Genomic DNA, 57,671 nt, shown 5'->3' on the forward strand with positions numbered 1-57,671 from the left:
AGCCGCACAGGCCCCTGAGGGTCTCGCTTATCCCGGATCTTGAAGTCCATCGCATCCCCTGAGCCGGGGTGTTGCAACGACCACTAGAACCTAAGAGCAGCTCACGGGCCCTCAGCCGGTGCGGGTCAGCGCGACCGGCGGGAGAGCCGCTCGACGTCCATCAGGACCACCGCGCGGGCCTCCAGCTTCAGCCAGCCGCGGCCGGCGAAGTCGGCCAGCGCCTTGTTGACCGTCTCGCGGGAGGCGCCGACCAGCTGGGCCAGCTCCTCCTGGGTGAGGTCGTGCGCGACGTGGATGCCCTCGTCGGACTGCACGCCGAACCGGCGGGACAGGTCCAGCAGCGCCTTGGCCACCCGGCCGGGCACGTCGGAGAAGACCAGGTCCGACATCACGTCGTTGGTCCGGCGGAGTCGGCGGGCGATCGCCCGGAGCAGCGCGATCGAGACCTCGGGGCGGGCGTGCAGCCAGGGCTGCAGGTCGCCGTGGCCGAGGCCGAGCAGCTTGACCTCGGTCAGCGCGCTGGCGGTGGCGGTGCGCGGGCCCGGGTCGAACAGCGAGAGCTCGCCGATCATCTCGCTGGGGCCGAGCACGGCGAGCATGTTCTCCCGGCCGTCCGGGGAGGCGCGGTGCAGCTTGACCTTGCCCTCGGCCACGACGTACAGCCGGTCTCCCGGGTCGCCCTCGTGGAAGAGCGACTCGCCACGGGCCAGCGTCACCTCGGTCATGGAGGCACGCAGCTCGCCGGCCTGCTCGTCATCGAGAGCCGCGAACAGCGCGGCACGCCGCAGAACGTCGTCCACGTGCTTCCTCCTGCTGGTGGTGGGTGGTGCTTCCGTCATGACTTGCCTCACCAAGGATGACGCATGTCGCTCCGATCATATGAGGAGGGGTGCGGGCGGGGGGTGCGGTACGGGGCCATTTGTACTCATCGGTGCTCCCCGAATGCCGTAGCGGGCCTCTCCTCACCCGTTTGCAGCACCCGGGTCGCCGTGCCGGGTCCGGTAGTTGCCCTGAACTGGCCGCTGGATGCTCTCGCCCTGGGTGATCGCGGCCAAGTAGGCTGACGCCCACTCATGACACGGACATGACCGGCTGGGGCGGTGGGCCATGAACGCACGTACCGTACGAGCGACCGAGCCGGAATGGGCGGGCGACGACCAGGAGTGGTGGGACTGGTACATGTCCCTGGCGGTCAACCTTCCCGGGCCGGGCGGCGTCCCGGTCGAGGCGCCGCGCCCCCGGCCGGTGCGGGCCGCCACCTCGGGGGAGGTGGCGGGGGCGCTCCACCAGCCGTACCTCCTGTCGGAGCGGGAGGTCGAGCGGTTCCGCCGCCGGGGCCACGTCCGGCTGCCCGAGGTGATCCCGCCCGCCGTGCTGGCCGCGCTCGCTGAGCGGGCCGACCAACTGCTCCGCGCCACGCACGGGTTGACCAAGCCAGGCCGCCTGCTGGCACTGGAGCAGCTCTGGCTGACCGACCCGCTGCTGCGCAGCGTCGCGCTCTCCCGCCGGCTCGGCGACATCGCGGCCCGCCTGCTCGGGGCCGGCCCGGTGCGGCTCTACCACGACAGCGTGCTCTCCAAGGAGCCCGGCTGCGGCCGGACGCCCTGGCACCGGGACGCCGACCACTACCCGCTCGACTCCCCGTCCGTGTGCACCAGTTGGATCCCGCTGCACGACGTGCCGACCGAGATGGGGCCGCTGGCCTGCCTGGACCGGACGGCCGGGTCTCCCGCGCTGGCGGCCGCCCCGGCGGTCGCCGACCGGGCGTACGACGGCTTCGTCACCGCCGTCCTGCGGGCCGACGGGGTCACCCCGGTCCCCGTGCCGTACCGGGCCGGGGACGTCTCGTTCCACGCCGCCGACTGCTTCCACACGGCCGGGCCGAACCGCACCGACACCGCGCGCCGGGTGCTCTCCGCCGCCTACTACGCCGACGGCACCCGGGTGGTGGCCCGGCCGACCGCGATGAGCGGCCGGTGGACCGACTTCCTGCCCGGCGTCGCCCCGGGCGGGCCGGCCGCCTCACCGCTCAACCCGGTGGTCGGCAGGCCCTAGGGCCTGCCGTCGAACTCCCGCCTGCCCCACGACGCCCGGCACGCACTCTCGCCGCACCGGGCGAAAGCCCGAGTACGACCCAGTACGAGAGCTCCCGCCCGGCACGCCGAGAGCACGCACCGGACGCCGCAGGGCCGCCCTTCGGGCGACGACGGGAGTTCGACGACAGGCCCTGGGGCCCGTCCGGCCCCGGCGGGCCGGTCCGCGCGGATCCGGCCACTTCACCAGAGACCGGAGATCGCGTCGCCGAGGTACTTGGCCCCGAGGACGGCCAGCACGGCCGCCATGATCGCGCCGTTGTGGACCGACATCCAGGCCTTCCACTCGCCCAGCAGGTGGGTCGCCCGGTCGCCGCCGACCAGGTACACCCCGACCGGCAGCAGCGTGCACAGCGAGCCGATCAGCACCATCAGCACGGCGGCCACCGTCTTGCCGCCGGCGCTCGCGGCACTGGTCGCGATCGACACCGCGCCGCCGACCGCCAGCACCAGGTTCTTCGGGTTGGCGGCCACCAGGACGGCGGCCAGCCCGGCCGACTTGGCGGCGGTGAAGCGGTCCACGGCCTGCATCCACTTCGGCGGCGCGGACACGTGCCCCTCGCGCGGTCGGCCGCGCCACTGCTTGCCGGCGAGGACGACGAACAGCGCTCCCAGGGCGAGCTTGAGCCAGTACGCCCAGGTCGGCTTCTCGCCGTCGTCGGTCAGTCCGCTGCCAAGCGTCACCACCGCGGCGACCAGCACCGCCAGGGCACCCAGCCAGCCGACCGTGAACGCGATCCCGTTCACCCGCCCGCGCGGTGTCGCCAGCATCAGGATCACCGCGATCAACGGCAGCGGGCTGATCGCGATCCCCACCGCCGACGTCAGCATCGAGCCGATCGCCTCACCCATGGCCTGCCCCTCTCCGGCGGACGGGGCCGTCCGCACCGGCTACGCCCCGTCAACACCCTTGCCGCAGGCGGGGGGACGTGCGACCGCTGCCCGCCGAACGGGTGAGCGGCCCGGACGACGGCCTGCTCGTTCATCCCGTCGAACGTTCCTCGCGGGAGTCCTCTCGTACGGGGGTGGGTTAGGAGGCGAGGGCCGGTGCGCCGGCGGGTGACTCTCGATTCCTGGCCGATCCGGCTGCCGTATGGTGCAGCAGCGTCCGGGCCCGCTCGATCCGACGCAGCGTCAGATAGGCGTGCGGCGTGGCGCCGTAGGCCAGCCGGAACTGCCGGCCGAACTCCTCGGTGGCCAGGTCCGCGCTGCGGGCGAGCGCCACGACGTCCAGCGGCAGCGCGTACTCGCGGTCGATCCGGTCACGGACCCGGCGCAGCCGGGCGAAGTCGTGCAGGCGCTGTGCCGCGATGCGGGCGAGCGCCCAGGCGGGATGGCACATGGTGGGACCCCCTTCGGCGGTGTCGGACGGCTACCGGAGCTCCTGGAAACGGACCATGTTCCCGGCGGGGTCGCGGACGGCGCAGTCACGGATGCCGTACGGCTGCTCGGTCGGCTCCTGGACCACCTCGGCGCCGCCGCCCCGGAGCTTTCCGAAGACGCCGTCGAGGTCGGGAGTGGCCAGCAGGATCCAGCCGTAGGTGCCCTTGGCCATCATCTCGAGGATGGTCCGGCGCTCGTCCTCGGTGATCCCCGGGTCGACCGCCGGCGGGGCCAGCAGGATCGAGGTGTCGGGGCGGCCGGCCGGGCCGACGGTGATCCAGCGCAGCCGGCCCTGGCCGACGTCGCTGCGGACCTCGAAGCCGAGCAGGTCGCGGTAGAAGGCGAGCGAGGCGTCCGGGTCGTCGTGCGGGAGGGCCACGGTGTGAATGGTGATGTCCATGGAGATCACGCTAGCCGCGAGCCGGTGCTGCCCGCTTCTCGAATCCTGACCGGTCTGGGCACCCTGACGGACCGTCGGTGGTCCGCGCGGCCCGGGCGCGCTCGTCGAACGGATGAGCGGACCGGCCGGGCGGACCACCGATCGGCCGTCCGCCGGTGGGCGCTCGGCGTAGCCTTCGTGCATGGCAGAGAGCAAGGTCACCGGGCCCGGGCGGGCAGCGAAGCCGGAGTCGCGGTTGGCGATGGTGCGGCGGGCGCGGAAGATCAACCGGGAGCTGGCGGAGGTCTATCCGTACGCGCACCCGGAGTTGGACTTCGAGAACCCCTTCGAGCTGGTGGTGGCCACCGTGCTGTCGGCGCAGACCACCGACCTGAGGGTGAACCAGACCACCCCGGCGCTGTTCGCGAAGTACCCGACGCCCGAGGACATGGCCGCGGCCGTTCCCGAGGAGTTGGAGGAGATCATCCGGCCGACCGGGTTCTTCCGGAACAAGGCGCGGTCGCTGATCGGGCTGTCGATCGCGCTCCGGGACGACTTCGGGGGCGAGGTGCCGGGCCGGCTGAAGGACCTGGTCACGCTGCCCGGGGTGGGACGGAAGACCGCCAACGTGGTGCTCGGCAACGTCTTCGGTGCGGCAGGAATGACGCTGGTCGCTTCGGCCGCGTAGCCGGAGCCGGGTCGACCGGGCTACCACTCTTGCCGGCGGGGACGTTCGGGTGGGGACGGACCTCCGCAAACCGCCACGGACCTCTTGCGTGATCCGGCAGAATCGGGGTCGTGACAAGCACCGACGACCCGCACGCGAACCAGCCGGTCGGCGACGCCGCTCGCGGGAACGATTCGTACCAGCCGTTCGCCCACCTCACGACAGAGCACTCCGCTCTCTACCGTCAGGTCATGGGCGTGTTCGTCCGGGCCAAACAGGAGTTCACCGTCCACCTGCGACCGGAGGACGTCCACCTGGGCCTGCCCGCCGAGGGCCGACCGCAGGCGGAGAGTGTGGCGGTGGCGCTCGAACGGCTGGCCAAGTGGGGGAATCTGCGGGCGGACCCGGACACCGGCCGGGTCACCGCGCTTGAGGACTTCTACCGCTCCCGGTACATCTACCAGCTGACCCGGGCCGGTGAGGCCGCCGAGGAGGCGCTGGCGGCCTATGACGAGGCGCTGGGCCGGCGCGGCGAGCTCCAGGCGGTGGCGCTCGCCGACATCGCCGTACAGCTGCGGGCGCTGCTCGCGCTGGCCGGGCAGCCCGAGCCGGATCCGGCGGTTGCGCACCTCGCGCTGCTCGCGCTGGTGGACCGGTTCTCCGGGCTGGCCGAGAACGCGCGGGCGTTCATGAGTTCGCTGCAACGCACGGTCGACCTGCACGACGCCGACGTCGAGGTGTTTCTCGCCTACAAGCAGCGGTTGATCGAGTACCTGGAGCGGTTCATCGAGGACCTGGTCACCCGGGGCGCCGAGATCGCCGTACTGCTGGAGAGCTTGGGGGCGCCGCACGACGGGCCGGTCGGAGCGCTGCTGCGGTCGGCCGCCGCCCGTGAGGCGTCCGACGCGGCTCCGGATGCCGCCGCCGAAGCGCTGGCAGCGGCCGAGCGGCGCTGGTACGGGCGATGGGAGGGGCTGCGGGCGTGGTTCGTGAGCGTGCCGGGCCGCAGTTCCCAGGCGAAGCTGCTGCGCTCGGCGGCCCGGCAGTCGATCCCACAACTGCTCAGTGTCGTGCAGGCGTTGAATGAGCGACGGGCTGGACGTTCGGACCGGTCGGCGGACTTCCGCGAGCTGGCCCACTGGTTCGCCGAGGCACCCGACGACCAGGCCCGGCACCGGTTGTGGCGCTCGGCCTTCGGGCTGTACTCCGCCCGTCACCTGACCATCGACCAGGAGGCGCTGGCCGAACGCGAGACCGACCCGGTGCCCGCTTCCGCCTCCTGGTACGACGCGCCGGGCGTGCGGATCAGCCCGCAGCTGCGCCGTACGGGCTCCTACGAGCGGCGCGGCAGAGTGCGGGCTGTGCAGGACCGCAGCGAGGCGAAGGTCCACCTGGCGGACCTGGCCCGTAAACAGGCCGAGCAGACGGCCACGGCACGGGCCCGGCTGGCCACCGGCGGCGAAGTGCGGCTGAGTGGCCTGGGCGAGCTCGACCCGGCGGCCTTCCGGTTGTTCCTGCGGCTGCTCGGGGACGCGCTGTCCGCGTGGCGGCCCGGTACGGACACGGTGGCCGTCACCACCAACGACGGGACGATGGAGATCAGGCTGACCAGGCTCGGTGAGGGGACCGCCGAGATCCGCACCCTCGACGGTGTGCTGCGCGGACCGGAGCACCTGGTCGAGATCACCGATCTGGCGGCCGAGTACGAGAGCGCCGGGAGCGTGCGATGACCGATAACCGACTGGGCGACGCGGTCGCCGCGCAGCGGGCCGACGAGGTCCGCCGGGCGGCGCGGGCGCTGCTTCGCAGGCCCCTGCTGCGCGCGGGCAGCGATGACTTCCGCCTGGTCCGCCGGCATGCCTCCGAGTTGCGTACCTGGTTCGAGCGCAACACCGGCTGGGCCCTGGTCGTGGACCCCGAGGTGGCCAGGCTGCGGCGCATCCCCGGCCGGGACACCGACCCGACCCACCCGGCCCGCGACCAGCGCACCGGGCTGGCGTTCTCCCGCCGCCGGTACGTGCTGGTGTGCCTGTGCCTGGCCGTGCTGGAACGCGCCGACCAGCAGATCGCTCTCGGCCGGCTGGCCGAGCAGGCGGTGCTCGCCGCGGCCGACCCGGCTCTGGACGCGGCCGGTGTCTCGTTCACGCTGGCCGACCGCGAGCAGCGTACCGACCTGGTCGCCGTGGTCCGCCTGCTGCTCGCCTGGGGCATCCTGGCCAAGGTCGCCGGCGACGAGGACGCCTTCCTCAAGTCCGCCGGCGACGCCCTGTACGACGTGGACCGCCGCGTGCTGGCGGGGCTCCTGGTCTCCCGGCGCGGCCCGAGCACCGTCCGGGCCGGCGCGTTCGAGGAACGGGTCGCCGAGCTCAACGACGAGGCGCTGCCCGACAGCGACGAGCTGCGCAACCGCGCACTGCGGCACGGCCTGACCCGGCGTCTGCTGGACGACCCGGTGCTCTACCTGGACGAACTCGACGAGGCGGAGGCCGCCTACCTCACCTCGCAGCGCGGCGCGCTGACCCGCCGGATCGAGGAGCTCACCGGCCTGGTGCCCGAAGTACGGGCCGAGGGCGTGGCGATGGTCGACCCGGACGACGACCTGACCGACCTGCGCATGCCCGAGCAGGGCACCGACGGCCATGTGGCGCTGCTGATCGCCGAGTACCTGGCGGGCAAGGGGGGTACCGTCCCGCTGGCCGAGCTCCATCGCCAGGTGGCCGGCTGGGCCCTGGACCACGCGGGTTTCTGGCGGCGCAGCGCCACGGCTCCCGGCGCTGAGACGGAACTGACCGAGCAGGCCGTCGACCGGCTGACGGCGCTGGGGCTTCTGGAGCGGGTGACAGCGGCCCCGGACGGCGCCCCGGCGGTGCGCCCCCGCCCGGCGCTGGACCGCTACCGGGTCGGCGAGACCGTCCTGCTGGAGCCCGGCCAGAGCGCCGCGAGGAAGAGCACCCCGAAGAACGGCACGGCGCCGGGCAGTCCGGCGCGGAAGAGTACCGCGAACCACCGGAAGGCCAGGACCAGATGAGCAACACCGTCTCCACGCCGCTGCCCGTGCCGGGCCGCACCCGCTGGCAGCCGCTCCGGACCGGTCTGGTGGACCTCTTCTACTACGACGTCGAGGAGTTCCACTTCCGCGACGGGCGCCTGCTGCTGCGCGGCAACAACGGCACCGGCAAGTCCAAGGTGCTGGCCCTCACCCTGCCCTTCCTGCTGGACGGCGACCTCTCCCCGCACCGGGTCGAGCCGGACGCGGACCCGAAGAAGCGCATGGAGTGGAACCTGCTGCTCGGCGGCGAGCACCCGCACCCCGAGCGGCTCGGCTACACCTGGATCGAGTTCGGACGCCTCGACGAGCACGGCACCGCCCGCTACACCACCCTCGGCTGCGGCCTCAAAGCGGTCTCGGGCCGTGGCATCGCACGGCACTGGTACTTCGTCACGGATCGGCGCGTCGGCGCGGATCCCGCCGACGGCGGCCTGCGGCTGCTGGACTCGACCGGTGCCGCGATCACCCGCGACCGACTCGCCGAGGCTCTGGACGGGCGCGGCCTGGTCCACGACTCCGCCCGGTCCTACCGGCGCGCGGTGGACGAGGCGTTGTTCGGCCTGGGAGAGCAGCGCTACGCGGCGCTGGTGGACCTGCTGGTGCAGCTGCGCCAGCCCCAACTGTCCAAGCGGCCCAGCGAGAAGGCCCTGTCCCAGGCGCTCACCGAGTCGCTGCCGCCGGTGGACCAGGCCGTGGTCGCCGACGTCGCCGAGGCGTTCCGCTCGCTGGACGAGGAGAAGGAGCAGCTGGCGGTGATGGTCGCGGCCGAGCGCGCCGCCACCGCGTTCCTCCAGCACTACCGCCGCTACGCGCAGGTGGCCTCCCGGCGCAAGGCCCGTGCGCCGCGCGCTCAGCACTCCCGCTACGAGTCGCTGCGCGCCGAACTGAACACCGCTGAAGCGGACTTCGAGGCGGCCGGGACGGCTCTGGTGGAGGCCGAGGAGCGGCTGGAGCAGCTGGACCGGCAGCGGGTGGGCCTGCGGGCCAGGGACGAGGCACTCCGGGTCGGTCCCGAGATGCGCAGCGCCCGCGAACTGGAGCAGGCGGCCGAGCTGTCCGAACGTATGTCAAGGGATGCCGGGCGGGCCGAGGCGGACCGCACCCGGGCCAGCGGCGAACTGGCTCGGTTCACGGCCCGGGTGGGCGCCGCGCGCTCACGCACCGAGGCGGCCGAACGGACCCGTGAGTCCGTGCTCTCCTCCGCCGCCGAGGCGGCGGAGCAGGCCCGCCTGGACCAGCAGCACCAGGACCGGATCGCCCGACCGCTCGCCGACGGCGACACCCCGGAGGCGGTCCGGCGCACAGCCGACGAGATCACCGACCGCCGACTGCGCTCCGTCGCCCTGGTCGAGGGACAGCTGGCCGGCGCCCAGGAGGCTGCCAGGACCCTCGACCGGGCCCGCAGGCGCCAAGAGGAGGCCGATGCGGAGCTGGCCCGCCGGGCCGATCTGCATGCCGAGGCCGAGGAGGGCACCGACCAGGCGGGCCGGGACCACCTCACCCGGGTACGCGCCCACTTCGCGTCCTGCGCCCTGCTGCGCCCGGCCGAGCCGGAAGGGATGCTGAACGAACTCGCCGCGTGGACCCGGACGCTGGCCGGTGCCGATCCGGCCCGGACCGTGGCCCAGCAGACCGCCACCGCGGTCGGCGGCGAACTCGCTCGCCGCCGCGCCGCGCTCGCCGTCGAACAGGCCGAGACCCGCCACCGGCTCCAGGACCACCAGGAGAAGCTGGCCGACCTGCGGTCCGGCGCCCGACACGGGCCCCGCCCCCCGTACACCCGCTCCGCCGAGGCCCGGCAGGACAAGCCTGGCGCCCCGCTCTGGCGCCTGGTCGACTTCACTTCCGGCACGGACCTGGCGGACGCCGCGCGCGCCGGCCTGGAAGCGGCCATGGAGGCCTCCGGCCTGCTCGACGCATGGGTCGGCCCCGACGGAGCAGCGGTCTGCGCCAGCACCCGGGACACCCTGGCAACTGTCAGCGCCCCCGTGGACGGCCCCTCGCTCGCAGGCATCCTGCGCCCTGCCGTCGACCGCGAGGACCCGGCCGCCTCGGCGGTGCCGGACGAACTGGTCACCCGGCTGCTGTCCGGAATCGGCCTGCTCGGCCCGGGCGACCGCCTGCCGGACACCGGCAGCTGGATCGCTCTCGACGGGCGGTTCCGGCTGGGCGTGCTCACCGGAGCCTGGTCCAAGCCCGCTGCCGAACACCTTGGCGAAGGGGCCCGCGAACAGGCCCGCCGCGCCAGGATCGCCGTCGTCGAGGCCGACATCGCCGGACTCACCAGGCAGCTGGAGGGCCTGGCCGCCCAGGACGAGGCCCTGGAGGCCGACGAGCGCCGACTCGCCGCCGAGCAGGCCGGGCTGCCGGACGACTCCGCCCTGCGCGCCGCCCACGCCCAGTCGACGGCCGCCCGGGCGGAGCACACCCGGGCCGCCGAACGGCGCGCGGAAGCCGAGCGGGACACGGTCGACGCCGCCACCGAAGCAGCCCGGCACGCCGCCGAACTGCAGGAACTCGCCGACGAGCTGGAGTTGCCCGTCACCGGGCCGGAGCTGCGCGGGGTGCGCGAGGCGGTGAGCGCCTACCGGGAGGCCCTCGCCGCTTTGTGGCCCGCCGTCCACGAGGCCCGTGCCGCAGGGTCCGCGCAGGCCGCCGAGGAAACCGACCACCAACGGGCCGCCGAGCACACCGCGGAGCTGGCCGAACGCGCCCGCGCCGCAGTCCGGGAAGCCGTCGCGGCCGGCGAACGCCACCAGACACTCCAGGTCACTGTCGGCGCCGCCGTGGTCGAACTGCAACGCCAACTCGCCCAGGTGGCAAAAGCCTTGAGCAGCCTCGACGGCGCAGAACGGGCCACCCGTCGCGAGCAGAACGCGGCCACCGGACGCCAGGCCGCCGCCGAGGCCCTGCGCATCCGGGTCCGCGCCGAGATCGAGGACACCGCCGCAACCCGCGCCGAGGCCATCGACGCGCTGCGCCGCTTCGTGGGCACCGGCCTGCTCGCCGTCGCTCTGCCCGAACTGGACCACCCCGGTGACTCCTGGGCCCCCGAACCGGCCGTGCGCCTCGCCCGTGCCGTCGAGCGGGAGTTGGAGTCCGTGGACGACTCCGACCCCGCCTGGGACCGAGTCCAGCGCCGGATCACCGAGGAGCTCAAGGACCTCTCCGACGCGCTGTCCAGGCACGGCCACACGGCGGCGGCCCGGATGCTCGAAGACGGGCTGGTGGTCGACATCGTCTTCCAGGGCCGCGAACGCTCCGTCCCCGAGCTGGCCGGTGTTCTTGCCATCGAGGTCTCCGACCGGCAGCTCCTGCTCTCCGCCCGCGAGCAGGAGATCCTGGAGAACCACCTGGTCACCGAGGTCGCCGGGACCCTTCAGGAGCTCGTCAGCGCCGCCGAGCACCAGGTGCTGCGGATGAACGCGGAGCTGAAGGACCGCCCGACCAGCACCGGCATGCTGCTCCGCCTGACCTGGCGACCCGCCCGCAATGCCCCCGGCGGCCTGGCCGCCGCCCGTGACCGCCTGCTGCGCCAGTCCTCCGACGCCTGGACCGCCGCCGATCGCACGGCCCTCGGCGACTTCCTCCAGGCGCAGATCGACCGGGCCCGTACCGACAACCCGGCCGGCACCTGGCTGGAACACCTCACCACCGCCCTGGACTACCGCTCCTGGCACGAGTTCGGTATCGAGCGGCACCAGCACGGCAAGTGGCAGCCCGCCACCGGCCCCGCGTCCGGCGGCGAGCGGGTGCTCGCCGTCTCGCTCCCGCTGTTCGCGGCCGCCTCCTCGCACTACGCCTCGGCCGGTAACCCGAATGCCCCGCGCCTGGTCACCCTGGACGAGGCGTTCGCCGGCGTCGACGACGACTCCCGCGCCAAGTCGCTCGGCCTGCTTGCCGCCTTCGACCTGGACGTCGTGATGACCTCCGAACGCGAATGGGGCTGCTACCCCCAGGTGCCCGGGCTGGCCATCGCCCAGCTCTCGCGGGTGGACGAGATCGCGGCTGTCCTGGTCACCCGCTGGGAGTGGGACGGAAACCGGCGCACCCGCGCGCCCGAGCCTGGCATCCCCGCTCAGCGTCCGGACGGCGCCCCCGAGTGACCGCCGACCTTCCGCGCCTGCACCGCCTGCTCGGCACACCGGAACTCGCCTGGCTGGTCGAGCGGGCCCGCCGCCGTCTCGAAGCCGGGCAGCCGCTCGACATCACGCTCACCCGCAGCGGAGCTGACGACGCCGAACGCGCGGCCGTCGCGCGCCTCCTGGGTCGCGCTCCCGGCCGGGGGCGGTCGCTGTCCGTACCACTGCTCACGGTGGACGCGATACTACGTACGAGCGGCGCCTGCCCGGACGGGCTCGCCGGCGCCGTCATCGCCCTCACCGGGCCGGTGACCTTGCGCCGGGAGGCCGCCGACGAGCTGAGCCGAGCCTGGGACGACGCCTTCGCCGCCCTGGCGGACGTGGTCGCCGTCCGGCCCGAGCTTGCCGACTGGTTCGGGGAACTGCGTGCCGCCGGACTGGTCCGCCGGCTGGCCCGCACTCCAGAGGAAGCCACCCCGCTGCTCGCCGCACTCGCCCGGATCCTCCCCCGACTGCCGCTGTCACCCCCGCAGTCCCTCAGCACCTTCGCCGCCAGGACCACCGGCGACGCCCACGCCCTCGACCACGGGCCGCTCGCCACCCTCACCCTCGACGCCGTCCGCGCCCTCACCGGGGCGCCGGCCGGGCCCGGTGCCGGCCGGCGCCGCGACACCTGGGCCGCCGCCGGGCTCCTCCTGGACGAGCTCTCCTCCCAGGCCCTTGTGCTCAACCTGCCCGGCGATGATCACACCGCCACCGGCCGCGCGCTGACCGCCCTCGCGGCCGCAGGCCAGCCCGCCGTTCTGACCCTCCGTCAGCTACTCGGGGACCCTCCGCAACCGCCTCGCGGCGGGGTGGCGTACGTCTGCGAGAATCCCGCCGTCATGCTCGCCGCCGCCGACCTGCTGGGTGCCCGCTGCTCGCCTCTGGTCTGCCTCCAGGGCCAGCCCAGTACGGCCGCCCTACGTCTGCTCCGCCTCTACGCCGACGCCGGCTGGATTCTGCGCTACCACGGCGACTTCGACTGGGGCGGCGTCCGCATCGCCACCCGCCTCCTCTCCCACGTGCCGTGGACCCCGTGGCGGTACACCGCCGACGACTACCAGGCGGCCCTCACCACCCACCCGCACACCGGGCCCCTGGCCGGCAGCGCCGCCGAGACCCGGTGGGACCCCCGCCTCGCGGTCGAACTCAGCCTAGCCGGCCGCCGGATCGAGGAGGAGCTGGTGCTCACCGACCTGCTCGACGACCTGGGACACCTCGCGCCCTGAAAGCGACCGCCCCAGGCATGGCCGACCGTTGTGCGGGCGCCGTCGATGCCGTCATCAGGCCCGACTCGGAGATCTCCCGTAGAGCGCCTGCCATCCGGCGTAACCTGCCTTCATGGCAGAGAGTAAGGTCCCTAAGGCCGCGCCGGCGGCGAGGGCGGTCGTGAAGCCGAAGAAGCCGGAGTCGCGGTTGGCGATGGTGCGGCGGGCGCGGAAGATCAACCGGGAGCTGGCGGAGGTCTATCCGTACGCGCACCCGGAGTTGGACTTCGAGAACCCCTTCGAGCTGCTGGTGGCCACCGTGCTGTCGGCGCAGACCACCGACCTGAGGGTGAACCAGACCACCCCGGCGCTGTTCGCGAAGTACCCGACGCCCGAGGACATGGCCGCGGCCGTTCCCGAGGAGTTGGAGGAGATCATCCGGCCGACCGGGTTCTTCCGGAACAAGGCGCGGTCGCTGATCGGGCTGTCGATCGCGCTCCGGGACGACTTCGGGGGCGAGGTGCCGGGCCGGCTGAAGGACCTGGTCACGCTGCCCGGGGTGGGGCGGAAGACCGCCAACGTGGTGCTCGGCAACGTCTTCGGGGTGCCCGGCATCACCGTGGACACCCACTTCGGGCGGCTGTCCCGGCGGTTCGGCTGGACCACCGACGAGGACCCGGTCAAGGTCGAGGCGACGGTGGCGGAGATCTTCCCGAAGTCCGAGTGGACCATGCTGTCGCACCGGGTGGTCTTCCACGGCCGCCGGATCTGCCACGCCCGCCGCCCGGCCTGCGGGGCCTGCCCGATCGCCGCGCTCTGCCCGTCGTACGGAGTCGGCGAAACCGACCCCGGGAAGGCCGCGAAGCTGCTGAAGTACGAGAAGGGCGGCCAGCCGGGCCAACGGCTCAGGCCGCCGGCCGACTACCCGGGGGAGCCGGCCAGGCCGGCCGGGACGGTGGAGGTGTCGGAGTGACGGGGCTGGCGGAACTGATCGAGCGGGACGGGCTGCCGCCCTGGCTGGTGCCGGTGCGGGAGGCGGCCGAGACGGTCCGGCCCGAGCAGCTCAGCCGCTTCCTGCCGCCCGCCCGGGGAGGCCGGGCGTCGGCCGTGCTGGTGCTGTTCGGTGACGGTCCCGCCGGACCCGACCTGTTGCTGATCGAGCGGGCCAGGGCACTGCGCTCGCACGGCGGCCAGCCGTCCTTCCCGGGCGGGGCGCTGGACCCGGCGGACGGCGATCCGGCGACGGTCGGCCCGGTAGCCGCCGCGCTGCGCGAGGCGGAGGAGGAGACCGGCCTCGACCCGGCCGGGGTGCAGGTGTTCGCCACCCTGCCCGCGCTGTACATCCCGGTCAGCGACTTCGTGGTGACGCCGGTGCTCGGCTGGTGGCGCCGGGAGACCCCGGTCGCGCCGGTCGACCCGGCCGAGACCGGGGCGGTGTTCCGGGTCCCGCTGACCGAGCTGACCGATCCGGCCAACCGGGCCCGGCTGCGGCATCCGTCCGGCCACGTCGGCCCGGCCTTCGAGGTCGCGGGCCGCCTGGTCTGGGGCTTCACGGCGGGCGTGATCGACCGGGTGCTGCACTTCAGCGGCCTCGAACGGGAGTGGGACAGCTCCCGGACGCTCAGCCTGTAGCCGCCGACGCACATGCGGGAGTTCTGCGCGGTCGCCCGGTGTACCGCCGTTCGGGCGTCGGCCCGTGGGAGGGTAGCCGGGTGAATGTCCTTGATCTCCTGCTGATCGCCGCCGCGCTGGGTTTCGCCGTCACCGGCTACCGGCAGGGCTTCGTGGTCGGCGTGCTGTCGGTGCTGGGGTTCCTGAGCGGCGGCCTGATCGCCGTTCAGCTGCTCCCGCTGCTGCTCCGCCACCTCGACCCCGGCACGGTGGCCTCGGTGGTCGCCGTCGTGGTGGTGATCGTCTTCGCCGCGATCGGCCAGGCGGTGACCACGCACTTCGGCTGGAAGCTGCGCGGCCACATCGGCCGACGCCCGACCAGGGTGCTGGACGCGGTGGGCGGCTCGGTGGTCAACGTGATCTCGATGCTGCTGGTCGCCTGGCTGATCGGCTCCGCGCTGGCGGGCACCTCGATGCCGACCGTCTCCAAGCAGGTCCGGAACTCCGAGGTGCTCGGCGGGGTGAAGTCCGTCCTGCCGGCGGACGCGCAGAACTGGTTCTCCGACTTCACCAAGGCACTGGCCAGGAACGGTTTCCCGCAGGTCTTCAACCCCTTCGAGCGGGAGTCGATCACCGAGGTCGAGGCACCCGACCCGGCGCTGGCCGCCAGCCCGGTGGTGGCGAAGGCCCGGCAGAGCCTGGTCAAGGTGGTCGGCACCGCCACCGCCTGCGGCAAGACCCTGGAGGGCACCGGCTTCGTGTTCGCCCCGCACCGGGTGATGACCAACGCGCACGTGGTCGGCGGGGTGGACGAGCCGACCGTGCAGATCGGCGGCACCGGCCAGCTCTACGACGCCACCGTGGTCCGCTACGACTGGCAGCGCGACATCGCGGTGCTGGACGTGCCGAAGCTGAACGCCCCGGCACTGGCCTTCGCCGACGAGGCGAACACCAACGACAGCGCGATCGTCGCGGGCTTCCCGGAGAACGGCGCGTTCAACGTCCAGCCCGCCCGGATCCGCGGCCGGATCCAGGCCAAGGGCCCGGACATCTACCACCGCGGCCAGGTGGTCAGGGACGTCTACTCGGTGCGCTCGCTGGTCCGGCAGGGCAACAGCGGCGGCCCGCTGCTCACCCCCGACGGCCGGGTGTACGGGGTGGTCTTCGCCAAGTCGCTGGACAGTTCGGACACCGGCTACGTGCTGACCGCCGCCGAGGTGCGCGGCGAGGCGCAGGCCGGTGCGACCGCCGCCACCCGGGTGGACACCGAGGGCTGCGCGCTCTGACCCGACGTCACCCCGCGCACCTGCCGCGCTCGGCCGGTCCCGGCTGGTAGCGTCGCCCCGGGCTCACCCGTTCGGCTCAACAGCCCTGCGGTGCAACGGGTCCGACGGCAGGTCAGGCGCAGTACGGGGCATTGGAGGACGGCCGGTCATGATGGGTCACTCGCACGCGGTCAGCGGAGCGATGCTGTACGCGGGCACCGCGCCGTTCCTGGCGCCGATGCTGTTCGACGTCCACCTGGCGCCCGCCGACGTCATGATGGGGACCATCCTGGCGGCCGGGGCGGCCCTGCTGCCCGACCTGGACCACCACGACGGGACGATCGCCAACTTCCTCGGCCCGATCTCCAAGCTGCTCTGCCGCTTCGTGGCCTGGGCCTCCGGCGGGCACCGGCACGCCACCCATTCGCTGCTGTTCGTCGGGCTGATGGGCGGCGGCGCCTGGGCCGGCGTCACCTACCTGGGCCGCAACTTCACCCTGGGCCTGACGTTCTTCCTGCTCGCGATGGCGATCCGGGCGCTCCGGCTGCACCCGCCGGGCGACGGGCCGACGATGTGGATCACCATCATCGGCCTGTCCGTCCTGGGCACCTTCGGGATGAACAACTGGATGCCCAGCGCGCCCGGCTGGCTGCCGTACGCGGTCGCGCTGGGCACCCTGGCGCACCTGCTGGGCGACTGCCTGACGAAGAAGGGCGCGCCGCTGCTCTGGCCGCACAAGGAGCGCTACGAGGTGGTGCTGATCAAGCGCACCGGCAACTCGGTGGAGACCAAGGTGCTGGTGCCGATCATGTCGGTGGCGACCTTCGTGCTGCTCTGGTTCACCGCGGTCTCGCCGACCGTGCTGACCTGACGGCGGCTCACTCCTCGCGACGGAGGCGCGCCCCGACCCAGCGGGCGCGCCGCCGGAGGATCCGCGGGATGCCCATCGGGTGCGCCTCGGGCTCCCGCTGGCGGCCGATCCGGCCGTAGTTCTCGTACGCGTCCGGCCAGTGGCCCGGCGCGGGCTGCCGGCCGGGGCGCGGCTCGACGTGCGGTTCGGCCTGTGGTTCGGAGTGCTGCGAGCTGCTGGTGCGGCGGCGTCGGCGCGTGACAGCTTCGCGGTCGGGCATCCAGGTCATACCGGATGGATGCCCGCCCTTCGGGCACCGTAACCGCGACCGGGTGACCCGACTGTCCTATGCACTTGTCATATGAACATGCGTCAAGTCCGGTCGCCCGGACCGCCGTCGACGCTCAGCCCTGGTGCTCCTTGACCCACCCGATCAGCTCCGCCGAGAACTCGGCCGGCGCCTCCTCGTGCGGGAAGTGCCCGACCCCCGGCAGCAGCCGCCAGCGGTACGGCGCCTCGACGAACTCGCCCGCGCCCAGCGCGGTGTGCGAGAGCAGCACCGGGTCGGCCGCGCCCTGGACGTGCAGGGTCGGCGCGGTGATCGGCTTCTTCATCCGGCGGGCGAACTGGATGCCGTCCGGCCGCGCCATCGAGCGCAGCAGCCAGCGGTAGGGCTCGATCGAGCAGTGCGCGGTGCTCGGGATCTGCACCGCCTGCCGGTACGCGTGCAGCGCCTCGGCGTCCGGCTGGTTCGGCCCGCTCCACTCGGTCAGGTAGCGCCCGACCAGGGCCGCGTCGTCCGCCACCAGGCGGCGCTCCGGCACCCAGGGGCGCTGGAAGTTCAGCACGTGGTCGAAGGCGGCCATCTGCCGACGGTCCGTCAGCAGGGCCCGCCGCAGCTGCCGGGGGTGGGCCGCGGAGACCACGGTCAGGCTGCGGATCACCGAGGGGCGCATCACCGCCGCCACCCAGGCCAGCGAACCGCCCATGGCGTGCCCGACCAGGTGCGCCTGCCGTTCGCCGAGCGAGCGGATCACGCCGGTGATGTCCAGCGCCAGGTTGCCGGGGTCGTAGCCGCGCGGGGTGCGGTCGCTGCCGCCGACCCCGCGCAGGTCCAGCGCCACCGCCCGGAAGCCCGCCTCGGCCAGCGCGGCCAGCTGGTGCCGCCAGGCCCACCAGTACTCCGGCCAGCCGTGCACCAGCAGCACCAGCGGGCCCTCACCGGCCTCGGCGATGTGGAACCGGGCGCCGTTCGCCGCCAGGTCGCGGTGGGTCCACGGTCCGGCCGAGCGGAGTTCCCACGGGGTCTCGGTGATCTCGGTCCTCGGGGTACTGGCCCGGGAGGGCATGGGCATCTGGTCCAGCGGCATACCGAGAGCCTGTCACACCCGGTTGCCGAACGCGTCCCCCGGCACCCAGCGGTGCTGTGAATGCTCTGTGACAAGTGCCCCGCCCGGTCGTCAGGGGCGGCGGCCCAGGCCCCGGTCGATCTCCTCCTGGGTGGCCGGGCGCGGCCGGGCGTTCCTCAGCACGTCGGCGGTCTTCTGCGCGCCCTCGATGGTGCGGTGCGGCTTCTCGATCTTCTTGAACGAGCGCAGCGCCAGCAGCCCGAGCAGCGCGGCCAGCAGCAGGTAGGCCCCGGCCACGATCAGGAACGACCAGCCGAGGGTCAGCCCGAGCGCCTGCAGCCCGTACGCGGCGGCGAAGCTCAGCATCGGCACCGCGGCGAGCGCGACCACGCCGGCCACGGCCAGCGAGACGCCGCCGGAGACCCCGCGCTTGACGTCCTGTCGGATCTCCGCCTTGGCGAGCGCGATCTCGTCGTGCACCAGGGCGGACAGGTCGGCGGTGGCCGCCGCGAACAGCTGCCCCACCGAACGCTCGCCCTCGTAGGGCGCCCGGCCGTCGCTGGTCGGTTCTGCGGTTCCTGCGGGCATCAGCGGTTCTCCTTCACGAGGCCGGGCAGTTGCGGTGGCGGGATTAGTGCCGACAGCTCTGAATCATGCCCCTACCGGCCAGTCCGGCACCACTCCGGGGCGCCCCTCGGGCGACGGCGTGTCACCTGACGGGCTCTCAGCGTGCCGTCCCGGTCAGTGCGCGGGCTGCTGGTAGACGTCCGGGATGCCGTCGCCGTCCGAGTCGAGGTTCTCCTCGTCGACCAGCTCCCGGTAGTGCCGGTTGCGCAGTTTCAGCAGCACCGTGGCGACCAGCGCGCAGAGCAGTGAGCCGACCAGCACCGCGGCCTTGGCCCGGTCGGCCAGCGCCGGGTCGTCCGGGAAGGCCAGTTCGCTGATCAGCAGCGAGACGGTGAAACCGATGCCGGCCAGGGTCGAGACCGCGAACAGGTCGGCCCACTTGAGCTGCGGGTTGAGCTCGGCCCGGGTGAACCTGGCGGCCAGCCAGGTGCCGCCGAAGATGCCGACCGTCTTGCCGACCAGCAGGCCGAGCACGATGCCGAGCGGCGCCGCCTGGGTGAACACCTCGCCCAGCGCCGGGCCGGTGATCGCCACCCCGGCCGCGAACAGCGCGAACACCGGCACCGCGAAGCCCGCCGAGAGCGGCCGGACCAGGTGCTCGATGTGCTCGCCGGGTGAGACCTTCTCGTCGTCCACCCGGTGGCAGCGCAGGATCAGGCCCATCGCGACGCCGGAGACGGTGGCGTGCACCCCGCTCTCGTGCATCAGCGCCCAGATCAGGAAGGCCAGCGGCAGGAACAGGTACCAGCCGCGCACGCCGTGCCGGTGCAGGAACCAGAACAGCACCAGGCCCGCCAGCGACAGCCCGAGCGCCCAGAACTTGATGCCCGAGCTGTAGAACACCGCGATGATCAGGATCGCGATCAGGTCGTCCACCACGGCCAGCGTGAGCAGGAACGCCCGCAGCGCGGACGGCAGGTGACTGCCCACCACGGCCAGCACGCCGAGCGCGAAGGCGATGTCGGTCGCGGTCGGGATGGCCCAGCCGGCCGGGTGGCCGCCCGGGCCCGAGTTGGCCACCGCGTAGACGATCGCGGGCAGCGTCACGCCGCAGACCGCGGCCACCACCGGCAGCATCGCGGCGCTCGGGGTGCGCAGCTCCCCGGCGACGAACTCGCGCTTGAGCTCGATCCCGGCCACGAAGAAGAAGATCGTCAGCAGCCCGTCCTTGGCCCAGGCGTCCAGGCTGAGGTCGAGGTGCAGCGGCGAGGACGGGCCGATCGTGTACTCACGGACGCTGTCGTACGAGCCGGGCCAGAGGTTCGCCCAGAGGAGGGCCGCGGCGGCGGCCAGCAGTAGCAGGATGCCGCCCACGGTCTCGGTGCGCAGCGCGTCGGTGAGGTACGTCCGCTCGGGCAGCGAGAGCCGTCCGAGGAACTGACGGCGAGTCGGGGTGGGCGGCGGCGTGGCCACGACGGGGGACCTCCAGGCGGGGAGCGGGAAACGGATACACCGGTGGTGCGGTGCCGACCAGTCTTCCCGGCGCGCCTCAGAAATCCTGTTGTGTTTTTGACAGCCTATCGGGTGGCTGCGGGGAACCTCGAGGCGGTGTCCGGTTCGCCCATTTTATGAGGGGATCCGACTCTCGCCCGGGGAGCCGACGGCCGGCCGCCGCGCGCCCTCGCGTGCGCTCGCTCGGATGGCCGCCGCGCGGTGCGGCCGGACGGTGGCGTTCCTATCGTCAGGGGCATATGCCGCCCGGACCGGGCGGCTTCTCCCGATCCCGGAGCTCTTGATGCCCAGTCAGATAACCGACCGGCCCCCCGCACCCTTACCCGCCCTCTCCCCGGAGCTGGCGCAGTTGCTCCGGCCGCTGTTCAGCGGGGCCACGCCGACCGGCGGCATCGCGGTCGCCGTGATCCGGGGGAACGAGCGGACGGTGGTCTGCCGGGGGTACGCGGACCGGTCCGGCGCCCGGCCGGTGCGCGCCGACACCCGGTTCGCGCTCGGCTCGGTGACCAAGACCTTCACCGGCCTGCTGCTCGCCGAGATGGTGGCCAGGGGCGAGGTCGGGTACGAGGACCCGATCGACCGCTACCTGCCCGCCGAGGTGCTGCCCGGCTACCCGCAGGAGCGCCCGATCACCCTGCTGCACCTGGCCACCCACACCTCGGGCCTGCCCCGGCTGCCGGTCGGCCTGCTGCCCGCCGCGCTGCCGCGCTGGTTCACCGACCCGTACGCCACCTTCAGCCGCCCGCACCTGCTCCGGGCGCTGCCGAGGACGCCGGTCCGGGGCATGCCGGGGGCGCAGGTCCGGTACTCCAGCCTCGGCTGCGGGCTGCTCGGGCTGGCGCTGGAGAGTGCGGCGGGCATCCGGTACGAGGAGCTGCTGGCCAGTCGGATCTGCGGCCCGCTCGGCCTGATGGACACCTCCTGCGCGCCGGACCGGGAGCCCTCGCACGGCTACCGGCGGGGGCGCCGGGTGCCGTCGTTCCGGCTGCCGGCCCTGCCGGGGGCGGCAGCGCTCAGCTCGACGGCCGACGACATGCTGCGCTACCTGCAGGCGCACCTGGCGGTGGACGCGGTGCCGATCACGGAGCGCGGCGGGGCGGCCGCCGCGCTGAAGGCGGCGCTGCGGGAGGTCAGGCTGCCCAGGGTGGAGCGGCGGCGGTCCGGCGCGCGGATCGCGCTGACCTGGAACCACCGGGCGCTGGACGAGGGCGAGCTGCTCTTCCACACCGGGGCCACCGGCTCGCTGCGCGGGCGCGGTGCGACGGCCGAGGCGTCCGGCGGACGGGACGGCGGGGCCGCCTCGGCGGTGTTCGCCGGGTTCAACCCGACGGCGCAGGTGGGGCTGGTCGCGATGGCCAGCACGGTGCCCGGGCTGCGGCGCCGGTTCACCCAGACCGCGTACGCGACGCTGCGGCGGCTGGCGGGCTGACCCGGACCCGGCACTGTGGCGGGGGCCTGCGCAGGCCCCCGCCACAGTGCCGGTGACGTCCGGTCAGCTGTGGTCCGAACCGCCCGGCAGTTGGGACTGGATCAGGTTCATGACGCTGCTGTCGGCGAGGGTGGTGGTGTCGCCGACTTCGCGGCCTTCGGCGATGTCGCGGAGCAGGCGGCGCATGATCTTGCCGGAGCGGGTCTTGGGCAGTTCGCTGACGACCTTGATCTGCTTGGGCTTGGCGATCGGGCCGAGGGTGCGGCCGACGTGGTTGCGCAGCTCGGCGACCAGCTCCTCGCTCTCGGTCGCGGTGCCGCGCAGGATCACGAAGGCGACGATCGCCTGGCCGGTGGTGGCGTCGGTCGCGCCGACCACCGCCGACTCGGCGACGGCGGGGTGGCCGACCAGGGCGGATTCGACCTCGGTGGTGGAGATGTTGTGGCCGGAGACGAGCATGACGTCGTCGACGCGGCCGAGCAGCCAGATGTCGCCGTCCTCGTCCTTCTTGGCGCCGTCGCCGGCGAAGTAGCGGCCCTGGAAGCGGGACCAGTAGGTGTCGATGTAGCGCTGGTCGTCACCCCAGATGGTGCGCAGCATGGACGGCCACGGCTCGGTCAGCACCAGGTAGCCGCCGGAGCCGTTCGGCACCTCGTTGGCCTCGTCGTCCACCACGGTGGCGGCGATGCCGGGCAGGGCGCGCTGGGCGGAGCCGGGCTTGGTCTCGGTGACGCCCGGCAGCGGGCTGATCATCATGGCGCCGGTCTCGGTCTGCCACCAGGTGTCGACGATCGGGGTCCTGTTGCCGCCGATGTGCTCGCGGTACCAGATCCACGCCTCGGGGTTGATCGGCTCGCCGACGCTGCCCAGCACCCGGAGGCTGGAGAGGTCGAACTTGGCGGGGATGTCGTCGCCCCACTTCATGAAGGTGCGGATCGCGGTCGGCGCCGTGTAGAGGATGGTGACGCCGTACTTCTGCACGATCTCCCAGAACCGGCCCTGGTGCGGGGTGTCCGGGGTGCCCTCGTAGATCACCTGGGTGGCGCCGTTGGCGAGCGGCCCGTAGACGATGTACGAGTGCCCGGTGACCCAGCCGATGTCGGCGGTGCACCAGTAGACGTCGGTCTCCGGCTTGAGGTCGAAGACCGCGTGGTGGGTGTAGGCGGCCTGGGTCAGGTAGCCGCCGGAGGTGTGCAGGATGCCCTTGGGCTTCCCCGTGGTGCCCGAGGTGTAGAGGATGAAGAGCGGGTGCTCGGCCTCGTGCGCCTCGGGGGTGTGCTCGGTGGACTGACGCGCGGTGATCTCGTGCCACCAGACGTCCCGGCCCTCGGTCCAGCTGACGTCCTCGCCGGTGCGGCGGATGACCAGGACCTTCTCGACGCCGTCGACCTTGGTCAGCGCCTCGTCGATGGCGGGCTTGAGCGCGGAGGGCTTGCCGCGGCGGTAGCCGCCGTCGGCGGTGATCACCAGCTTGGCGTCGGCGTCCTGGATCCGGGAGGCGACGGCGTCGGCGGAGAAGCCGCCGAAGACCACCGAGTGGGTGGCGCCGATCCGGGCGCAGGCGAGGATCGCCACGACCGCCTCGGCGATCATCGGCAGGTAGACCGTGACCCGGTCGCCCTTGCGGACGCCGAGCTCCAGCAGCGCGTTGGCGGCCTGCGAGACCTCGTCCTTGAGCTGGGCGTAGGTGATCGAGCGGCTGTCGCCGGGCTCACCCTCGAAGTGGATCGCGACCCGGTCGCCGTGGCCGGCCTCGACGTGGCGGTCCACGCAGTTGTACGCCACGTTGAGCCTGCCGTCGGCGAACCACTTGGCGAACGGCGGGTTCGACCAGTCCAGGGTCTCGGTGGGCTCGACCGCCCAGCTGAGGCGGCGGGCCTGCTCGGCCCAGAAACCGAGCCGGTCCTCGGACGCCTGCGCGTATGCGGCCGCGGTGACGTTGGCGTCGGCCGCCAGCTCCGCCGGGGGAGCGAAGCGGCGCTCCTCCTTGAGCAGGTTGGCCAGGCTCTCGTTGCTCAACGCGCACTCCTCATCGAGTTTCCATCTGCCGGGGGATCCCGTGCGGAAGGGATTGTCCCGTGTGTCCCAGCGCACAGCTCACCAGGCGAACCGGCATGTTGACAAGAGGCACCGGAGAATTGGTGTAGACCTTTGACCGACGGCGGCGGGCGGGCCGGCGCCGCGGCCGCCCCGCCGGGTCACGGGACCGGGCGACCAGTTGCCGCGGCGGACCTTGACGGGGCGTCCGGGCGGTACTCCACTGACAGCACGGGTGGCGCCGAACGGCATCGGGCCGAACCGCGCCCGCCCTGGTGGGGGGACAGCCGTGTCCGGACTTCCCGCAGGCAGTGACTCCGACTCCGAGCCCCGGCCGGGCGACTTCGCCGTGGTCCGGATGGGCGGCCGGGGCGGCCGTCTGATCAGGATCGGCCAGTGGCTGAACGGCGACGGATTCGCCGACTGGGAACACGCCTTCGTCCACGTCGGGAACGGCGAGCTGGTCGAGGCCCAGCCCGGCGGGGCCGAGCTCCGACCGCTCTCCGTCTACGACGGCCGCCCGATCCGCTGGTCGTCGGGGCGGATCCCGCTGACCGACGACCAGCGCCGGGCGGTGGTCGCGGCCGCCCGGCGCTACATCGGCACCCCGTACAGCGCGGCCGACTACTTCGCGCTGGCCGCGCACCGCTTCCACCTCCCGGTCGGGCTGCTGATCGGGAAGTACGTCGCCGACAGCGGGCACATGATCTGCTCCCAGCTGGTCGACCAGTGCTACTGGGACGCCGGGGTGCACCTCTTCACCGACGGCCGCTGGCCGGGCTACGTCACCCCGGCCGACCTGGCCGGCCTGCTGGACCCGTAGGGCGGGTGCCGTCGGGGCGGGCGAGCCTGACGGCCGGTCAGGCCGCCAGGTCGGTGCTCTCGGTCGGGGCGGGCCCGGTCGGGACCCGCTGCTCCGAGACCGGGACGAAGCTGCGCAGCTCCGGGTCGAGCACGTACGCCTGGGCGTCGGCGAAGTCGAAGTACATGCCGACCAGCCGGAGGGTCCCCGCCGCGACCCGGCGCTCCACCGCGGGGTGTGCCAGCAGCTGGTCCAACTGCTGGACCACGTTGGTGATGCCGAGCTGCTCCACCTCGCTGACCAGCGGCCGGTCGGCGAACACCGCAGGGGCCCGGCGCAGCCGGTCCAGCGAACCCCGGCCGTTCCGCAGCCAGCGCCCGAGCGGGGTGGGCGGGCCGGGGTTCAGGTGCACGCCGTCCAGCAGGGCCTTCATCGCTCCGCAGCCGGAGTGCCCGCAGACGGTGATCGAGCGGACCTCCAGCACCTCCACCGCGTACTGCACGGCGGCCGCGACCGAGTCGTCGGCGGCGCCCGGCTCGTACGGGGCCGGTACCAGGTTGCCGACGTTGCGGACGGTGAACATGTCGCCCGGCCCGCTGCTGGTGATCATGCTGGTCACCATCCGCGAGTCGGCGCAGGTCAGGAAGAGCTGGGAGGGCGTCTGCCCCTCCCGGGCCAGCCGGGCCAGCTCGGGCCTGACCAGGTGGGCGGTGTGCTGTTGGAAGCCGCGCACGCCGTCCAGCAGGCGGCCGTGCGGGTCGTCGGCGCCGGGCTCGATGCAGTGGTGGCCGCCCCAGGGCGTCCAGGCCCGGCAGCGGTGCGGGCCCGGCGAGCTGCCCGCCCGGACCGTGCCGTCCGGGTCCAGCACCTCCTCGTCGAGCTCGGTCAGCATCGAGACCCGGCCGCCCGACGCCTGGTGGCCGGACCGCCAGGTGTGCAGCTGCTCGTAGGCCGCGTGGTCCAGGAACGAGCCGTCATGACTGACCGTCACCTGGGCGCCGGCCGGGATGTCGGCCAGCGCGCGGCTGAGCCGGGGCACCACCGCGAAGGTGAGCGGGCCGTGCGTCCGCACCGTCCAGGAGCCGTCCGGCTCCGCCAGCACGTCCACATGGGCCCGGGTCAGCCGGTGGAGCGCGAGCAGGGCGGCGACCCCGCCGCCGAGCAGCACCCCGAGCGGGACGCCGAGCAGCACCACACCGAGCACGGTGGCCAGGTAGGCCGGGAACTCCCGGTGCCGGTGCACCCGCCGGATGTGCGCGAAGCTGACCATCTGGACGCCGACCACCAGCACCAGCGCACCCAGGGCCGCCAGCGGGATCTGCCGCAGGCCACCGCCGAACGCGAGCGCGGCCACCAGCACCCAGACCCCGTGCAGCACGGCGGACCACCGACTGACGGCCCCCGCCCGGATGTTGGCGGTGCTGCGGACCGCGCCGCCGGCCACCGGCAGACCGCCGAGCAGGCCGGTGAGCAGATTGGCGAGACCCTGGCCGCGCAGCTCGCGGTCCAGGTCGATCGGGCCCGGCGCCTGCCGGCCGACCGCGACGGCGGAGAGCAGCGACTCCACGCCGGCCACCGCCGTCACCGTCAGCACGGCGGCCAGCAACACCGGCCAGTGCGCGCCGAGTTGGGCGAGCGAGGGCAGGGCGGCGAAGTCGTGCTGCTCCCAGGTCGGCAGCTCGACCCGGGCCAGCCGGAGACCGAGGGCGATCGAGAGCCCGGTGGCGGCGGCCACCGCGACCAGCGCGGCGGGCACCCGGGCGGCGACGGCGCCGATCCGGCCGGCCCGGCCGGGCAGCAGACCGAGCCGGGGCCAGGCGAACAGCAGCGCGATCGCGAGCCCGCCGACCGCGAGCGCGGGCAGGTGCGGCCCGGAGAGCTGGCCGGGCAGCGCGATCAGGTTGGCCAGCGCGGCGCTCTGCGGCGATCCGCCGAGCACCACGTGGAGTTGGGCGATGGCGATGGTCAGCCCGACCCCGGCCAGCATGCCGTGCACGACGGCGGGGGAGACGGCCAGCGCGGACCGGGCCACCCGGAGCGTGCCGAGCAGGAACTGCAGCAGCCCGGCGCCCACCGTCACGGCGCAGGTGACCTGCCAGCCGAACTGGGCGATCAGACCGGCGATGATCACGGTCAGCGCGGCGGACGGGCCGGTCACCTGGAGCGGGGTGCCGCCGAGGGCTCCGGCGACGATGCCGCCGACGGCGGCGGCCACCAGCCCGGAGGTGAGCGGGGCACCGGTGGCGAGCGCGATGCCGAGCGAGAACGGGACGGCGATCAGGAAGACCACCAGGGAGGCCGGCAGATCCCGGGCCGGCCGCCCGAAGCGGCCCGGCGGGGCGTGGTCGGTGGTGTCGGAGGCGATGGGTGCGGCGGAGACGTCGAAGGTCATGGTGTCCCGTCTTTCCGGGGGAACGAACGCAGTCAGGTCCGGGGAGGTGCTTCGTGGGTCGGATCGGCTGTCGTGGGTCGCGACGGTGTGGCGGGGATGGTCGTGGGGTGCAGGCACGGCGGGGTCGGCTCGTCCACCCCTGGGACCATCAAGATTCGGTAAACCGAGAGTAATGAGATCTTTGCACAGCGTGAAATCGACCGACAGTGCTGCGCCCGGGATTCACTCCTTCGGGGAGTAGGCGAACCACCGGGGATGTGCAGAAGCGCACGGGGCGGCCTCGGACTCCGAGGTCGCCCCGTGCGCTGCGGTCGGGCCGCCGGCCGGTCAGACGCCGGCCGCGTCCAGGTGCCCGGCGCCGAGCACGAAGCCCGGGTCCACCTGGGTGGCCAGGTCGATGCCGGTCTTGGCGTTGCCCCAGCTCTCCGCGTTGCGGAGGTGGAAGTGGACGGCCTGGCTGGTCCAGCGCTCCGGCTCACGGGCGGCGAAGGCCAGCTCGGCCTGCTCCCTGAGCCGGGCCAGCACGGCCCGGTTGGCGGGCTCCAGCGTCCGCAGCTCGGGCTCGGCGCCCTGCTCCAGGCGGCGCACCCAGTCGGACTGGCCGAAGCAGGTGAGCAGGTCGTCGCCGACCTCCCGGCGGAGGAAGGCCAGGTCGTCGGCGCCGTTCACCTTGTTGCCCACCACCTTCAGGGTCACCCCGAAGTCGCGGGCGTACTCCTTGTACTGACGGTAGACCGAGACGCCCTTCCGGGTCGGCTCGGCTACCAGGAAGGTCAGGTCGAAGCGGGTGAACAGGCCGGAGGCGAAGGAATCCGACCCGGCGGTCATGTCGGTGACCAGGTACTCGTCCTGACCGTCGATCAGGTGGTTCAGCAGCAGCTCGACCGCGCCGACCTTGGAGTGGTAGCAGGCCACCCCGAGGTCCTGCTCGGTGAACGCGCCGGTGGCCAGCAGCCGGACCGAGCCCTCGTCCAGCGCGACCGGCCGGGCGCAGGCGGCGTACACCGGATTCTCCTCGACGATCCGCAGCAGGCGCGAACCCCGGCCGGGCGGCGTGGTTTTGATCATCTGCTCGGCGGAGCCGATCAGCGGGTTGCTGCCGCGCAGGTACTCCTTGATCTCGGGCAGGTGTGCACCGAGCGAGGGCAGGGCGGCGGCCTGATCATCCGTCAGCCCCAGGGCCGGGCCCAGGTGTTGGTTGATGTCGGCGTCGACGGCGATCACCGGGCAGCCGGCTGCGGCGAGGTGGCGGATGAACAGTGCGGACAGCGTGGTCTTCCCGCTGCCGCCCTTGCCGACGAAGGCGATCTTCATCTGAGACTCCGGCTCTCGGCCCAGCCGCTGGGCGGCTGAAGTTGTTGGTAATCGTTATCGTCACCGATAGCGCTCATGCTATCCGGGGTTTGGCCCACCGCGCGGGCGGGAAAGTCGGATTGCCTCGAACGGGTGATGGTGGGGTTGCTGTCGGGCCCTGGGGGAGGTGTTCATTACCCTCGGGTAGGTGACCACTGGAACAGACCCCCTCGCCCCGCTGGCCGAGCTCCCCGGAGTCCCCGAGGCCGTCGCGGAGGTGCGCAAGGCCGTCGACCGGCTGTACGGCCACCGGGCGATGCGCCGCCGCGCCGCCGAGGTGACCTCGGAGTCCGCCCTGCGCGGGGCCCGGGCCTCCGCCGCGCTGGACGGCGCCGACTGGCCGCTGGAGGAAGTGCGGCGCCGGACCGACTTCGGTGCCGACCCGGAGGCCAGGACGGTCGGCGGTGCGCTGCGGATCTCCGCCGAGGCGGGGCAGCTGCTCGGCGTCTGGCGGCACTCGCCGGTCCAGGTGCTGGCCCGGCTGCACCTGCTCGCGGTCGGGGATGGCGCGGCCGAGGCCGGCCGGCCCAGGACGGCCGACGAGCCGGCCGACGAGCTGTTCCCGCTGGAGCTGGCGATGGCCGAGGGGGTCGGGGCGGACGCCCCGCCGCCGCAGGCCGTCACGCTGCCGTCCGCCCCGCCCGCCGCGGAGGCGGCCGCCCGGCTGGACCAGCTGGCCCGGCTGCTGGCCGACCGCGCCGACCGCGCGCCCGGCCAGGGCGCCCCGGCGCTGGTGGTGGCCTCGGTGGTGCACGGCGAGCTGCTCGCGCTGCGGCCGTTCGCCTCGCACAACGGTGTGATCGCCCGGGCCGCCCAGCGGATCGTGCTGATCGCCGAGGGGCTGGACCCGAAGGCGATCTGCCCCGCCGAGGTCGGCCTGGCCGAACTCGGCACGGTGGCCTATCGGCAGGCCCTTCAGGGCTACTTGAGCGGTACGGCGGAGGGCATGGCGGCCTGGGTCGCGCACTGCGGGCGGGCGCTGCGGCTCGGTGTCCGGGAGAGCACGGCGGTCTGCGAGGCGATGCAGCGCGGGATGGTCTGAGCCCGACGCCTCGGGGGCAACGAGTTGCGGCGGCGCCCGGTCCTGCTGGGCGCCGCCGCTGGTACAGGTACCGGGTTACCAAGCATGCACCGTGATTGCCCATCAGGTGGGGATCTACTGCCCGTTCACCTGGTGCGGCGGCCCGACAGCGGGTCGGCTGCATGTGGGTGCTCAGTGATCTGTACTCGGTCCGTGGGGCCTGAACTGCGTTGTCGGTTTGACCTCTCAGGGTCCTGACCGGGTCTCGCGGGCCGTAACTCCTTTCTACCGCGAAATCGGACAAAGGGGAACCCGAAACGGAAACTCTTTGGTCGGCTGCCCACGGTGACCGGGCGGGGCTCAGGCAGTCGGGCGGCGGCGCCTCGCGGCGTACCAGAGCAGCCCGGCGGTCAGCGCGGCGGTGCCGACCGCGACCGCGAGCAGCACCGTGCGGCTGGGGGCGGAGAACTGGGGGAGCCGACGCCGGAGTTCGACCGGCCGGTCGAAGACCAGGATCGGCCAGTCCCGGGCCTGCGCCTCCTTGCGGAGGGCCCGGTCGGGGTTGACCGCGGAGGGGTGGCCGACCGCCTCCAACAGGGGCAGGTCGGTCGAGGAGTCGCTGTAGGCGAAGCAGTTGGCGAGGTCGTAGCCCTCGCTCAGGGCCAACTCCCGGATCGCCGCCGCCTTGTTCTCGGCGTAGGCGTAGTAGTCGATCTCCCCGGTGTACCGGCCGTCCTCGACCTGGAGCCGGGTGGCGATCACGTGGTCCGCACCGAGCAGCTGCCCGATCGGCTCCACCACCTCCGAGCCCGAGCTGCTGACGATCACCACGTCGCGGCCGGCCTGGTGGTGCTGCTCGATCAGCGAGGCGGCTTCGTCGTAGATGATCGGGTCGATCAGGCCGTGCAGGGTCTCGGCGACGATCTCCCGGACCTGCTGCACGTTCCAGCCCTTGGTGAGGGCGGACAGGTACTCGCGCATCCGCTCCATCTGGTCGTGGTCCGCACCGCCGGCCAGGAAGACGAACTGGGCGTACGCGCTCTTCAGTACGGCCCGGCGGTTGATCAGGCCGCCCTGGTAGAACGGGCGGCTGAAGGCGAGGGCGCTCGACTTGGCGATGATCGTCTTGTCGAGGTCGAAGAACGCGGCGGTCCGCGTTGCTCCGAACGGGCGAGTCGCGGCGGTCACGGGGTCCGGCAGCGGCACCTGCGGGGCGCCGTCCGGCACCGAATCGCGGGCAGAGTTCTCGCCGTGGTCGGCGGTGTCGGCGTTCTCGGTGGTGTCCACGGGATCAGAGGATAGAGGGCTGGGCAAAAGACCCCGCCATATGGCGTACTCATGGCCGCTTGGGTTTGTGTTTCTGGGCCGTCGGGTACACCATGGAAGTCACGGATCGTTCGCGACCGTGCTAACCCGGTCCGGCTCCTCCCCCCCGAGTCGGACCGTGGATAGACGACCCCCGCTCTCCCCCCCGGCGGGGGTCGTCGCACGTCCAGGGCCATTTTCCGGGCCCCGGCGGCACTCGGGTGGGGTCAGCGGTGAGGTGTTTCCCGCACTGGCGCGGTGGCTGGGCGGCCCGCTCGGCGAGGCCGGATCGTCACTCTGAGTATCGAGTTCGATGCCCCGTCCGACCGTGCTGTCGACCTTCCTTTGTACCCGTCCGGGGTCTTCCGGATCTTCTCGGTGACGAAGTCCGCGTCAATTCATCGGGCAATCGCCCCCCGTGCGAGTGAACAAGTTATCCACAGCCCCCGAGTTGTCCCCAGGGAATCGGACCCGGGCTGACGGGCCGTCGGTGGAGCCGGAGGGTGGGCCCCGGTCGGGCACCGTCCGACCGGACCTCGCCAGAGGGAGCAGCCGTACCGGGGGAGACAGCCGTGTCGACACCGATCACCGACCGACTCACCGATCGACCGGCCGCCCGGGGGCCGTTGATCGTCACCGAGGACGAGACCCTGGCCGAGCACCTGTTGCGGCTCTGCGCGGCGGCCGGCGCCGACCCGCAGCTGCTCTCCGGTGCGCCGCCGCCCCGGGGGCTCTGGGAGAGCGCCCCGCTGGTGCTGGTCGGCGACGACCAGTCCGAGCGCTGCGCCGGGCTGACCCGGCGGGCGGGCGTGCTGCTGCTCGGCCTCGACCTGGACGACTGCGACGTCTGGGTCCGGGCGGTCCAACTCGGCGCCGAGCACGTCATCTTCCTGCCCGACGCCCAGGCCTGGCTGCTGGACCGGATCGCGGACGCCGCCGAGGGGGTCGGCCGGCCCGCCCTCACCGTCGCGGTGCTCGGTGGCCGGGGCGGGGCGGGATCCTCCACGCTGGCCTGCGCGCTGGCCGTCACGGCGGCCCGGGCGGGCCACCGCACCATGCTGATCGACGCCGACCCGCTGGGCGGCGGGCTGGACGTCCTGCTCGGCGGCGAGGAGGCCGGCGGGCTGCGCTGGCCCGACCTGGCCGGCTCCCGGGGCCGGGTGAGCGGTGCCGAGCTGGCCAGGGCGCTGCCCTCGATGCACCGGTTGACGGCGCTCTCGTGGGACCGCGGGGACACCCTGGCGGTGCCGCCGGAGGCGATGCGCAGCGTGCTGGCGGCCGCCCGCCGACGGGGTGGCCTGGTGGTGCTCGACCTGCCCAGACACCTCGACCCGGCGGCGGGCCAGGCACTCGAACAGGCCGACACCGGGCTGCTGGTGGTGCCCGCGGAGCTGCGCGCGATGGCGGCGGCCGACCGGGTCGCGGCCGCCGCCCGGATGCGGCTGGCCGATCTGCGGGTGGTGGTCCGGGTGCCAGGGCCGGCCGGGCTGACCGGGGCGGAGGTGGCCCGGGGCCTGCGGCTCCGGCTGGCGGGCGAACTGCCCACCGAGCCCGGGCTGGTGGTGGACGTCGAGCGCGGCTCCCCGCCCGGCATCCGGGAGAAGGGGCCGCTGGCCCGGTTCTGCGGGGGATTTCTGGCCGAGGTCATGCCGCCGGTCCCGGCGGCGGGCGGGGGTGCGTCATGACGGATCGTCAGCGTGGGCCCGGGTGGTCCGTCGCGCCGCCCCGCAGGCCCCTGGGGCGCGGAGCCGCCGGCCGGCGGGCGCCGGTGGGGGAGAGGACGGACTCAGCAGCTGCTGCCGCCGGTTCCGACGAGCGGGCGGCGGCCCTGGTCGATGCCGTCCGGCTCCGGTTGGCCGAGGTCGGCGCCGCGCCCACCGCCGGTTCGGTGGCGGCCGCGCTGCGGGCCGCCCGCCCGCCGCTGGGCGGCGGTGACGTCCTGGACGCCGTCCGGGTGCTCCGCTCCGAACTGGTCGGCGCCGGGCCGCTGGACGCGCTGCTCGGCGAGCCCGACGTGACGGACGTGCTGGTGAACGGCCCGGACCAGGTCTGGGTGGACCGGGGCGGCGGGCTGCGCCGGGTGCCGGAGATCCGGTTCCCCGACGCCGAGGCGGTCCGGCGGCTGGCCCACCGGCTGGCCACGGCGGCCGGCCGGCGGCTGGACGACGCCCGCCCCTGGGTGGACGCCCGGCTGCCCGACGGCACCCGGCTGCACGCCGTGCTGCCGCCGATCGCGGCCGGCTGCACCCACATCTCGCTGCGGATCTGTCGCACCAGGCCCTTCACCATGGCCGAGTTGGTGACCGGCGGCGCCCTCCCGCCGATCGGCGCCGAACTGCTGACCGCCGTGCTGCGGGCCCGCCTGTCGCTGCTGATCAGCGGTGGCACCGGGACGGGGAAGACCACGCTGCTGGCGGCCCTGCTCGGCCTGGTCGAGCCGGACGAACGGATCGTGCTGGCCGAGGACTCGGCCGAACTCCGGCCCGACCACCCGCACGTGGTGCGCCTGCAGAGCCGTCCGCCGAACCAGGAGGGCCTGGGCGAGCTCACCCTGCGGGACCTGGTCCGGCAGGCCCTGCGGATGCGGCCGGACCGGGTGGTGGTCGGTGAGGTCAGGGGCGAGGAGGTGGTCGACCTGCTCGCCGCCCTCAACACCGGCCACGAGGGCGGCTGCGGGACGGTGCACGCCAACACGGCCGCCGACGTCCCTGCCCGGCTGGAGGCGCTCGGCTCGCTGGCCGGGCTGGACCGGCTCTCGCTGCACAGCCAACTGCGGGCCGCCCTGGACGTGGTGATCCACCTGGTCCGCGAGCAGCGGACCGGGCGACGACGGGTGGCCGAGCTGCACATGCTGGTCGGCGACGAGCGCGGGCTGGCCCTGACGGTCCCCGCGCTGACCTTCACGGCCGAGGGCGGCTGTGTCCCCGGCCCGGGCTGGGAGCGGCTGCGGCGCCGCTGCGCCGAGCGGGGCGTCGGACTGCCCGAGCCGACGGCGGTGGCGCGATGACGCCCGAGGCGTGGCGGCTCGGCTGGGCCCTGCTGCTGTGCGCGGCGGCGATCGCCGCCCGCCACCTGCTCAGGAACGGGACGGAGCAACGATGATGACGATCGATCAACTGCTGGTGATCGCGGCCGGAGCGGTCGGGCTGACCGCCGGGCTGGCGTTCCGCCGCCGACGGCACGCCCGGACGGTGCGCCGGGCCGGTGCGCTGCTCGACGGTCCGGTGCGGAGCGGGCCGCCGAGCCGCTGGGCCGTGCTCGGGACGGGCCGGCCGGGCTGGCTGGTGCCGGAACTCCTGCTGCTCCCGGCCGGGTTGCTGGCCGGTCAGCTCAGCAGCTCGCCGGTGCCGCCGCTGCTGGCCGCCCTGGCGGTGCTGCCGGTCCGGCGCTGGCGCAGCCGGCGGCGACGGGCGGCGGAGGCACGACGGCGGGCCGCCGCCGTGGTCGAGCTGTGCGCCGGGTTGGCCGCCGAACTGCGGAGCGGAGCGACGCCGCCGCAGGCGCTGCACTCGGTGCTGGGCCGGGCGTCCGGTCTGACCGAGGGGCTCGGGGCCGAGTCCTCGGCCCGGCTCGCGGCGGGCCGCTACGGCGCGGACGTACCGGCGGCGCTGCGGTCGGTCGCCGAGCTGCCCGGCGGTCGGGGCGCGGCGGCGGTGGCCGCCTGCTGGCGGATCACCGCCGAGAGCGGCACCGGCCTGGCCCCCGGGCTGGACCAACTCGCCGACGCCCTGCGCGCGGAGCGGGCCCTGGCCGAGGAGATCGAGAGCGAACTCGCCGGGCCGAGGACCACCGTCGCGGTGCTGGCCGCCCTGCCGCTGGTCGGCCTGCTGCTCGGGGCCGCGCTCGGCGCGGAGCCCGTACGGATTCTGCTGCACACGCCGGCCGGGTTGGCCTGTCTGGCGGCCGGGGCGCTGCTGGAGGCGGCCGGGCTGGCCTGGACGGCCCGGATCGTCAGGGCGGCGGAGGACGCGCCGCCGGAGCCGGGGGGCCTGCGGAGTGGCGGCTGCGGGCTGTCCAGGACGCGTGCCGGGGCTCCGCCGCAGGACCGCTGGGTGGGGGCGGAGGCGTCGGCGGTGCGGGCGGAGGTGGCGTGGTGAGACGGGAGTTGCTGCTCGGGCTGCTGGCCGGGCCGGTGGTGGCGGGCGTCGGGGTCGAGCTGCTGAAGGTGGTCCGGCGGCGGACGGTCCGGCGCCGGGTCAGGCGCTGGGGCGGATCGCTCGGGCGGCCGTTCGCCCGGCGTCGGCGGCGCCGGGCCGGGCGGATCGGGCGGGCGCTGCGGGCCCGTGGGGTGACCCGGGAGGTGCTGCTTGACCGGGCCGTCCCGGCGGCGGCCGGGGCCGGGGCGGCGGTGCTGGTCGGTGGCCCGGCCGGGCTGGTGGTGGGGCTGCTGGTCGGCCTGGCGGCCCGGCGCTGGCTGCCGAGGATACGGTCGCCGAGCGCCCGCCGGGCGGCCCTGGAGCAGGAGCGGCTGACCCGCCAACTGCCGCTGGCTGCCGAGCTGCTGGCGGCCTGCCTGGGTGCCAGCTCGTCGCCCGCCGCCGCGGCGGCCGCGGTGGCGGACAGCGTGGATCAGCCGATGAGTGACCGACTGGCCGGGGTCGCGGCCGAGTTGGCGCTCGGCGCACCGCCGGAGGTCTGTTGGGACCGACTCGGTGCCGACTGCCCGCCGCTCGCCCCGCTGGCCCGCTGCCTGGTCCGGACGAGCGTCAGCGGTTCGCCGCCGATGGCTCCGTTGGTCGGCCTGGCGCACGCCCAGCGGGCCGCCGCCGGCCGGGCCGCCCACGCCCGGGTGCGCCGGGCGGGGGTGCTGGCCACCGCGCCGCTGGGGGTCTGCTTCCTGCCCGCCTTCGTCCTGATCGGCGTGGTGCCGGTGGTGATGGGGCTGACGGCGCTGTTCGCCGAGCGGGTCTGACCGCTCGGTCCTCGTTCAAGTCCGGTTGCTGAGTGCCGACAAGGAGTCTCTGATGACTGTTCACGTTGCGCGAGTCCGTCTCGCTGCACCTCGCCCGGCCGGTCCGGTCGGCCGGATCCGGGGGTTGCTGCGCCGCCGGGTCGACTGGCTGACCGTCCGGGCCCGCCGGTTGGGCGACGCCCGGGCCGATGCGGGCATGACGACGGCGGAGTACGCCGTCGGGACGGTCGCGGCCTGCGCGTTCGCGGCGCTGCTCTACAAGGTGGTGACCAGCGGGGTGGTCTCCGGCGCGCTCAGTGAGCTGCTCAACCGGGCGCTCCATGCGGTCTGACCGGGCGTCAGGGCCCGTGCGCGGCCGGGAGCGCGGGTTCGTCACGGCGGAGACGGCGGTGGCCCTCCCGGCGCTGGTGCTGCTGTGCACGCTGCTGGTCTGGGGCGTGGTCACGGCCGCCGCCCAGATCCGCTGCGTGGACGCGGCCCGGGTCGGTGCCAGGGCCGCCGCCCGTGGCGACGGCAACGCCGCCGCGCTGGCCCGGGCCGCCGCCCCGGCCGGGGCCAGGGTGAGCGTCGCGACGGGCGGTGACACCGTCCGGGTCACCGTCGAGGCACCGAGCCCGGCACCCGGGCGGCTCGGCGGGGCCCTGTCGGTACGGCTGCACGCCGAGGCGGCGGCCGCGCGGGAGGACGTGATCGGTTCGACCGGCGGAGGTGGACGATGGCCGGCCTGAGACCGACCGGCACATGGTGGGCGGCGTCGCGACGCCGGGGCCCGCACCTCAACGGCTTCTCGTCGGTCGCCGATGCTCCGTACGGCCTCCCTCCTCGGCACCGCCGAGCCACGCACCCCGACGCCACGGCTTCATCCGCCCACCATGTGCCGGTCGGTCTCAGGCCCGGTGGGGGTTCCCGGTCGCCGCGCGACCTGGGCTCGGCGACGATCTGGCTGGTCTCGTTCGGGATGCTCGGTTGCGTGCTGTTCGCGGTCTGCCTCGCGTTCGGCGCGGCGGTGGCGGCCCGGCACCGGGCGGAGTCGGCCGCCGACTTGGCGGCGCTGGCCGCCGCCGGTCACCTGATGCTGGATCAGGACGGTGGCTGCGGCCGGGCCGCCCGGATCGCCGGCGAGCACCGGGCCCGCCTGGTCAGCTGCACGGTGCGGGAGGGCATCGACGCGGTGGACGTGGTGGTGGAGGTGCCGGTGACCGGCCTGCCCGTGCCGGTCGGCCCGGCCAGGGCCCGCTCCCGGGCGGGGCCGGTCTGGGCCTGGGGCGACGGCGACCCGGTGGCGGCGGCGGGCCACCGGGGCGCTCGGACGGGCCGTCAGGCGCTCCCGGCCGACCGTCCCGGGGCACCCGCCAGCAGCACGTCCAGCAGCCGTACCGCCGCCGCCTTGTCCAGCGGGTCGTTCCCGTTGCCGCACTTGGGCGACTGGACGCAGGACGGGCAGCCCCGCTCGCACTCGCAGGCGGCGATCGCGTCCCTGGTCGCGGTCAGCCACTGCTCCGCACCCCGAAAGCCCCGTTCGGCGAAGCCGGCGCCACCGGAGTGGCCGTCGTACACGAAGACCGTCGGCAGCCCGGTGTCCGGGTGCAGCGGCACCGAGACCCCGCCGATGTCCCAGCGGTCGCAGGTGGCGAACAGCGGGAGCAGGCCGATCGAGGCGTGCTCCGCCGCGTGTGCCGCCCCGGGCAACTGGTCGAACGGGATGGTGGCGTCGAGCAGTTGGTCCTCGGTGACGGACCACCAGACCGCCCGGGTGCGCAGCGTCCTGGGCGGCAGGTCGAGCTTGCTCTCGCCGAGCACCTCGCCGGTGGAGATCCGTTTCCGCAGGTATCCGACCACCTGGTTGACCACCTCGACCGAGCCGAAGCTGAGCCGGGCCTCGCCCCACTCCACCGTGGTGTCGGTGGCCAGCACCGAGATGGAGGTGAGGTCCCTGGCGGCGGTGGTGTAGGGCGGTTCGGCGGGTTCGACCAGGGCCACCGAGCTCTCCAGGTCGAGGTCGTGCACCAGGTAGCTGCGGCCCTGGTGCAGGTGCACCGCGCCGGTGTGCACGGTGGTGTGGGCGGCGGCCGCGTCCACGGTGCCGAGCAGCCGGCCGGTCGAGCCCTCGACGATCTGCACCGGGCTGCCGCCGCTGCCCCGCAGGTCCACCGCGTCGACGGCCCGTTCCCGGCGGGTCCAGTACCAGGAGCCCTTGGTCCGCTGCCGGAGCAGGCCGCGCTGTTCGAGCACGGTCAGCAGTTGCCCGGTGGAGGGTCCGAAGAGCGGCAGGTCGGCCTCGGTGAGCGGGAGTTCGGCGGCGGCCGCGCACAGGTGCGGGGCCAGGATGTGCGGGTTGTCCGGGTCCAGCACGGTGGCCTCGACCGGGGTGGCGAACAGCGCCTCCGGGTGGTGCACCAGGTAGGTGTCCAGCGGGTCGTCCCGGGCGATCAGCACCGCCAGCGCGCCCTGGGCCTCCCGCCCGGCCCGGCCGGCCTGCTGCCAGAGCGAGGCCCTGGTGCCGGGGTAGCCGGCCATCAGGACGGCGTCCAGGCCCGACACGTCGACTCCGAGTTCCAGCGCGGAGGTGGAGGCGAGACCGAGCAGCCGACCGGAGTGCAGGTCGCGCTCCAGCGCCCGGCGCTCCTCGGGCAGGTAGCCGCCCCGGTAGGCGGCGACCCGGGCGGCCAGCGGGGAGCCGAGCTGGTCCTGGGCCTGCAGGGCGACCAGTTCGGCCGAGCGGCGGGAGCGGACGAAGACCACCGTGCGGGTGCCCCGTTCGACCAGTTCGGTGAGCAGGTAGGCGGCCTCGGCGGTCGCGGTCCGGCGGACCGGGGCGCCCTGTTCGCCGACGTTCTCGGTGAGCGGCGGCTCCCAGAGCGCGAACACCAGCGGCCCGCGCGGTGAGGCGTCCTCGGTCACCGCGACGGCGGGCAGCCCGGTCAGCCGCTGGGCGGTGGCCGCCGGGTCGGCGGTGGTGGCCGAGGCCAGCAGGAAGGTGGGCGAGGAGCCGTACCGTTCGCAGACCCGCCGCAGCCGCCGCAGCACCTGGGCCACGTGCGAACCGAACACGCCCCGGTAGCTGTGGCATTCGTCGATCACCACGTACTTCAGCGTTTTCAGGAAGGACGCCCAGCGCGGGTGGGCCGGCAGGATGCCCCGGTGCAGCATGTCCGGGTTGGTCAGCACGTACGAGGCGTACTGGCGGACCCACTCGCGCTCCTGGGGCGGGGTGTCGCCGTCGTAGAGGGCCGCCCGGACGCGCTGCGGGGCCAGCTCGGCGGCCCGGCGGCGCTGGTCGGCGGCCAGCGCCTTGGTCGGGGCCAGGTAGAGCGCGGTGGCGCCCCGGCCGTTACGGGCCTCGGTGCCGTCCAGCAGTTCGCTGAGCACCGGCGCGAGGTAGCCGAGCGACTTGCCCGAGGCGGTCCCTGTGGCCAGCACCACAGTTTGGCCGGATTTGGCCAATTTCATGGCCTCGGCCTGATGTGCCCAGGGTTCTTCGATGCCCAGGGCCTGCGCGGATGCCACGATCTCCGGACGGATTCCGTCCGGCCAGGGCGCGTAGCGGGCCTGACGGGCTGCCAGATGCTCCGTATGGGTGAGGCGGTCGGCCCGGCCCCGGCTGGCGGACAGGGCGGCGAGCAGGGCCTCGGGCTGGTGGTGACGGGGCGGCATGAGGACCCAGTGTGTCACCGGCGTGACGGAGAATCGCGCCAAGCCATCGTGCGGGCATGGTCGCAAGTGGTTGAATGAAGCCGTGACGGCCGCATGGCCGAGGGTCGCACCGCCGGGGCTCAACAACCACGGCCGTGCCGTGCCCGGCCTGCGACCAACGCGGTGACGGCCGTCCGGCCGAGGATCGCAATGACGTAGCAAGGCAAGGTGCTGGAGGTTCCGTGGACCTGTCCCTGTCGACCCGCACTGTCGGCGACCGTACGGTCGTCGAGGTAGGCGGCGAGATTGATGTGTACACCGCCCCCAAGCTGCGCGAGCAGCTGGTCGAGCTCGTCAACGAGGGCAACTACCACCTGGTCGTCGACATGGAAGGCGTTGACTTCCTGGACTCGACCGGTCTGGGTGTCCTGGTGGGCGGCCTCAAGCGAGTTCGTGCGCATGAGGGTTCGCTGCGCCTGGTGTGCAACCAGGAGCGCATTCTGAAGATCTTCCGGATCACGGGTCTGACCAAGGTCTTCCCGATTCACACCTCGGTGGACGACGCGGTCGCCGCCACCGACTGACCAGTCGTCAACGGGCCGGTGCGGGCGACCGCGTCGGCTCCTGACGCTCTCACCTGAGCTCATCCGCTCGCCCACCGGCGGGGCCTCGGCCCCGCCGGTGGTGAGTGGTGGGCACTGCCCCGGCGGCGCTTCTGCCAGCCCGCGCGAGCCCGAGGCTTGTATCCCGGAGGGGAAGACGATGGCAACGGTCGAACTTCGGTTCAGCGCACTTCCCGAGCATGTCCGGACGGCCAGACTCGTGGCCGTGGCGGTGGCGAGGCGCGCCGGAGTCGATGAGTCGGTGCTGGACGAGGTGCGGCTCGCCGTCGGCGAAGCGTGCTCCCGTGCGGTGAGCCTGCATCAACGGGGCGGCGTGCAGGGCGGCGCGGTACGGGTTGCGCTGACCGACCAGGAGAAGCGTTTCCTCATCGAGGTGGAGGACGAGGCCGGCCCGGCCGGTCTGCCGCCGCTCGGCTCCACCGCCGAGGAGATGGGCGAGGACGCCGAGGACGCGCTCGGGCTCGCGGTGATCACCGCGCTGGTCGAGGACGTCGAGGTGACCTCCGGGGCCAACGGCGGCCTGATCCGGATGAGCTGGGGCGTTCCGCCGGAGTCGGTGGACCTCTAGGCGCTGAACCGGACTTGCTCTGGTCCTGGTCCGGGCCGAAATATTGACAGATTGTTGAAGCAGGCGGTTCCCTGCTCTCGGGCGCGATCGGTTTCGGTTCGAGAGAGGGACACCTTCCCCCTGCGCATCCGCATCCTGTGGCCGGCCGGTCAGGCCACCGCCACCCTGCGTTCGACGCCCACCTCGGAGGCCCTCTGGGCCGCCCTGCCGGTCGGCTCCACCGCGAGCACCTGGGGCGAGGAGGTCTACTTCGGCACCCCGGTCTCGGTGGCCCGCGAGGACGACGCCCGGCAGGTGGTCGAGCCGGGCACGGTGGCGTTCTGGACCGACGGGTACAGCCTCGCGCTCCCCTACGGCCCGACCCCGGTCTCGCGCGGCGACGAGTGCCGGCCGGCGAGCCCGTGCGACCTGCTCGGTGCGCTGGACGGCGATCCCGAGGTGCTGCGCACCGTCCGGCCCGGGGACCCGATCCGGGTCGAGCGGGCCTGATCCCCTGCCGGGCGCCCTGCGGCGCCGTGTAGGTTCGGCACCGTGAAGCCTGACGTGATGCTCGAAAAGCGGCTGTGGGCCGCCCCCGCGCTCGGTCTGCTGCTGGCGGTGGGCGCGGTCGGGTGCGGCGGCGGCAACGACACCGCCGCGCTCGACTCCTGGGCCAAGAAGGTCTGCGACTCCGCGCAGAGCCCGATCGCGCAGTCCCGGACCGCCCTCGCCGACACCGACAAGGTGCTGCCCGGTGAGCAGCCGACCGAGCTGCAGCAGCGGCTGGCGGCCGACCTCGGGGTGCTGGCCGCCACCAACCAGCAGCTGGCCGAGGCGATCTCCAAGGCTGGCGAGCCGAAGGTCGACGGCGGGGCGGCGGCCCAGCAGGGCGCGGCCGACGAGCTGAAGAAGGCCGCCCAGGGTTACCTGGACGCGCAGCAGAAGCTCACCGCACTGCCCACCACCGAGCAGGCGAAGTTCGCGGACGCCCTGCGCAGCGTCGGCGACCAGGTGCAGCGCCTCGCGCAGCAGTCCACCGCAGGGCTCAACAAGCTCCAGAGCGGCGGGCTCGGCACCGCCATGGCCAAGCAGCCGGGCTGCAAGCCCGCCGCGAAGACCTTGCCGAGCCCGTCCGGATCCACGGCGGCGTCCCCGGCCGCCGATCCGAACGCTCCCGCCGCGACGCCCGCCGCCACCCCCGCCGCCGGTGCGGGCGGCACTCCGCCCGCGTCCCCGTCGCCGGGCGCCAGCGGCTGAACCGGCCCGGCCACCGCGCGACAATGGGCGGGTGACCAACAGCCCAGTCCTTGACCACGCCCGTCTCGCCGAGCTGCGCGAGGCGCTGCTCGCCGCCTCGTACACCGCCGACGGCTGCCTCGACCTGCTCGGGTCCACCGGGTACGCCGCGCTGGCCAGGAGCGAGGCGGTGCCCGCGCTGCGGGCCACCACCGGTGGCACCCCGCTGGAGACGCTGGTGCGGCTCTTCCTGCTCCAGCAGCCGGTGCCGTACGCGGCGGCCGCCGCCGCGCTGCCGGTCGAGAGCTGCCTGACGGACCGTTGGCTGGTCCGGGACGGTGCCGACGCGGTGCGGGCCACCGTGGACGTCCGCCCGTACGCCAACGAGGTGGCCGGGATGTCCAGTGCGGACGCCTGGGTGGTGTCCGACCTCGGCTGCGCGGTCGGTGGCGCCGGCGGTATCGGGGCCGGGGAGGCCGCGCACGGGGTGGCCAGGAAGGACCTGGTGCTCGGTGTCGGCGGCGCCTCCACCACCTTGGCCAACCTGGCCGTCCGGCGGGCGGCGCGCCGGGTGCTGGACCTCGGTTCCGGTTCGGGCGTGCAGGCGCTGCACGCCGCGCGGCACGGCGGGTACGTCACCGCGACCGACCTCAACCCGCGCGCGCTGCACTTCACCGCGCTGACCCTGGCGCTGTCCGGCTTCGCGGAGTTCGACACCGCGGAGGGCAGCCTGTTCGAGCCGGTCGGGGGGCAGAGGTTCGACCTGATCGTCTCGAACCCGCCGTTCGTGATCTCGCCCGGCAGCCGGTTCGTCTACCGGGACGGCGGGATGGCCGGCGACGAACTCTGCCGCAGCATCGTCCGGGGCGCCGCCGCGCACCTGGAGCCGGGCGGCTACTGCCACCTGCTCGCCAACTGGCAGCACGTCAGGGGCGAGGACTGGCAGGACCGGCTGGCCGGCTGGGTGGCCGGCACCGGACTGGACGCCTGGGTGGTCCAGCGCGAGGTCCAGGACGTGGCGCAGTACGCCGAGTTGTGGCTGCGCGACGGTGGCGACCACCGAGGCCCCGGGCCGGACTACCAGGCCAGGTACGGCGAGTGGCTGGACGCCTTCGAGGCCGCGAAGGTCGAGGGCATCGGCTTCGGCTGGATCACCCTGCGGGCGGGCGGCTCGGCCGAACCGACGGTCCGGATCGAGGAGTGGCCGCACACCGTCGAGCAGCCGCTCGGCCCGCACATCGAGAGCTGGTTCGCCCGGCAGGACTTCCTCCGGACGCACGACGACGCCGCACTGCTGGCGACCCGTTACCAACTGGCCGACGAGGTGGTGCAGGAGCAGATCGGCGCGCCCGGCGCGGAGGACCCCGAGCACGTGATCCTCCGTCACAACCGGGGCATGCGGCGGGCCACCAAGGTGGACACCGTCGGCGCCGGTTTCGTCGGCGTCTGCGACGGCACCCTGGCGGCCGGCGAGATCGTCGACGCGATCGCCCAACTGCTCGGTGAGGACCGGGTGGTGCTGCGGGACCGGGTGCCGGAGTCGCTGCGGATGCTGACCGAGCAGGGCTTCATCGAGCCGGTCGGGTAGTCGGCCGGTCGGCCGGTCCGGTCCGGTTCATCTCGCGGTTGCCCGGTGTACTCCCGGTGGCGGCCGTGGGTTGGCCGCAGCCTGCCACGCTCGCTGTCCACAGGCTGTGGACAGCGGAACGGGCGGGGGAGCGCGATGGAGACGCCGACGGCGGTGGCCGCAGGGGTGGTGCTCACGTGCTTCGGTGGCGCCCTGTTGCTCTGGAGCGCCGTCGAACTGCGCCTTCGCCACCACCTGCGCCGGCACGGCGTCCCCGCCATCGCGCGGGTGATCGCCGACCGCGATCCGTACGGCGAGTCCTACGGGGACACCTCCGGTGAGCTGGACAGTGCGCCGCTGCTGTCCTTCCCGACCGAGGACGGCGGCGCGATGCTGGCCAGGCCGCGCGGGCACACCCCGCTGCGCCGGCCGGCCCGGTTTCGGCCGGGCGTGACCGTTCCGGTCGCATACGACGCAGAGCGGCCGGGCCGCGTGGTGCTGGCCGCGCCGGACGCCGCCTCGGCGGTGCCCGGTGACGTGTTCTGGGCGCTGCTCGGCACCAGCGCGCTGGCCGGCGGGCTGAGCCTGCTCGGCACCGTCCTGGCCCGTTAGAGGCTGGCCAGGGCAGGTCGGGCGGTCGGGCCGGCGCCACTCGGCCGACCGGTCGGGGAGGACCTGAATCCGCCCCCGGGACACCCCGGAATCCCGTCCGCGCGGCACGAACACGCATCATCGGGTTACCGTTCGAGTGGCGTCGGTCGGCCTTGCCGGTGAAAAAGTGCGATCCGTTCGTTTGACAAGGGTGGCCAGGGTACGGTCACACTCCGCTGGTGGGGCCGTCGCACAGTGGCAGCCTCGGGCGAGGACCACGAGCAGTAGACGAGGGTCGGGGGCGGGTCGAACGCCACCGGTCCACGGCCGCGCCGCCAGCAGACATAACGACCGGGAGAGAAGAGCGAAGGTGTCCCCGAGCAGCGAGACCGCGCACGGCAAGCGACTCGTCATTGTCGAGTCGCCGGCCAAGGCGAAGACGATCAAGGGCTACCTTGGCCCCGGCTACATCGTCGAGGCCAGCGTCGGGCACATCCGCGACCTGCCCGGCACGGCCGCCGAGGTCCCCGACCAGTACACCGGCGAGGTCCGCCGGCTGGGTGTCGACGTCGACCACGACTTCGCCCCGATCTACGTGGTGAACGCGGACAAGAAGTCCCAGGTCTCCAAGCTCAAGGCCCTGCTCAAGGAGTCCGACGAGCTCTTCCTCGCCACCGATGAGGACCGCGAGGGCGAGGCCATCGCGTGGCACCTGCAGGAAGTGCTCAAGCCCAAGGTGCCGGTCAAGCGGATGGTCTTCCACGAGATCACCAAGGCCGCCATCCAGGAGGCCGTCGCCAACCCGCGCGAGCTGAACCAGCGCCTGGTGGACGCCCAGGAGACCCGCCGCATCCTCGACCGCCTGTACGGCTACGAGGTCTCGCCGGTGCTGTGGAAGAAGGTCATGCCGAAGCTCTCGGCCGGCCGGGTGCAGTCCGTCGCGACCCGCCTGGTGGTCGAGCGCGAGCGGGAGCGGATCGCCTTCCGCACCGCCTCGTACTGGGACCTGACCGGCACCTTCGGCACCGGCCGGACGGCCGCCGACGCGGCGAACCCGGAGAGCTTCGGCGCCCGGCTGTCCACCGTGGACGGCAAGCGGATCGCCAGCGGCCGGGACTTCGGCTCGGACGGCAGGATCAAGAGCGCCAGCACCCTGCACCTGGACGAGACGGCCGCCCGCGCGCTGGCCGCCGCCCTGGAGCAGACCGCGTTCAGCGTCCGCAGCGTCGAGTCCAAGCCGTACCGCCGTTCGCCGTACGCCCCGTTCCGCACCACCACGCTCCAGCAGGAGGCCAGCCGCAAGCTGGGCTTCGGTGCCAAGCGGACCATGCAGGTCGCCCAGAAGCTGTACGAGAACGGCTTCATCACCTATATGCGTACCGACTCCACCACGCTGTCGGAGACCGCGATCACCGCCGCCCGGGTCCAGGTCACCCAGCTCTACGGGGCCGACTACCTGCCGGACGCGCCGCGCACCTACGCCAGCAAGGTCAAGAACGCCCAGGAGGCGCACGAGGCCATCCGGCCCTCCGGTGACCGCTTCCGCACCCCGGCCGAGACCGGGCTGAGCAGCGACGAGTTCCGGCTCTACGAGCTGATCTGGATGCGCACCGTCGCCTCCCAGATGAAGGACGCGGTCGGCCAGTCGGTGACGGTCAAGGTCGGCGGCCGGGCCGCCACCGGTCAGGACGTGGAGTTTTCCGCCTCCGGCAAGATCATCACCTTCCACGGCTTCCTGAAGGCGTACGTCGAGGGCGCCGACGACCCGAACGCCGAGCTGGACGACCGCGAGCGCCGGCTGCCCCAGGTCACCGAGGGCGACCCGCTGGCCGCCGAGCAGCTCAACCCCGAAGGCCACTCCACCAAGCCGCCGGCCCGGTACACCGAGGCCTCGCTGGTCAAGGAGCTGGAGGACCGGGAGATCGGCCGTCCGTCGACGTACGCGTCGATCATCGACACGATCATCAACCGGAAGTACGTCTTCAAGAAGGGCACCGCGCTCGTCCCGTCCTTCCTGTCGTTCGCCGTGGTGAACCTGCTGGAGAAGCACTTCGGCCGGCTGGTCGACTACGACTTCACCGCCCGGATGGAGGACGACCTCGACCGGATCGCCGCCGGTGAGGCGCAGTCCGTGCCGTGGCTCAAGCGGTTCTACTTCGGCGGCGTCGAGGGTGCGGCCGAGGGCGGCGCGGCCGAGGCCGGCAACGGCGACGGCGACCACCTCGGCGGCCTGAAGGAACTGGTCACCGACCTCGGCGCGATCGACGCCCGGGAGATCAGCTCCTTCCCGCTCAACGACGAGATCACCCTGCGGGTGGGCCGGTACGGCCCGTACGTGGAGAAGGCGTCCCAGGTCGAGGGCGAGCCCGGCCAGCGCGCCGACGTGCCGGACGAGATGCCGCCGGACGAGCTGACCGTCGAGCTGGCCGAGGAGCTGCTGGCCAAGCCCAGCGGCGACTTCGAGCTGGGCCAGGACCCGGAGTCCGGCAACCAGCTGGTGGCCAAGGACGGCCGGTACGGCCCGTACGTCACCGAGATCCTGCCCGAGGGCACCCCGAAGACCGGCAAGAACGCGGTCAAGCCGCGCACCGCGTCCCTCCTCAAGACGATGTCGCTGGACACCGTCACGCTGGCGGACGCGCTGCGGCTGCTCTCGCTGCCCCGGGTGGTCGGCACCGACGCCGAGGGCGTGGAGATCACCGCGCAGAACGGCCGGTACGGCCCGTACCTCAAGAAGGGCACCGACTCGCGGTCGCTGACCGACGAGGAGCAGATGTTCACGGTCACCCTCGAGGAGGCCCTGGCCATCTACGCCCAGCCCAAGCAGCGCGGGCGGGCCGCCGCCGCGCCGCCGCTCAAGGAGCTCGGCAACGACCCGGTCAGCGAGCGACCGGTGGTGGTCAAGGACGGTCGTTTCGGACCGTACGTGACCGATGGCGAGACGAACGCGACGCTCCGCAAGGACGACGACGTCGAGACCATCACGCCCGAGCGCGGCTACGAGCTGCTGGCCGAGAAGCGGGCCCGTGGACCGGTGAAGAAGAAGGCCGTGGCGAAGAAGGCCCCGGCCAAGAAGGCCGCACCGGCCAAGACGGCGACCGCCAAGAAGACCGCCGCGAAGAAGACCACCACGGCCAAGAAGGCGACCACGGTCAAGAAGACCGCCGCCAAGAAGGTCGCGGCGAAGAAGACGGCGGCTCCGGACGAGAGCTGACCCGGTCGGCGGACCGCTGGGTCGGCCGGTCGGAACCGGGGGCCCGTGCCACGGCACGGGCCCCCGGTGTGTCACAACCCCGTCATGACCGGGCATCCGGAGGGCCTTCCCCCCTTTGGCCGCAGGCGTCGACCGCTACGCTGACGGTATGACGAGCGAGGAGCAGCCCACCCCGACGAGCACCGCCGACCTGTCCCAGGTGCGGCCGGCCGGGACACCCGGTGAGCGGGCCAGGGCGCTGCTGCGGCTGCGCCCGTACCGGCGGCTCTGGGTGACCCAGCTCGTCGGCGGTGCCGGCGACCGGCTCGGTCTGCTGGTGCTGATCGGCCTGACCTGGGTCGCGGCGCTGGTCGGCGGCCAGTTCGGGTACGGCTACCGGGGCCAGGCGCTGGCGGTCGCCGCCGTACTGGCGGCCCGGCTGCTGGCCACCCTGGTGTTCGGCGCGGCGCTGCTCGGGCCGGTGCACAGTCTGTTCGGCGGGCGACTGGACCGGCGCTGGACGATGCTCGGCGCCGACGTTTTCCGCGCGGTTCTGATCGGTCTGGCGCCCTGGTGGCTCGGCTGGTCGACCGGTTCGGCCTGCTGGGTGCTGCTCGGCACCGCCTTCCTGACCGGTGCGGCCGAGCGGATCTGGTCGGTGGCCAAGGACGCGGCCGTGCCCGGCCTGCTGCCCGCCGCCGACCCGTACGCCCCGCAGGGGGAGCAGCAGCCGTCCGCCTCGAATCTGGAGACGGTCCGGGCCGTCGACCAGCGCACCGGCTGGGCCACCGTGCCGCTGGCCGGGGCACTGCTGGTCGGGCTGACCCTGCTCAACAACGTCTTCGCGGCGCTCGGTTCGGACTGGCTGAGGACGCATCAGTTCACCACCGCCGGTGTCGGCGCCGCCCTGCTGCTCGCCGCCTCGGCGGTGCTGACCTACCTTCAGGAGTTGCCGACCGGCGCCTTCGGCGGGCCGCGCTCCCCGTTGCAGGGTCTGCGGGCCCCGACCGACGCCACTCCGGGCCCGGCGCTGCGCAAGGGCCGGACCGGCTCGGCCCCGTACTTCACCTTCTCGGTCGCCGCCGCCTACGCGGCGATGGCGGGCGTCTCGGTGCTCGGCCTGCTGACCGCCGTGGACCACCGGGCCGGTCCGATCGGCTTCGGCCTGGTGGTGCTGGCCGCCGCCGGTGCCCCCGCGATCGGTGTCCGGATCACCCGTCCGCTGCTCCCCTCGCTGTCCCGCCGCCGCCTGCTGGCGCTCGCCCTGATCAGCGAGGGCGTGGCGCTGATCCTGGCCGGCCTGGTGCTGGACTTCGTCCTGGTGCTGCTGCTCACCACGCTCGCCGGAGTGGCCGCCGGCGTGGTGATTGGCACCGCCCGGACGCTGCTCGCCCAGGAGGTGGAGGAGCTCCGGCTGCCCCGGGTCACCGAGCACCTGTACGCGGTGCTGCGGGTGGTGGTCGGTACCTCGGTGGTGCTGATGCCGCTGCTGGCCGCCGGGTACGGCGAGGTCGCCTTCGGCCGGGCCACCACCGGGAGCTTCACCTTCATCCACGACGGCGCCGCGCTGGCGATCGGCACGGCCGGGCTTCTCACCCTGGTGCTGGCCGCCGTGGTGCTGCTGAAGACCGACGACCAGCGGGGCGACGTCCCGTTCGGCCGCGAGCTGATCCGTGTCCTCCGGGGCACCGACGCGGTGGCGCCGCACCGGGTCGGCGGGACCGGCTTCTTCATCGCCCTGGAGGGCGGCGACGGCGCCGGCAAGTCCACCCAGGCGAACGCGCTGGCCGAGTGGATCCGCAGCAAGGGCCACGAGGTCGTGGTCACCCGCGAGCCCGGCGGCAGCCCGATCGGGCAGCGGCTGCGCGCGCTGGTGCTGGACGTCGGCAACACCGGGCTCTCGCACCGGGCCGAGGCCCTGATCTACGCGGCCGACCGGGCCGAGCACGTCGAGAACGTGATCCGCCCCGCGCTGGAACGCGGTGCGGTGGTGATCACCGACCGGTACATGGACTCCTCGATCGCCTACCAGGGCGCCGGCCGCGACCTGGCCGCCACCGAGGTGGCCCGGATCTCGCGCTGGGCCACCGGCGGGCTGGTCCCCGACCTGACCGTGGTGCTGGACGTTGCGCCGGAGGCGGCGCGCGAGCGCTTCACCGAGGCGCTCGACCGGCTGGAGTCCGAGCCGACCGAGTTCCACGCCCGGGTGCGCGCCGGGTTCCTCGCGCTGGCCGCGGCCGACCCCGCGCGCTACCTGGTGGTGGACGGCAGTCAGACCGCCGCCGCCGTCACCACCGCCGTCCGGCACCGGCTGGACCGCGAGCTGCCGCTCTCCTCGCAGGAGAAGGCCGCTCAGGTCGAGCAGGACCGGCTGGCCCGTGAGGAAGCCGCCCGGCGCGCCGCCGAGGCGGCCCGGCTGAAGGCCGAGGCCGAGGAGGCCGAGCGCAAGCGGCTGGAACTGCTGGAGGAGCTCCGCGCCGAGCAGGCCGAGAAGGACCGGCTGGCCCGGGTGGAGGCCGAGCGGCTGGCCACCGAGGCCGCCGCCAAGGCGGCGGAGGAGGCCCGGGTGCTGGCCGAGGCCGAGGCGGCCCGGCAGGCCGAGCTGGCGGCGGTCCGGGCTGCCGAGGAGGCGGAGCGGCTCAAGGTCGAGCTGGCCGAGCGGGAGCGGCTGGCCGCCGAGGCGGCGGCCCAGGAGGAGCTGCACCGGCAGCGCGAGCTCCAGCGGGCCGAGCAGCGGCGCCGGGCGGAGGAGGCGTTGCAGCGGGCGGAGGCGGCGCGGGTCGCGGCGGCGGCTGCGGCGGCCGCGGTGGCGGGGTCGGCCTCGGCTTCGGAGAGCACCACGACGATGGAGCTGTCGGCGCCGGGCGCCGACGAGAGCACCAGGGAGATCCGGAAGCCGGTGCCGGCCGACGAGACGGCGGTGCTGCCCACGGTGCCGGCGGCGGACGAGACGGCGGTCCTGCCGAAGATCGAGCCGACGGCCGACCCGGTGGCGGACAAGGTGCCCCCGGGGCTGTTCCGGGACGAGGCGCCGAAGGCCCCGAAGGCGGCCAAGGCTCCGGAGTCGCCGGTCGAGTCCACCCGGGAGATGCCGGTGGTCGAACCGCGGCCGCGGCCGGCCTGGGCGGAGGAGACCCCGATGGACGACCTGCCGAGCCTGACGGACACCCTGCTGGGCTCCCGCGAGGAGTGGGCCCAGTGGCAGACGGACGAGCCGGGGCCGGACGAGAAGCCGCGGAAGCGCCGCAGCTGAGCCTTCGGCAGGTGCTCAGCCGTCTACGGTCCGGGGGCTGCGCTGTAGGCAGGTGCTCAGCGGTCTACTACCCAGGGGCTCGGGGAACTGCGAGGAGATCTGGCGTTCGGGTCACTGCGAAAGTGCCTGACCACGCACGGACGGATCACCTTGAACGAGGTCGGCGTCGCAGTTCCCCGAGCCCCTGACTCCATAGCGGGCTGAGCACCGGCCAGAAGATCGGCGTCGGCTGGGTGTCTGTCGGCGGGGTTAGGCTCGGGCCGGGACGAGTGGTGGGAGTGCGGCGTGAGTGTGTGGGACGACCTGGTCGGCCAGGATCGGGTGGTCGAGCAGCTGACGGCGGCCGCCGGGGCGGCCCGCGCGACGGTGGTGGCGGGCCGGTCGGCGGGGGTCCCGGCGGGGAACGCTTCGCTGATGACGCACGCCTGGCTGTTCACCGGCCCTCCGGGGGCGGGCCAGGTCACCGCCGCGCGGGCGTTCGCGGCGGCGCTCCAGTGCACCAGCCCGGATCTCGACCTGGGCGGCGTCCCGGGCTGCGGTTTCTGCGACGGCTGCCACACGGTGCTCGCGGGCAGCCACGCCGACGTGAAGTACGTCCGGACGGACGGGCTGTCCATCGGTGTGGGTGACATGCGCGAGCTGGTGATGCGCGCGTCCAGCTACCCGACCGGCGGCCGCTGGTCGGTGATCCTGGTGGACGCCGCGCACCGCCTGACCGAGTCGGCGGCCAACGCGCTGCTCAAGGGGGTGGAGGAGCCGTCCCCGCGGACGGTCTGGCTGCTCTGCGCGCCCTCGGTGCAGGACGTGCTGCCCACCATCCGGTCGCGCTGCCGGCTGCTGGTGCTGCGGACGCCCGCCGCCGAGGCGGTGGCGGACATGCTGGTGCGCCGGGACGGGGTGGAGCCGGAGACCGCCCGGGTGGCCGCGCTGGCCGGTCAGGGCGACGTGGACCGGGCCCGGCGGCTGGCGGTGGACGACCAGGCCAGGGCCCGGCGGCTGGACGTGCTGCGGATCCCGTTGGAGGTGGCCGACATCGGTGGCTGCCTGGCTGCCGCGCAGCGGCTGGTGGACACCGCGAAGGCCGACGCCGAGGCGCTCGCCGAGACCCAGGACGCCAAGGAGACCGGTGATCTGCGGGCCGCGTACGGCGCGACCGAGGGCAGCCGGGCGCCGCGCGGGATGGCCGGCGCGGTCAAGGACCTGGAGAAGCGGCAGAAGAGTCGGGCCACCCGGACCAGGCGGGAGACGCTCGGCGTCGCGCTGCTCGACCTGCTCGGCTTCTACCGGGACGTGCTGGCGCTCCAGTTCGGCGCGGGCGGCGCGCTCGCCAACGAGGACCAGCGGCAGGCGCTCGGCCGGGTGGCCGGTCAGAGCACGGCGGAGAACACGCTGCGCCGGATCGAGGCGGTGCTGGCCTGCCGCCGCGCGCTGGACCGGAACGTCGATCCGCTGCTGGCGGTCGAGGCGATGACGGTGGCGCTCCGCGCGGGCTGACCTGCGGGGCGGCAGTTGACGCTGCGTCACCTCCTTCCTTCGAGTGAATCCGGCACCCGCCCCGGGAGCCGCGCGACCGTCCGCCGTTCCGTCTTGCACGCTGTGGACCGAGTACACCGTGGTCTGCGGCCCCGAAGGCCGGGCCGTTCGCGTTCGGTCTCCCGAGGTGGTGCGTCCCATGCCCCGTCCGCTCCTGGTCGTCCCGCTGGTGCTGGCCCTGGCCGTCGGCTTCTGGCTGATCCGGGCCGCGCTGGTGCGCTGGCGCGACCTGAAGTCCGCGCAGACGTACGAACTCGTCGCCGAGCAACGCCCGTTGCTGATCCGCGCGGGTGGCGCGGTACTGTGCGGGATGTGTGTGACCGCGCTCACCGTGGCGGTCGCGCTGGACGGCCGGGGCGCTCACCCGGCCCGGGCCGCCGCCGTGCCGGCCGAGCGTCCGGCGGCTCCGCCGCTGGCCAGTCCCTCGCCCGAACTCCCGCCGGTGGTCACCCGGTTCGACGTGATCGGCAAGCCGGCCGGGGGTGAGCTGCTGGAGGGCGCGGTGGCCGGTCCGGACGGGCGGCCGCGTACCGTACGGGTCTGGCTGCCGGAGCGGTACAAGGCCGACCAGCAGGCCAGGTTCCCGGTGGTGGTGCTGCACGCGGGCACCGCCCGGCGGACCGCCGACGCCGAGGTGCCGGACGTCTTCGAGGGCATCGCCTCGGCGGTGAAGCTGGGCCGGGCCCGGCCGTTCGTGGTGGTCGCGCCCGAGGCGCCGAACGGCACCGAGCACCCCTGCGAGCTGGTCGCCGCCGCCCCACAGGCGATCGCCGACGACCAGGCGCTGCGCACGGCGGTGGCCGCCGCGTTCCGCACCCTCCCGGCAGGGCCCGGCAGTTGGGGCGTGCTGGGCATCGAGGGCGGCGCGGCCTGCGCGGCCGCCGCCGGGCTCTCCCGGCCCGACCTGTACGGAGCGGCGGCCGCCGTCTCCGGCCGGTACGACGCCACCGCGCTGGCGGGCACCGGGGCCGAGGCCCCGGAGGGGACCGCCGCCAAGCTGCTGCTGGCGGCCGCGAAGAACGACGCGGACGGGCTGGCCACGGCCCGCAAGCTGCAGACCGCCCTGCACGACGGCGGCGGCCGGGCCGCCAAGGCGAACGTCCGGATCTCCGACGTGGTGCAGGACTTCGCGCCGGACCGGGAGCGGCTGCGGCTGGTCCGGGTGGCGGCCCAGTACCTGGCCGAGAGCCTGACCCGCACCGGCTGAGACCTTGATCCGTACCGGCTGGACCAAGCCGGGCCGCTACGCTCGACGCACCCTTGGTACCGAGCGCAGAGAGAAGCCCCCATGCGAGCTGTCCGGCCGTCCCGCCTCGTGCCCGCCGCCTTGGCCGCCGCGCTGCTGCTCGGGGCCTGTACCTCCGGCGGCTCGACGCCCGGTCAGACCGTCTCCTCCGCGCCGTCCTCGGACCACGCGCCGGTGGCCCCGGCCGCCGGGGTCACCCCGCTGGAGCCGCTGCCCGCCGAGATCCCGGCCGCGCTGGCTCCGTACTACGCGCAGAAGCTCGACTGGAAGAGCTGCGACGGCGAGTTCGAGTGCACCACCTTCAAGGTGCCGCTGGACTACGCGGCCCCGGCCGGCGGCGACCTGGTGCTGACCGCGGCCCGCAAGCGCGCCACCGGCGGCAAGCCCCGGCTGGGCTCGCTGCTGCTCAACCCCGGTGGCCCGGGCGGGTCGGCCGTCGAGTACGTCGAGGGCGTCGCCAAGGGCTACGACCCGGAGGTCCGGGGAGCGTACGACCTGGTCGGCCTGGACCCGCGCGGGGTGGGCCGGAGCTCGCCGGTGACCTGTCTGAGCGGCGACCGGATGGACGCGTACACCGCCGCCGACATCACCCCTGACGACCCGTCGGAGATCGACGCCCTGGTGGCGGTGGACCAGGAGTTCGCGGCGGGCTGCAAGCAGCGCTCGGGCGCCTTCCTCGGCCACGTCAGCACCGTCGAGTCGGCTCGCGACCTGGACGTGCTCCGGGCCCTGCTCGGCGACCAGAAGCTCAGCTACCTGGGCAAGTCCTACGGCACCTTCCTCGGCACCACCTACGCGGGCCTGTTCCCGTCCCGGGTCGGCCGGATGGTGCTGGACGGCGCGATGGACCCGTCGCTGGACGCCCGCGCGGGCAACAAGACCCAGGCCGGCGGCTTCGACGTGGCCTGGACCGCCTTCGCCAAGGACTGTGCCAAGCGCGACGACTGCCCGCTCGGCGGCGACGAGCAGCAGATCGACCAGCAGCTGGACGCCCTCTTCAAGCGGATCGACGGCGCCGCGCTGCCCACCGAGTCGAGCCGGAAGCTGACCGAGGCCCAGGCCACCACCGGCGTGATCCACGCGATGTACGCGGAGTTCCTCTGGCCGCAGCTGCGCACCGCGCTGACCACCGCCAAGGCGGGCGACGGCACGGCGCTGCTCAAGCTCTCCGACCAGTACTACGACCGGGGCGCGGACGGCAGCTACCCCAACCTGATGTACGCCAACATGGCCGTGAACTGCCTCGACCTGCCCGCCCCGTTCGCCTCCCCGGCGGAGGCCGCGGCGGCGGTGCCGGAGTTCGAGCAGGCATCCAGGCACTTCGGGCGGGACATGGCCTGGATGGCGCTGGCCTGCGCGTACTGGCCGGTCAAGCCGACCGGGGCCGCGCACACCGTCCGGGCCGCCGGGGCCGCCCCGATCGTGGTGGTCGGCACCACCCGCGACCCGGCCACCCCGTACGCCTGGGCCCGGTCCCTGGCCGGCCAGCTGGAGTCCGGCCGGCTGCTCAGCTACGACGGCGACGGCCACACCGCGTACGGGCGCCACAACACCTGCGTCGACGGCGCGGTCAACCGCTACCTGCTCGGCGGCGACGCCCCGGCGGCGGGGACCAGCTGCGCGAAGTAATGGAAGTACGATCTTCGGCCCGGTAGGTACGATGTCTGCCCACCTGCACCCACCGCCGAAGGAATGCTTCGTGCTCGGAGTCAACGACCTGGCGACGTACGTCCTCGGCGCCCTGGTCATCGTCCTGCTGCCCGGTCCCAACTCGCTCTACGTGCTCTCGGTCGCCGCCCGCAAGGGCATCCGTACCGGCTACGCGGCCGCCGCCGGCGTGTTCGTCGGCGACTTCACCCTGATAAGCCTGACCGCCCTCGGCGCCTCCTCGCTGCTGAAGGCCAACCCGGCGGTGTTCGCCGTGGTGAAGTTCGGCGGCGCGGCCTACCTGCTCTGGATCGGCTTCGGCATGCTCCGGGCAGCCCGCCAGCTCTGGAACGAACGGCACGCCACCGCCGCCGAGGCCGCCGAGGCCCCGACCGCGACCGCGACCGAGCGCCCGTTCCGGCGGGCCCTGGTGATCAGCCTGCTCAACCCCAAGGCGATCCTGTTCCTGCTGTCCTTCTTCACCCAGTTCGTCGACCCGGCGTACGGGCAGCCGGTGCTCTCCTTCGCCCTGCTCGGCGGCATCCTGCAGACCTTCAGCGTGCTCTACCTCTCGCTGCTGATCTTCGCGGGCACCACCCTGTCCACCGCCTTCCGCCGCCGCAAGCGCCTCTCGGCGGGCCTCACCAGCGGCGTCGCGGTCCTGTTCGCCGGCTTCGCCGCCAAGCTGGCCGTCTCCTCCGCCTGAAACGCCGGTGCGGACCACCGGTGCGCACCGTGTAGACTGGCACGCGTTGCCGACGGCGTGATCATCTTGCCGGAGACAGCGGTGCCGCCTTAGCTCAGTTGGCCAGAGCAACGCACTCGTAATGCGTAGGTCGCGGGTTCGAATCCCGCAGGCGGCTCAGTAAAGGCCCAGGTCATATAGCCCATGACCTGGGCCTTTTGCCGTTCCTTGACCTGCGGGCAGGCGTCAGCGACGCGCTACAAGATCGCTTGCGTGAGCGATGCGTGAGCGGCGGTGTTGATCTTGGGTTAGCCCTTGGCCTTCTTGGCCTTGGACTTCGCCTTCTTCGCGGCCTTCCGCTTGGCCTTCTCGGCTTCGGCCGCAGCCTTGGCGCGAGTCTCGGCTTCGGCCTTCCGCTGGAGGGGGACGAGCTTCGCGGCGGCCTCGGCCGCACCCTTGGCGATCTCGGGCAGGACGCTGGTGTAGGTGTCCGACGTGATCTTGATGGAGGAGTGACCGAGCATCTCGGACACCACCTTCATGTCGACCCCGCCGGCGAGGGCGAGCGTGGCCGCGCCGTGGCGGAGGTCGTGCAGGCGGATCGGCGGCAGCCCGGATGCGGCGATCAGTCGCGCGAACATCTCGGTGACCTTGCCGGGGTGGAGCCAGGACCCGTCCTCGTTGGTGAAGACCCGGCCGGTGTTCTTCCAGGCAGGCCCCCAGTCGTTCCGCTCCTTCTGCTGCCGCTCGCGGTGGCGCCGCAGGACGGCCACCGTGTCGTCGTCCAGCGCCACGGTTCGGAAGCTCCCGTCGGTCTTGGGGTCGGACTCCTCGACCTCCCAGCCGTCCTGCACGAGCTGGGTCGTCACGGTCAGCGAGTTGTCGTCGAGGTTGGTCTCGGACCACAGCTGCCCGCACGCCTCGCCTCGGCGAAGGCCACGGAAGGCGATCACGTGCCACATCGCGTACAGGCGGTCGTCCGCGACGAAATCGAGGAACGCGCCGGTCTGTTGCGGCGTCCAGACCATCACGGGGGAGGGCTTCACGCCGGTCTCCCGCCACTGGGCGACCCGCTCGGGTGTCCACACCAGACCTTTCGGCTTGGTGGCCGGGTCGAGCTTGACGTGGGCGGCCGGGTTGAGGGTGATCAGGCCCTCGGGGATGGCGGCGTTCAGGGCGGTCCGGAGCGTGGCCCGGATGCGCTGGCGGGTGGCCGCGCCGGTCGTTCGCCGGAAGGGTGGCATCTCGGCGAGTTCGGCGCGCAGAGCCTTGCGGCGGGCGCGGTTCTCCACGCCCTTGATCGGCACCGTGGCGAGTTCGGCCTTCAGCGCGTGCCGTAGGGCATTGTTCTCCAGGATCTCCTCGTTGGCGTCGGCGATGGCCGTGAACATCTCGGCGAGCGTGCTCACCCGCAGCCGGTCGACGCGGATGTGCCCGATGCGGGGCTTGAGGTGGACCCGCACGTCACACTCGTAGCGGGTGATCCCGGACTTGCGGATCTTCTTGCCGGCCAGCCAGGTGTCGAGCCACTCGCCGACGGTGACGCGGGAGGAGAGGTCCTGACCGGCCTTCAGGCGGTTGCGGGTCTCCTCGATGTCGGGCAGCTGGGCCTTCTCATCGGCGACCTTCACCAGCAGCTCGGCGACCAGGGCCAGGTCGTCCGGATCCTCCTTGCCGAGGGCGAGCAGGCCGCGAACATGGTCGAGGTCGACCTGCGCCTCCTTCAGCGTCTCGTAGCCGGCGCGGTTGAACGAACGGCGGGTGCCGTCCTCGGCGTTGGGCAGCTCCTGGCGTATGGAGTAGGCGCCGTGCTTCCGGCTGCCGAGCTTCGGACACGCCTTGCCGAGCGGCTTTCCGGTCTCGGCGTCGCGGCAGTAGCAGCGGTGGTAGGTGGAGCCCTTCATTATTCGTCCTCCAGGTCGAAATCGGTTTTGAGCGGGGGGAGTTCGGCGTCCAGGAATTGGAGGCTCGGCGCGAGGTCGGGTACCTCTTCGCCCAGCTCGCGCATTCTTGCCCTGACGGGATGAAGCCGAACTCGGATGGCATCGACGAACGCGGTGCGCTTCTCCTCGGATCCGGGTGGCCAGCTCTTCCGGTCGAACTTGAATTCCAGCTGGAACGCCTCATGGTGTTCGCGCTGGAGCTCCTGCCAGATTCGGTCGTGCTCGCGGAGGAGGTAGAGATCGAAATAGCCGGGGTAGTGCCGGTTCTCTCCGGTGAAGCGGCTGAAGGCCGACCATCGGTCGACTTTCCGCCCGGGCAGGTAGCTGATGTGGCCGCCGAGGGCAGGAGAAAAGAGCAGGTCGGCAGGCGCGACCTCCAGGGCTTCAGCGGCGACGATGAGCTCTGGGATCGTGATCGTCTTTCGTCTCCCGGACTCCCAGTTCGCGATGACGTTCCTGGGCACCTCGTGGCCAAGGATTCGGGTTTCGTCGGCCAGCTCCTGCGCGGTCATCTCCAGGTCTTTCCTCCTTCGGGTGATGGATTCGATCACGTCCTTGGTGATCTGGTGGTGCCAGTCAAGGGCGTCCTCATCGTCGTCGGACCAGTCTGCATATCGGCCGTGTGTCATATCGACACACTAGCGACTGCCAAGCTCTTCTTCGCAA

The 57,671-nt window shown here is 73.5% G+C and carries 45 protein-coding genes, 1 tRNA gene and 2 pseudogenes; 33 read left to right on the top strand and 15 right to left on the bottom strand.

The window, feature by feature from the left end; all coding sequences use genetic code 11:
* Positions 1-125: 125 nt before the first annotated feature.
* On the bottom strand, positions 126-800 hold the full coding sequence (locus tag ACIRPK_RS14625; protein WP_030392646.1) for a Crp/Fnr family transcriptional regulator: 675 nt from the start codon (positions 798-800) through the stop codon (positions 126-128).
* A gap of 307 nt (positions 801-1,107) precedes the next feature.
* On the opposite strand from ACIRPK_RS14625, the gene ACIRPK_RS14630 reads away from it, so the two are divergent.
* On the top strand, positions 1,108-2,055 hold the full coding sequence (locus ACIRPK_RS14630) for a phytanoyl-CoA dioxygenase family protein (RefSeq protein WP_403037864.1): 948 nt from the start codon (positions 1,108-1,110) through the stop codon (positions 2,053-2,055).
* A 221-nt stretch (positions 2,056-2,276) separates the two neighbouring features.
* On the opposite strand, the gene ACIRPK_RS14635 is transcribed toward ACIRPK_RS14630, so the two are convergent.
* The 3 genes from ACIRPK_RS14635 to ACIRPK_RS14645 form a co-directional block, all read right to left on the bottom strand.
* Entirely contained in the window at positions 2,277-2,945 is a 669-nt protein-coding gene (locus tag ACIRPK_RS14635; protein ID WP_403037867.1) for a GAP family protein, read from the bottom strand.
* A 178-nt stretch (positions 2,946-3,123) separates the two neighbouring features.
* Positions 3,124-3,435: a hypothetical protein gene (locus ACIRPK_RS14640; protein WP_403037869.1), complete on the bottom strand. Its 312-nt coding sequence runs from the start codon at positions 3,433-3,435 to the stop codon at positions 3,124-3,126.
* Positions 3,436-3,465: 30 nt separating this feature from the next.
* A complete protein-coding gene (locus ACIRPK_RS14645) occupies positions 3,466-3,876 on the bottom strand; it encodes a VOC family protein (RefSeq protein WP_403037872.1) in 411 nt (136 codons plus the stop codon).
* Positions 3,877-4,057: 181 nt separating this feature from the next.
* Between ACIRPK_RS14645 and nth (ACIRPK_RS14650) the strand changes: the two are divergent.
* The 9 genes and pseudogenes from nth (ACIRPK_RS14650) to ACIRPK_RS14690 form a co-directional block, all read left to right on the top strand.
* Positions 4,058-4,525, top strand: a pseudogene (gene nth, locus ACIRPK_RS14650) (endonuclease III domain-containing protein); the annotation flags it as partial.
* A gap of 128 nt (positions 4,526-4,653) precedes the next feature.
* Complete coding sequence (locus tag ACIRPK_RS14655) at positions 4,654-6,252, top strand: TIGR02677 family protein (RefSeq protein WP_403037874.1); 1,599 nt, start codon at positions 4,654-4,656, stop codon at positions 6,250-6,252.
* The gene (locus ACIRPK_RS14660) at positions 6,249-7,550 is read left to right on the top strand and encodes a TIGR02678 family protein (protein ID WP_403037876.1); all 1,302 of its coding nucleotides are present in this window, start codon (positions 6,249-6,251) and stop codon (positions 7,548-7,550) included. The genes ACIRPK_RS14655 and ACIRPK_RS14660 overlap by 4 nt, the downstream gene beginning before the upstream one ends.
* Entirely contained in the window at positions 7,547-11,677 is a 4,131-nt protein-coding gene (locus ACIRPK_RS14665; RefSeq protein WP_403037879.1) for a TIGR02680 family protein, read from the top strand. The genes ACIRPK_RS14660 and ACIRPK_RS14665 overlap by 4 nt, the downstream gene beginning before the upstream one ends.
* The gene (locus tag ACIRPK_RS14670) at positions 11,674-12,924 is read left to right on the top strand and encodes a TIGR02679 family protein (protein ID WP_403037881.1); all 1,251 of its coding nucleotides are present in this window, start codon (positions 11,674-11,676) and stop codon (positions 12,922-12,924) included. Before ACIRPK_RS14665 ends, ACIRPK_RS14670 begins: the two co-directional genes overlap by 4 nt.
* A 112-nt stretch (positions 12,925-13,036) precedes the next feature.
* Complete coding sequence (gene nth / locus ACIRPK_RS14675; RefSeq protein WP_403037884.1) at positions 13,037-13,876, top strand: endonuclease III; 840 nt, start codon at positions 13,037-13,039, stop codon at positions 13,874-13,876.
* Positions 13,873-14,535, top strand: a complete 663-nt coding sequence (locus ACIRPK_RS14680; protein ID WP_403037886.1) for an NUDIX hydrolase — start codon at positions 13,873-13,875, stop codon at positions 14,533-14,535. The genes nth (ACIRPK_RS14675) and ACIRPK_RS14680 overlap by 4 nt, the downstream gene beginning before the upstream one ends.
* Before the next feature lie 80 nt (positions 14,536-14,615).
* Positions 14,616-15,800: a MarP family serine protease gene (locus ACIRPK_RS14685; protein WP_403037888.1), complete on the top strand. Its 1,185-nt coding sequence runs from the start codon at positions 14,616-14,618 to the stop codon at positions 15,798-15,800.
* A gap of 148 nt (positions 15,801-15,948) precedes the next feature.
* Positions 15,949-16,650 (top strand): metal-dependent hydrolase, encoded by a 702-nt coding sequence (locus ACIRPK_RS14690; RefSeq protein ID WP_403037891.1) that lies wholly within the window; start codon positions 15,949-15,951, stop codon positions 16,648-16,650.
* A 7-nt stretch (positions 16,651-16,657) separates the two neighbouring features.
* Here the strand turns inward: ACIRPK_RS14690 and ACIRPK_RS14695 are convergent, their stop codons facing one another.
* The 4 genes from ACIRPK_RS14695 to nhaA form a co-directional block, all read right to left on the bottom strand.
* Entirely contained in the window at positions 16,658-16,918 is a 261-nt protein-coding gene (locus ACIRPK_RS14695; protein ID WP_403037894.1) for a hypothetical protein, read from the bottom strand.
* Positions 16,919-17,033: 115 nt separating this feature from the next.
* Positions 17,034-17,978 (bottom strand): alpha/beta fold hydrolase, encoded by a 945-nt coding sequence (locus ACIRPK_RS14700; RefSeq protein WP_403038282.1) that lies wholly within the window; start codon positions 17,976-17,978, stop codon positions 17,034-17,036.
* 111 nt (positions 17,979-18,089) lie between these two features.
* Complete coding sequence (locus ACIRPK_RS14705) at positions 18,090-18,566, bottom strand: phage holin family protein (protein ID WP_403037897.1); 477 nt, start codon at positions 18,564-18,566, stop codon at positions 18,090-18,092.
* Between the two features lie 153 nt (positions 18,567-18,719).
* Entirely contained in the window at positions 18,720-20,018 is a 1,299-nt protein-coding gene (nhaA, locus tag ACIRPK_RS14710; protein ID WP_403037900.1) for a Na+/H+ antiporter NhaA, read from the bottom strand.
* A gap of 322 nt (positions 20,019-20,340) precedes the next feature.
* Between nhaA and ACIRPK_RS14715 the strand changes: the two genes are divergently transcribed.
* Positions 20,341-21,486 carry a serine hydrolase domain-containing protein gene (locus ACIRPK_RS14715; RefSeq protein WP_403037903.1) on the top strand — a complete coding sequence of 382 codons (1,146 nt, stop codon included), beginning with the start codon at positions 20,341-20,343 and terminating at the stop codon, positions 21,484-21,486.
* Between the two features lie 63 nt (positions 21,487-21,549).
* Here the strand turns inward: ACIRPK_RS14715 and acs are convergent, their stop codons facing one another.
* Positions 21,550-23,505, bottom strand: coding sequence for an acetate--CoA ligase (gene acs, locus ACIRPK_RS14720; protein WP_403037906.1), 1,956 nt, complete (start codon positions 23,503-23,505; stop codon positions 21,550-21,552).
* Positions 23,506-23,812: 307 nt separating this feature from the next.
* Here acs and ACIRPK_RS14725 point away from each other — a divergent pair, with 307 nt between their 5' ends.
* On the top strand, positions 23,813-24,346 hold the full coding sequence (locus ACIRPK_RS14725; RefSeq protein WP_403037909.1) for a hypothetical protein: 534 nt from the start codon (positions 23,813-23,815) through the stop codon (positions 24,344-24,346).
* Between the two features lie 37 nt (positions 24,347-24,383).
* Here the strand turns inward: ACIRPK_RS14725 and ACIRPK_RS14730 are convergent, their stop codons facing one another.
* Positions 24,384-26,717, bottom strand: a complete 2,334-nt coding sequence (locus tag ACIRPK_RS14730) for a SulP family inorganic anion transporter (protein WP_403037911.1) — start codon at positions 26,715-26,717, stop codon at positions 24,384-24,386.
* Positions 26,718-27,044: 327 nt separating this feature from the next.
* The gene (locus ACIRPK_RS14735) at positions 27,045-28,031 is read right to left on the bottom strand and encodes an ATP-binding protein (protein WP_403037914.1); all 987 of its coding nucleotides are present in this window, start codon (positions 28,029-28,031) and stop codon (positions 27,045-27,047) included.
* Between the two features lie 187 nt (positions 28,032-28,218).
* Between ACIRPK_RS14735 and ACIRPK_RS14740 the strand changes: the two genes are divergently transcribed.
* On the top strand, positions 28,219-29,112 hold the full coding sequence (locus tag ACIRPK_RS14740; protein ID WP_403037917.1) for an oxidoreductase: 894 nt from the start codon (positions 28,219-28,221) through the stop codon (positions 29,110-29,112).
* Between the two features lie 339 nt (positions 29,113-29,451).
* Here ACIRPK_RS14740 and ACIRPK_RS14745 read toward each other — a convergent pair whose 3' ends face one another.
* Positions 29,452-30,279 (bottom strand): HAD family hydrolase, encoded by an 828-nt coding sequence (locus tag ACIRPK_RS14745; RefSeq protein WP_403038285.1) that lies wholly within the window; start codon positions 30,277-30,279, stop codon positions 29,452-29,454.
* A gap of 689 nt (positions 30,280-30,968) precedes the next feature.
* On the opposite strand from ACIRPK_RS14745, the gene ssd reads away from it, so the two are divergent.
* The 7 genes and pseudogenes from ssd to ACIRPK_RS14780 form a co-directional block, all read left to right on the top strand.
* Positions 30,969-32,081, top strand: coding sequence for a septum site-determining protein Ssd (ssd, locus tag ACIRPK_RS14750; RefSeq protein WP_403037920.1), 1,113 nt, complete (start codon positions 30,969-30,971; stop codon positions 32,079-32,081).
* An 83-nt stretch (positions 32,082-32,164) separates the two neighbouring features.
* On the top strand, positions 32,165-33,403 hold the full coding sequence (locus ACIRPK_RS14755) for a TadA family conjugal transfer-associated ATPase (RefSeq protein WP_403037923.1): 1,239 nt from the start codon (positions 32,165-32,167) through the stop codon (positions 33,401-33,403).
* Positions 33,404-33,497: 94 nt separating this feature from the next.
* Complete coding sequence (locus tag ACIRPK_RS14760) at positions 33,498-34,493, top strand: type II secretion system F family protein (protein ID WP_403037926.1); 996 nt, start codon at positions 33,498-33,500, stop codon at positions 34,491-34,493.
* Positions 34,490-35,308 carry a type II secretion system F family protein gene (locus ACIRPK_RS14765; protein ID WP_403037929.1) on the top strand — a complete coding sequence of 273 codons (819 nt, stop codon included), beginning with the start codon at positions 34,490-34,492 and terminating at the stop codon, positions 35,306-35,308. The genes ACIRPK_RS14760 and ACIRPK_RS14765 overlap by 4 nt, the downstream gene beginning before the upstream one ends.
* 52 nt (positions 35,309-35,360) lie before the next feature.
* On the top strand, positions 35,361-35,639 hold the full coding sequence (locus ACIRPK_RS14770; protein WP_403037932.1) for a DUF4244 domain-containing protein: 279 nt from the start codon (positions 35,361-35,363) through the stop codon (positions 35,637-35,639).
* Positions 35,629-36,036 carry a TadE family type IV pilus minor pilin gene (locus ACIRPK_RS14775; protein WP_403037935.1) on the top strand — a complete coding sequence of 136 codons (408 nt, stop codon included), beginning with the start codon at positions 35,629-35,631 and terminating at the stop codon, positions 36,034-36,036. The genes ACIRPK_RS14770 and ACIRPK_RS14775 overlap by 11 nt, the downstream gene beginning before the upstream one ends.
* A pseudogene (locus tag ACIRPK_RS14780) lies at positions 36,024-36,500 on the top strand (Rv3654c family TadE-like protein); the annotation flags it as partial. The gene ACIRPK_RS14775 and the pseudogene ACIRPK_RS14780, both read left to right, overlap by 13 nt.
* A 125-nt stretch (positions 36,501-36,625) precedes the next feature.
* On the opposite strand, the gene ACIRPK_RS14785 reads toward ACIRPK_RS14780, so the two are convergent.
* On the bottom strand, positions 36,626-38,962 hold the full coding sequence (locus tag ACIRPK_RS14785; protein WP_403037938.1) for a DEAD/DEAH box helicase: 2,337 nt from the start codon (positions 38,960-38,962) through the stop codon (positions 36,626-36,628).
* 221 nt (positions 38,963-39,183) lie between these two features.
* Between ACIRPK_RS14785 and bldG the strand changes: the two genes are divergently transcribed.
* The 13 genes from bldG to ACIRPK_RS14850 all read left to right on the top strand — a co-directional run bounded on the left by bldG (position 39,184) and on the right by ACIRPK_RS14850 (position 55,240).
* Positions 39,184-39,525 carry an anti-sigma factor antagonist BldG gene (gene bldG / locus ACIRPK_RS14790; RefSeq protein WP_057232018.1) on the top strand — a complete coding sequence of 114 codons (342 nt, stop codon included), beginning with the start codon at positions 39,184-39,186 and terminating at the stop codon, positions 39,523-39,525.
* A 178-nt stretch (positions 39,526-39,703) separates the two neighbouring features.
* The gene (locus ACIRPK_RS14795) at positions 39,704-40,132 is read left to right on the top strand and encodes an ATP-binding protein (protein WP_403037941.1); all 429 of its coding nucleotides are present in this window, start codon (positions 39,704-39,706) and stop codon (positions 40,130-40,132) included.
* 120 nt (positions 40,133-40,252) lie between these two features.
* Positions 40,253-40,621 (top strand): cyclophilin-like fold protein, encoded by a 369-nt coding sequence (locus tag ACIRPK_RS14800; protein ID WP_403038288.1) that lies wholly within the window; start codon positions 40,253-40,255, stop codon positions 40,619-40,621.
* Positions 40,622-40,663: 42 nt separating this feature from the next.
* Positions 40,664-41,368: a hypothetical protein gene (locus ACIRPK_RS14805; protein WP_403037944.1), complete on the top strand. Its 705-nt coding sequence runs from the start codon at positions 40,664-40,666 to the stop codon at positions 41,366-41,368.
* Between the two features lie 31 nt (positions 41,369-41,399).
* Entirely contained in the window at positions 41,400-42,935 is a 1,536-nt protein-coding gene (locus tag ACIRPK_RS14810) for a methyltransferase (RefSeq protein ID WP_403037946.1), read from the top strand.
* 135 nt (positions 42,936-43,070) lie between these two features.
* On the top strand, positions 43,071-43,526 hold the full coding sequence (locus ACIRPK_RS14815; RefSeq protein WP_403037949.1) for a DUF3592 domain-containing protein: 456 nt from the start codon (positions 43,071-43,073) through the stop codon (positions 43,524-43,526).
* Positions 43,527-43,875: 349 nt separating this feature from the next.
* On the top strand, positions 43,876-46,719 hold the full coding sequence (gene topA, locus ACIRPK_RS14820; protein WP_403037952.1) for a type I DNA topoisomerase: 2,844 nt from the start codon (positions 43,876-43,878) through the stop codon (positions 46,717-46,719).
* Between the two features lie 148 nt (positions 46,720-46,867).
* Positions 46,868-49,951 (top strand): dTMP kinase, encoded by a 3,084-nt coding sequence (tmk, locus tag ACIRPK_RS14825; RefSeq protein WP_403037955.1) that lies wholly within the window; start codon positions 46,868-46,870, stop codon positions 49,949-49,951.
* Between the two features lie 285 nt (positions 49,952-50,236).
* A complete protein-coding gene (locus tag ACIRPK_RS14830) occupies positions 50,237-51,445 on the top strand; it encodes a DNA polymerase III subunit delta' (RefSeq protein WP_403037958.1) in 1,209 nt (402 codons plus the stop codon).
* 178 nt (positions 51,446-51,623) lie between these two features.
* Positions 51,624-52,691 carry a hypothetical protein gene (locus ACIRPK_RS14835; protein WP_403037961.1) on the top strand — a complete coding sequence of 356 codons (1,068 nt, stop codon included), beginning with the start codon at positions 51,624-51,626 and terminating at the stop codon, positions 52,689-52,691.
* Positions 52,692-52,772: 81 nt separating this feature from the next.
* Positions 52,773-54,359, top strand: a complete 1,587-nt coding sequence (locus ACIRPK_RS14840; RefSeq protein ID WP_403037963.1) for an alpha/beta hydrolase — start codon at positions 52,773-52,775, stop codon at positions 54,357-54,359.
* A gap of 70 nt (positions 54,360-54,429) precedes the next feature.
* Positions 54,430-55,083, top strand: a complete 654-nt coding sequence (leuE, locus tag ACIRPK_RS14845; protein ID WP_403037966.1) for a leucine efflux protein LeuE — start codon at positions 54,430-54,432, stop codon at positions 55,081-55,083.
* Positions 55,084-55,166: 83 nt separating this feature from the next.
* Positions 55,167-55,240: transfer RNA gene (locus ACIRPK_RS14850), tRNA-Thr, on the top strand.
* Positions 55,241-55,370: 130 nt separating this feature from the next.
* Here the strand turns inward: ACIRPK_RS14850 and ACIRPK_RS14855 are convergent.
* Positions 55,371-56,966, bottom strand: coding sequence for a tyrosine-type recombinase/integrase (locus ACIRPK_RS14855; protein ID WP_403037969.1), 1,596 nt, complete (start codon positions 56,964-56,966; stop codon positions 55,371-55,373).
* Entirely contained in the window at positions 56,966-57,634 is a 669-nt protein-coding gene (locus ACIRPK_RS14860) for a helix-turn-helix domain-containing protein (protein WP_403037971.1), read from the bottom strand. The genes ACIRPK_RS14855 and ACIRPK_RS14860 overlap by 1 nt, the downstream gene beginning before the upstream one ends.
* Positions 57,635-57,671 lie beyond the last annotated feature (37 nt).

The organism is Kitasatospora sp. NPDC101801, assembly GCF_044766665.1.
Lineage (GTDB): Bacteria > Actinomycetota > Actinomycetes > Streptomycetales > Streptomycetaceae > Kitasatospora.

What these genes read in the sequence shown, in the direction of transcription:
- ACIRPK_RS14645 (WP_403037872.1), bottom strand. Translation starts at nt 3,876, where the DNA reads ATGGACATCACCATTCACACCGTGGCCCTCCCGCACGACGACCCGGAC.
- ACIRPK_RS14815 (WP_403037949.1), top strand. Translation starts at nt 43,071, where the DNA reads ATGGAGACGCCGACGGCGGTGGCCGCAGGGGTGGTGCTCACGTGCTTC.
- ACIRPK_RS14640 (WP_403037869.1), bottom strand. Translation starts at nt 3,435, where the DNA reads ATGTGCCATCCCGCCTGGGCGCTCGCCCGCATCGCGGCACAGCGCCTG.
- ACIRPK_RS14735 (WP_403037914.1), bottom strand. Translation starts at nt 28,031, where the DNA reads ATGAAGATCGCCTTCGTCGGCAAGGGCGGCAGCGGGAAGACCACGCTG.
- ACIRPK_RS14705 (WP_403037897.1), bottom strand. Translation starts at nt 18,566, where the DNA reads ATGCCCGCAGGAACCGCAGAACCGACCAGCGACGGCCGGGCGCCCTAC.
- ACIRPK_RS14835 (WP_403037961.1), top strand. Translation starts at nt 51,624, where the DNA reads ATGCCCCGTCCGCTCCTGGTCGTCCCGCTGGTGCTGGCCCTGGCCGTC.
- ACIRPK_RS14660 (WP_403037876.1), top strand. Translation starts at nt 6,249, where the DNA reads ATGACCGATAACCGACTGGGCGACGCGGTCGCCGCGCAGCGGGCCGAC.
- ACIRPK_RS14855 (WP_403037969.1), bottom strand. Translation starts at nt 56,966, where the DNA reads ATGAAGGGCTCCACCTACCACCGCTGCTACTGCCGCGACGCCGAGACC.
- ACIRPK_RS14860 (WP_403037971.1), bottom strand. Translation starts at nt 57,634, where the DNA reads ATGACACACGGCCGATATGCAGACTGGTCCGACGACGATGAGGACGCC.
- ACIRPK_RS14630 (WP_403037864.1), top strand. Translation starts at nt 1,108, where the DNA reads ATGAACGCACGTACCGTACGAGCGACCGAGCCGGAATGGGCGGGCGAC.
- ACIRPK_RS14695 (WP_403037894.1), bottom strand. Translation starts at nt 16,918, where the DNA reads ATGACCTGGATGCCCGACCGCGAAGCTGTCACGCGCCGACGCCGCCGC.
- ACIRPK_RS14635 (WP_403037867.1), bottom strand. Translation starts at nt 2,945, where the DNA reads ATGGGTGAGGCGATCGGCTCGATGCTGACGTCGGCGGTGGGGATCGCG.
- ACIRPK_RS14665 (WP_403037879.1), top strand. Translation starts at nt 7,547, where the DNA reads ATGAGCAACACCGTCTCCACGCCGCTGCCCGTGCCGGGCCGCACCCGC.
- ACIRPK_RS14730 (WP_403037911.1), bottom strand. Translation starts at nt 26,717, where the DNA reads ATGACCTTCGACGTCTCCGCCGCACCCATCGCCTCCGACACCACCGAC.
- ACIRPK_RS14785 (WP_403037938.1), bottom strand. Translation starts at nt 38,962, where the DNA reads ATGCCGCCCCGTCACCACCAGCCCGAGGCCCTGCTCGCCGCCCTGTCC.
- tmk (WP_403037955.1), top strand. Translation starts at nt 46,868, where the DNA reads ATGACGAGCGAGGAGCAGCCCACCCCGACGAGCACCGCCGACCTGTCC.
- nth (WP_403037884.1), top strand. Translation starts at nt 13,037, where the DNA reads ATGGCAGAGAGTAAGGTCCCTAAGGCCGCGCCGGCGGCGAGGGCGGTC.
- ACIRPK_RS14760 (WP_403037926.1), top strand. Translation starts at nt 33,498, where the DNA reads ATGACGATCGATCAACTGCTGGTGATCGCGGCCGGAGCGGTCGGGCTG.
- ACIRPK_RS14775 (WP_403037935.1), top strand. Translation starts at nt 35,629, where the DNA reads ATGCGGTCTGACCGGGCGTCAGGGCCCGTGCGCGGCCGGGAGCGCGGG.
- ACIRPK_RS14690 (WP_403037891.1), top strand. Translation starts at nt 15,949, where the DNA reads ATGATGGGTCACTCGCACGCGGTCAGCGGAGCGATGCTGTACGCGGGC.
- ACIRPK_RS14795 (WP_403037941.1), top strand. Translation starts at nt 39,704, where the DNA reads ATGGCAACGGTCGAACTTCGGTTCAGCGCACTTCCCGAGCATGTCCGG.
- ACIRPK_RS14715 (WP_403037903.1), top strand. Translation starts at nt 20,341, where the DNA reads ATGCCCAGTCAGATAACCGACCGGCCCCCCGCACCCTTACCCGCCCTC.
- ACIRPK_RS14700 (WP_403038282.1), bottom strand. Translation starts at nt 17,978, where the DNA reads ATGCCCTCCCGGGCCAGTACCCCGAGGACCGAGATCACCGAGACCCCG.
- ACIRPK_RS14770 (WP_403037932.1), top strand. Translation starts at nt 35,361, where the DNA reads ATGACTGTTCACGTTGCGCGAGTCCGTCTCGCTGCACCTCGCCCGGCC.
- ACIRPK_RS14840 (WP_403037963.1), top strand. Translation starts at nt 52,773, where the DNA reads ATGCGAGCTGTCCGGCCGTCCCGCCTCGTGCCCGCCGCCTTGGCCGCC.